56 protein-coding genes, 1 tRNA gene and 1 pseudogene (1 of these 58 cut by a window edge) are annotated in these 56064 nt (G+C 71.2%); 29 read left to right on the forward strand and 29 right to left on the reverse strand.

What is annotated here, in order from left to right:
- From ABD120_RS04625 to ABD120_RS04635, 3 genes and pseudogenes are all read left to right on the forward strand, one after another.
- On the forward strand, positions 1-282 hold a 282-nt coding region (locus tag ABD120_RS04625), incomplete at its 5' end, for a hypothetical protein (RefSeq protein ID WP_343948418.1).
- Between the two features lie 241 nt (positions 283-523).
- Positions 524-634: pseudogene (locus tag ABD120_RS04630) on the forward strand (amino acid ABC transporter permease); the annotation flags it as partial.
- Between the two features lie 40 nt (positions 635-674).
- Positions 675-1595, forward strand: coding sequence for a hypothetical protein (locus ABD120_RS04635; protein WP_343948419.1), 921 nt, complete (start codon positions 675-677; stop codon positions 1593-1595).
- A 226-nt stretch (positions 1596-1821) separates the two neighbouring features.
- Here the strand turns inward: ABD120_RS04635 and ABD120_RS04640 are convergent, their stop codons facing one another.
- From ABD120_RS04640 to ABD120_RS04670, 7 genes are all read right to left on the reverse strand, one after another.
- On the reverse strand, positions 1822-2223 hold the full coding sequence (locus ABD120_RS04640) for a hypothetical protein (protein WP_343948420.1): 402 nt from the start codon (positions 2221-2223) through the stop codon (positions 1822-1824).
- 63 nt (positions 2224-2286) lie between these two features.
- Positions 2287-2655 carry an STAS domain-containing protein gene (locus tag ABD120_RS04645; RefSeq protein ID WP_343948421.1) on the reverse strand — a complete coding sequence of 123 codons (369 nt, stop codon included), beginning with the start codon at positions 2653-2655 and terminating at the stop codon, positions 2287-2289.
- Positions 2656-2851: 196 nt separating this feature from the next.
- Entirely contained in the window at positions 2852-3364 is a 513-nt protein-coding gene (locus ABD120_RS04650; protein WP_343948422.1) for a TrmH family RNA methyltransferase, read from the reverse strand.
- Between the two features lie 97 nt (positions 3365-3461).
- Positions 3462-4697 carry an APC family permease gene (locus tag ABD120_RS04655; protein ID WP_343948423.1) on the reverse strand — a complete coding sequence of 412 codons (1236 nt, stop codon included), beginning with the start codon at positions 4695-4697 and terminating at the stop codon, positions 3462-3464.
- Between the two features lie 116 nt (positions 4698-4813).
- On the reverse strand, positions 4814-5266 hold the full coding sequence (locus ABD120_RS04660; protein ID WP_343948424.1) for a universal stress protein: 453 nt from the start codon (positions 5264-5266) through the stop codon (positions 4814-4816).
- 12 nt (positions 5267-5278) lie between these two features.
- The gene (locus tag ABD120_RS04665; RefSeq protein WP_343948425.1) at positions 5279-5905 is read right to left on the reverse strand and encodes a DUF998 domain-containing protein; all 627 of its coding nucleotides are present in this window, start codon (positions 5903-5905) and stop codon (positions 5279-5281) included.
- 176 nt (positions 5906-6081) lie between these two features.
- A complete protein-coding gene (locus tag ABD120_RS04670; RefSeq protein WP_343948426.1) occupies positions 6082-7002 on the reverse strand; it encodes an anti-sigma factor RsbA family regulatory protein in 921 nt (306 codons plus the stop codon).
- Positions 7003-7179: 177 nt separating this feature from the next.
- Here ABD120_RS04670 and ABD120_RS04675 point away from each other — a divergent pair, with 177 nt between their 5' ends.
- Entirely contained in the window at positions 7180-7728 is a 549-nt protein-coding gene (locus tag ABD120_RS04675; protein WP_343948427.1) for a DUF1707 SHOCT-like domain-containing protein, read from the forward strand.
- Here the strand turns inward: ABD120_RS04675 and ABD120_RS04680 are convergent.
- The 3 genes from ABD120_RS04680 to ABD120_RS04690 form a co-directional block, all read right to left on the reverse strand.
- Positions 7698-8801, reverse strand: a complete 1104-nt coding sequence (locus ABD120_RS04680; RefSeq protein WP_343948428.1) for an aromatic ring-hydroxylating oxygenase subunit alpha — start codon at positions 8799-8801, stop codon at positions 7698-7700. The two genes, ABD120_RS04675 and ABD120_RS04680, sit on opposite strands and share 31 nt — an antisense overlap.
- Positions 8802-8874: 73 nt before the next feature.
- Positions 8875-9330, reverse strand: a complete 456-nt coding sequence (locus tag ABD120_RS04685; protein WP_343948429.1) for a hypothetical protein — start codon at positions 9328-9330, stop codon at positions 8875-8877.
- A gap of 67 nt (positions 9331-9397) precedes the next feature.
- Positions 9398-10720: an APC family permease gene (locus tag ABD120_RS04690; protein ID WP_343948430.1), complete on the reverse strand. Its 1323-nt coding sequence runs from the start codon at positions 10718-10720 to the stop codon at positions 9398-9400.
- Positions 10721-10860: 140 nt separating this feature from the next.
- Between ABD120_RS04690 and ABD120_RS04695 the strand changes: the two genes are divergently transcribed.
- Entirely contained in the window at positions 10861-11241 is a 381-nt protein-coding gene (locus tag ABD120_RS04695) for a hypothetical protein (RefSeq protein WP_343948431.1), read from the forward strand.
- A gap of 73 nt (positions 11242-11314) precedes the next feature.
- On the forward strand, positions 11315-12790 hold the full coding sequence (locus ABD120_RS04700; protein WP_343948432.1) for a DUF2079 domain-containing protein: 1476 nt from the start codon (positions 11315-11317) through the stop codon (positions 12788-12790).
- Here the strand turns inward: ABD120_RS04700 and ABD120_RS04705 are convergent.
- A complete protein-coding gene (locus ABD120_RS04705; RefSeq protein ID WP_343948433.1) occupies positions 12785-13867 on the reverse strand; it encodes a glycosyltransferase in 1083 nt (360 codons plus the stop codon). The genes ABD120_RS04700 and ABD120_RS04705 overlap by 6 nt on opposite strands.
- 63 nt (positions 13868-13930) lie before the next feature.
- Here ABD120_RS04705 and ABD120_RS04710 point away from each other — a divergent pair, with 63 nt between their 5' ends.
- From ABD120_RS04710 to ABD120_RS04720, 3 genes are all read left to right on the forward strand, one after another.
- A complete protein-coding gene (locus ABD120_RS04710) occupies positions 13931-14725 on the forward strand; it encodes a PIG-L deacetylase family protein (protein WP_343948434.1) in 795 nt (264 codons plus the stop codon).
- Positions 14725-15777, forward strand: a complete 1053-nt coding sequence (locus tag ABD120_RS04715) for a lysylphosphatidylglycerol synthase domain-containing protein (protein WP_343948435.1) — start codon at positions 14725-14727, stop codon at positions 15775-15777. Before ABD120_RS04710 ends, ABD120_RS04715 begins: the two co-directional genes overlap by 1 nt.
- A gap of 63 nt (positions 15778-15840) precedes the next feature.
- On the forward strand, positions 15841-19209 hold the full coding sequence (locus tag ABD120_RS04720; protein ID WP_343948436.1) for an ATP-binding protein: 3369 nt from the start codon (positions 15841-15843) through the stop codon (positions 19207-19209).
- Here the strand turns inward: ABD120_RS04720 and ABD120_RS04725 are convergent.
- Positions 19178-19846 carry a hypothetical protein gene (locus ABD120_RS04725; protein WP_343948437.1) on the reverse strand — a complete coding sequence of 223 codons (669 nt, stop codon included), beginning with the start codon at positions 19844-19846 and terminating at the stop codon, positions 19178-19180. The genes ABD120_RS04720 and ABD120_RS04725 overlap by 32 nt on opposite strands.
- A gap of 150 nt (positions 19847-19996) precedes the next feature.
- Here ABD120_RS04725 and ABD120_RS04730 point away from each other — a divergent pair, with 150 nt between their 5' ends.
- On the forward strand, positions 19997-20494 hold the full coding sequence (locus tag ABD120_RS04730) for a DedA family protein (RefSeq protein ID WP_343948438.1): 498 nt from the start codon (positions 19997-19999) through the stop codon (positions 20492-20494).
- Positions 20495-20534: 40 nt separating this feature from the next.
- On the opposite strand, the gene ABD120_RS04735 is transcribed toward ABD120_RS04730, so the two are convergent.
- Positions 20535-20711: a YegP family protein gene (locus ABD120_RS04735; protein ID WP_343948439.1), complete on the reverse strand. Its 177-nt coding sequence runs from the start codon at positions 20709-20711 to the stop codon at positions 20535-20537.
- Between the two features lie 132 nt (positions 20712-20843).
- On the opposite strand from ABD120_RS04735, the gene ABD120_RS04740 reads away from it, so the two are divergent.
- Positions 20844-21752 carry a D-alanyl-D-alanine carboxypeptidase family protein gene (locus ABD120_RS04740; protein ID WP_343948440.1) on the forward strand — a complete coding sequence of 303 codons (909 nt, stop codon included), beginning with the start codon at positions 20844-20846 and terminating at the stop codon, positions 21750-21752.
- Positions 21753-21810: 58 nt separating this feature from the next.
- Here the strand turns inward: ABD120_RS04740 and ABD120_RS04745 are convergent, their stop codons facing one another.
- Positions 21811-22617 carry a TrmH family RNA methyltransferase gene (locus ABD120_RS04745; RefSeq protein WP_425563922.1) on the reverse strand — a complete coding sequence of 269 codons (807 nt, stop codon included), beginning with the start codon at positions 22615-22617 and terminating at the stop codon, positions 21811-21813.
- On the reverse strand, positions 22610-23377 hold the full coding sequence (locus ABD120_RS04750) for a DUF4184 family protein (RefSeq protein WP_343948441.1): 768 nt from the start codon (positions 23375-23377) through the stop codon (positions 22610-22612). Before ABD120_RS04750 ends, ABD120_RS04745 begins: the two co-directional genes overlap by 8 nt.
- 108 nt (positions 23378-23485) lie before the next feature.
- Here ABD120_RS04750 and ABD120_RS04755 point away from each other — a divergent pair, with 108 nt between their 5' ends.
- Both ABD120_RS04755 and ABD120_RS04760 read left to right on the forward strand, forming a co-directional pair.
- A complete protein-coding gene (locus ABD120_RS04755; protein ID WP_343948442.1) occupies positions 23486-24121 on the forward strand; it encodes a cation efflux transmembrane domain-containing protein in 636 nt (211 codons plus the stop codon).
- A gap of 136 nt (positions 24122-24257) precedes the next feature.
- Entirely contained in the window at positions 24258-26033 is a 1776-nt protein-coding gene (locus ABD120_RS04760; protein WP_343948443.1) for a substrate-binding and VWA domain-containing protein, read from the forward strand.
- Positions 26034-26154: 121 nt separating this feature from the next.
- Here ABD120_RS04760 and ABD120_RS04765 read toward each other — a convergent pair whose 3' ends face one another.
- The 3 genes from ABD120_RS04765 to pdxR form a co-directional block, all read right to left on the reverse strand.
- Positions 26155-26913 (reverse strand): SDR family oxidoreductase, encoded by a 759-nt coding sequence (locus tag ABD120_RS04765; protein WP_343948444.1) that lies wholly within the window; start codon positions 26911-26913, stop codon positions 26155-26157.
- Positions 26910-27944 carry a phosphotransferase family protein gene (locus tag ABD120_RS04770; RefSeq protein ID WP_343948445.1) on the reverse strand — a complete coding sequence of 345 codons (1035 nt, stop codon included), beginning with the start codon at positions 27942-27944 and terminating at the stop codon, positions 26910-26912. The genes ABD120_RS04765 and ABD120_RS04770 overlap by 4 nt, the downstream gene beginning before the upstream one ends.
- Positions 27945-28085: 141 nt before the next feature.
- Entirely contained in the window at positions 28086-29492 is a 1407-nt protein-coding gene (gene pdxR / locus ABD120_RS04775) for a MocR-like pyridoxine biosynthesis transcription factor PdxR (protein WP_343948446.1), read from the reverse strand.
- A 69-nt stretch (positions 29493-29561) separates the two neighbouring features.
- Between pdxR and ABD120_RS04780 the strand changes: the two genes are divergently transcribed.
- The 9 genes from ABD120_RS04780 to ybiA all read left to right on the forward strand — a co-directional run bounded on the left by ABD120_RS04780 (position 29562) and on the right by ybiA (position 39711).
- Entirely contained in the window at positions 29562-30200 is a 639-nt protein-coding gene (locus ABD120_RS04780; protein ID WP_343948447.1) for a pyridoxamine 5'-phosphate oxidase family protein, read from the forward strand.
- A 68-nt stretch (positions 30201-30268) separates the two neighbouring features.
- Positions 30269-32938, forward strand: coding sequence for a serine/threonine-protein kinase (locus ABD120_RS04785; RefSeq protein WP_343948448.1), 2670 nt, complete (start codon positions 30269-30271; stop codon positions 32936-32938).
- 161 nt (positions 32939-33099) lie between these two features.
- Positions 33100-34548: a serine/threonine-protein kinase gene (locus ABD120_RS04790; protein WP_343948449.1), complete on the forward strand. Its 1449-nt coding sequence runs from the start codon at positions 33100-33102 to the stop codon at positions 34546-34548.
- 203 nt (positions 34549-34751) lie between these two features.
- The gene (locus ABD120_RS04795; protein ID WP_343948450.1) at positions 34752-36200 is read left to right on the forward strand and encodes a hypothetical protein; all 1449 of its coding nucleotides are present in this window, start codon (positions 34752-34754) and stop codon (positions 36198-36200) included.
- A 37-nt stretch (positions 36201-36237) separates the two neighbouring features.
- Positions 36238-37875 carry a DUF2510 domain-containing protein gene (locus ABD120_RS04800; protein WP_343948451.1) on the forward strand — a complete coding sequence of 546 codons (1638 nt, stop codon included), beginning with the start codon at positions 36238-36240 and terminating at the stop codon, positions 37873-37875.
- Between the two features lie 22 nt (positions 37876-37897).
- On the forward strand, positions 37898-38491 hold the full coding sequence (gene orn, locus ABD120_RS04805; RefSeq protein ID WP_343948452.1) for an oligoribonuclease: 594 nt from the start codon (positions 37898-37900) through the stop codon (positions 38489-38491).
- Positions 38492-38557: 66 nt separating this feature from the next.
- A tRNA-His gene (locus ABD120_RS04810) sits at positions 38558-38633 on the forward strand.
- A 197-nt stretch (positions 38634-38830) separates the two neighbouring features.
- Entirely contained in the window at positions 38831-39061 is a 231-nt protein-coding gene (locus ABD120_RS04815) for a helix-turn-helix domain-containing protein (RefSeq protein WP_343948453.1), read from the forward strand.
- 95 nt (positions 39062-39156) lie between these two features.
- Positions 39157-39711 carry a riboflavin biosynthesis intermediates N-glycosidase gene (ybiA, locus tag ABD120_RS04820; protein ID WP_343948454.1) on the forward strand — a complete coding sequence of 185 codons (555 nt, stop codon included), beginning with the start codon at positions 39157-39159 and terminating at the stop codon, positions 39709-39711.
- 41 nt (positions 39712-39752) lie between these two features.
- Here ybiA and ABD120_RS04825 read toward each other — a convergent pair whose 3' ends face one another.
- The 4 genes from ABD120_RS04825 to ABD120_RS04840 form a co-directional block, all read right to left on the reverse strand.
- Positions 39753-39983, reverse strand: coding sequence for a DUF397 domain-containing protein (locus ABD120_RS04825; RefSeq protein WP_343948521.1), 231 nt, complete (start codon positions 39981-39983; stop codon positions 39753-39755).
- A gap of 236 nt (positions 39984-40219) precedes the next feature.
- Positions 40220-40432: a DUF397 domain-containing protein gene (locus ABD120_RS04830; RefSeq protein ID WP_343948455.1), complete on the reverse strand. Its 213-nt coding sequence runs from the start codon at positions 40430-40432 to the stop codon at positions 40220-40222.
- Between the two features lie 204 nt (positions 40433-40636).
- Positions 40637-40840, reverse strand: a complete 204-nt coding sequence (locus ABD120_RS04835; RefSeq protein WP_343948456.1) for a DUF397 domain-containing protein — start codon at positions 40838-40840, stop codon at positions 40637-40639.
- 23 nt (positions 40841-40863) lie between these two features.
- Complete coding sequence (locus ABD120_RS04840; protein ID WP_343948457.1) at positions 40864-41691, reverse strand: helix-turn-helix domain-containing protein; 828 nt, start codon at positions 41689-41691, stop codon at positions 40864-40866.
- 263 nt (positions 41692-41954) lie between these two features.
- On the opposite strand from ABD120_RS04840, the gene ABD120_RS04845 reads away from it, so the two are divergent.
- Together ABD120_RS04845 and ABD120_RS04850 are read left to right on the forward strand one after the other, a co-directional pair.
- Positions 41955-42407, forward strand: a complete 453-nt coding sequence (locus tag ABD120_RS04845; protein ID WP_343948522.1) for an ATP-binding protein — start codon at positions 41955-41957, stop codon at positions 42405-42407.
- The gene (locus tag ABD120_RS04850; RefSeq protein WP_343948458.1) at positions 42397-42912 is read left to right on the forward strand and encodes a DUF3891 family protein; all 516 of its coding nucleotides are present in this window, start codon (positions 42397-42399) and stop codon (positions 42910-42912) included. Before ABD120_RS04845 ends, ABD120_RS04850 begins: the two co-directional genes overlap by 11 nt.
- Before the next feature lie 175 nt (positions 42913-43087).
- Here the strand turns inward: ABD120_RS04850 and lat are convergent, their stop codons facing one another.
- The 5 genes from lat to ABD120_RS04875 form a co-directional block, all read right to left on the reverse strand.
- Entirely contained in the window at positions 43088-44359 is a 1272-nt protein-coding gene (lat, locus tag ABD120_RS04855) for an L-lysine 6-transaminase (RefSeq protein ID WP_343948459.1), read from the reverse strand.
- Positions 44360-44441: 82 nt separating this feature from the next.
- Positions 44442-44969 carry an HdeD family acid-resistance protein gene (locus tag ABD120_RS04860; protein WP_343948460.1) on the reverse strand — a complete coding sequence of 176 codons (528 nt, stop codon included), beginning with the start codon at positions 44967-44969 and terminating at the stop codon, positions 44442-44444.
- Between the two features lie 46 nt (positions 44970-45015).
- The gene (locus tag ABD120_RS04865) at positions 45016-45381 is read right to left on the reverse strand and encodes a PPOX class F420-dependent oxidoreductase (protein ID WP_343948461.1); all 366 of its coding nucleotides are present in this window, start codon (positions 45379-45381) and stop codon (positions 45016-45018) included.
- On the reverse strand, positions 45378-46025 hold the full coding sequence (gene trhA / locus ABD120_RS04870) for a PAQR family membrane homeostasis protein TrhA (protein WP_343948462.1): 648 nt from the start codon (positions 46023-46025) through the stop codon (positions 45378-45380). The genes ABD120_RS04865 and trhA overlap by 4 nt, the downstream gene beginning before the upstream one ends.
- 20 nt (positions 46026-46045) lie before the next feature.
- Complete coding sequence (locus ABD120_RS04875) at positions 46046-47581, reverse strand: penicillin-binding transpeptidase domain-containing protein (RefSeq protein WP_343948463.1); 1536 nt, start codon at positions 47579-47581, stop codon at positions 46046-46048.
- Positions 47582-47610: 29 nt separating this feature from the next.
- Between ABD120_RS04875 and ABD120_RS04880 the strand changes: the two genes are divergently transcribed.
- Positions 47611-48456, forward strand: a complete 846-nt coding sequence (locus ABD120_RS04880; protein ID WP_343948464.1) for a spermidine synthase — start codon at positions 47611-47613, stop codon at positions 48454-48456.
- A gap of 9 nt (positions 48457-48465) precedes the next feature.
- Here the strand turns inward: ABD120_RS04880 and ABD120_RS04885 are convergent, their stop codons facing one another.
- On the reverse strand, positions 48466-49431 hold the full coding sequence (locus tag ABD120_RS04885; protein ID WP_343948465.1) for a pirin family protein: 966 nt from the start codon (positions 49429-49431) through the stop codon (positions 48466-48468).
- A gap of 44 nt (positions 49432-49475) precedes the next feature.
- Complete coding sequence (locus ABD120_RS04890) at positions 49476-50120, reverse strand: GntR family transcriptional regulator (RefSeq protein ID WP_343948466.1); 645 nt, start codon at positions 50118-50120, stop codon at positions 49476-49478.
- 112 nt (positions 50121-50232) lie between these two features.
- Between ABD120_RS04890 and ABD120_RS04895 the strand changes: the two genes are divergently transcribed.
- The 4 genes in view from ABD120_RS04895 to ABD120_RS04910 are tightly spaced (at most 2 nt apart) and all read left to right on the forward strand, a layout consistent with a single transcriptional unit that may run on beyond the window.
- Complete coding sequence (locus tag ABD120_RS04895; protein WP_343948467.1) at positions 50233-52167, forward strand: beta-galactosidase; 1935 nt, start codon at positions 50233-50235, stop codon at positions 52165-52167.
- Positions 52164-53468, forward strand: coding sequence for an aminomethyl-transferring glycine dehydrogenase subunit GcvPA (gcvPA, locus tag ABD120_RS04900; RefSeq protein ID WP_343948468.1), 1305 nt, complete (start codon positions 52164-52166; stop codon positions 53466-53468). The genes ABD120_RS04895 and gcvPA overlap by 4 nt, the downstream gene beginning before the upstream one ends.
- Positions 53465-55018: an aminomethyl-transferring glycine dehydrogenase subunit GcvPB gene (gene gcvPB, locus ABD120_RS04905; protein WP_343948469.1), complete on the forward strand. Its 1554-nt coding sequence runs from the start codon at positions 53465-53467 to the stop codon at positions 55016-55018. The genes gcvPA and gcvPB overlap by 4 nt, the downstream gene beginning before the upstream one ends.
- Positions 55019-55020: 2 nt before the next feature.
- Positions 55021-56064, forward strand: partial view of an ATP-NAD kinase family protein gene (locus tag ABD120_RS04910; RefSeq protein ID WP_343948470.1) — the 5' portion only. Its footprint extends 108 nt past the window's final position; 1044 of the gene's 1152 nt are visible here — the first part of the coding sequence; the start codon lies at positions 55021-55023; its stop codon lies beyond the right edge, outside the window.

Consider the following 56064-nt stretch of genomic DNA (forward strand, 5'->3'; position numbering starts at 1 on the left):
GCCAAGGGGGACGCGGCCAAGGCGGTCAGGGCGGCAGCCAGGCTGGTCAAGGCGGACGCGGTCAAGGCGGCCAGGGCGGCCAAGGGGGACGCGGCCAAGGCGGCCAGGGCGGCCAAGGGGGACGCGGCCAAGGCGGTCAGGGCAGCGGCCAGGGTGGGCGTGGTCAGAGCGGCCAGGGCGGACGCGGCGATGGGCAGCGGGGCGGTCGCGACAACCGTGGCGGCCAGCGCCGTCCGGCCCCGTCGGGCGCGATGGCCGAGGCCCTGCGCAAGGCCGGCCTGACGGGCGACGACTCTCGCTGACCCCTCAGGCCACGGGGTGGTGACCGGCAGAAACACCGGTCACCACTCTGCCCCTCACCGCAACCGCCTGACCCACGGCACCCCTACTGGTCGTTGACCTCGGCACCCACAAAACAGCGGCGGTCAGCCGCCTGACCCACGGCAACCGCCCCTCCCCCACGACTGCCTCTTGGCCCACGGCAGCCCACTGACAAGTGCGCCAGCACGCGGCGGGCGTCGAATCGTGCGGGCTCGTCGCCGAAGCCCTGCGTTCCGGCGTCAACTCCGTCGGCCAGGGACAAGGTGAGGCCGCCCGCGCGCTCGGCCTCACCTTCACCCAGTCGCTGCGCCTGGGGCGGTGGTGATGGGGTTGCGGGGCGATACGGTCGGAGGATGACGAGCGAGCGTTACCAGGCGGCGGTCAGGCAGGCGCGGGACTTGCTGCGATGGCGGTCGCCGCTGCGCGCCGAGTTGTGGGCGAGCCGGTTGGCCGCCGAACTGGCCGATGAGCAGGAGGCCGGCGAACTGGACACGGCGCTGGCCGGTGACCCGAGTCGTGAGGCCGCGCTCATCGCCGCCGCCCTCAGCAGCGTCGGCGCACCGGCCGAGGCCGCCCGGCCGGCCGATCCGTGGACGAAGCGCCTCGGGCAGGTCGAGTGTGTCGGAGCCTGGTACGGCAGAGCCGACCGCTACGGCGAGCAGACCCTGGCCGCCCTGTCGTTCGTGTACGCGTCGGGCAAGGAGCCGCACGTCCTGGTCGTGGGCATCGACCAGGTCCACGGCGGTCTGGCGGTCGACGCCGTGGTCGAGGAGCCCAAGTTCCTCGACGATCTCACGCTGCCCGAGTCGGACCCCGCGGCCACCGCCGCCCGGGTGGTGACGGCGTTCAGGCTGACCGGCGCGCTGCTGGAGGCGCGGGTCGCCGACACGTTCGCGCCGCTGCGCGCGTTCGCGCTCGCCCGCGCCACCCCGCTGGCGGCGGAGACGGTCCCCGAGGCGGCCGTCGCCGTGGAGTTCCCCGACCTGCCGGGCGCGGAGGAGGCGTTCGAGGCGTTGCGGGAGTTCGTCGGCGACCGTCCCCTGTGGTGGAGTCCGTCGCGGGTGTCGGCGTTTCTGCAGGTCTGGCTGCCCAGGGAGGCGATCCTGAGCGATGCGGCGATCCAGGCCGTCCCCGAGGTGACGCGCGCCTGGACACGGGCGACCGCCGACGAGCCGGAGATCCTGGCCCGCATCGACGCCGACGCTCCCGGGCTGCCCGCGCGGATGGCCGACGACTCGCTGGCGAGCCTGCGCAAACGACTGGCCGGAGGCTGAGTGGTGGGCGGGTGCGGCTATGCTGCACGTTGACGTTTCCAGGGCCGGCTATCGGCCGACTTGAGGGAGATCTGCACGATGTACAAGGAGTTCGCCGCCGAAGCCGTGGTCTGGGTTGTCCCGATCGTCGTCCTGATCGGCCTTGCCCTGCTGGTCACCGCCTAGCTCGCGGACCAGGCCCGTGGGCTCCTGCCGAGCGTTCCACGGGCCTGTCTGACATGCGGCGCTAGCCTCGGTAGGTGCCGCCGACCGTCGCGTACGGGTAGAAGTCGTCGGCTTCGCCCTCGGTGTAACGGTCCCAGGCACGTTCCAGCCGCGCGCTGGAGATGGTGCAGCGCCCGTAGCGCGCGCCGTACGGCTTGATCCGGCCGATGTTGTCGGTGCACGTCCCCACGTACTTACCGTTGACGCGGAGCTTGGCCACCATGCGCACGTCCCAGAGCTTCCTGGACGTGACGTTCTTGAACCTGGCCTTGATCACGCAGGTGTCCTCACACCTGGTGTCGTAGATCTTCACGCGAATGGGGTCGCGTTTGGCGGTTTCCGCCGTGGACGCGTTCGCGGCGATCGGCGCGGCTACCAGGGTGGCCGAGGCGATCACGAGCACGCCGGCGAGACGTCGTAACATGTTGCCCCCAGTTTGGAACGATCACTATCCCCTATGCGGCATAGGATCCCGAATGGGGACGAGTCAGTCAATCGGGTCGCCGAGTTCCGCGATGGCCAGCTCCGCAGTGGACCTGATCTCGAAGAACTTGTCGAGCGCCGTGATCGCGAACAGGTGCTTGCACCGCCCGTTCAGCCCCGCCAGCAGCAGCCGCCCGCCCGACGCGGTGACCGCCTTGTGCAGGTAGACGAGCACCGACAGCCCGGAGGAGTCGCAGACCGCGACCGCCTGCATGTCGATGACCAGCAAGGGCGGCTGAGTGAGGTCCAGCGCCTTGGTGACGCGATCGCGCACCTCGGCCGCGGAGCCGAAGTCGAAGTCCCCCGTGAGCCTTGCGATGACACACGGCCCCTGAAGGCCGAGGCTGATCGACAAGGCTTGCTCCGAAGTCACCCAGTTCCACCTACCCGCGTCGGTCTTCTGGTCCCACCACTTTACGAGAAAGCGGCGTTTCGGGCTGAACACCGGCAGCTGCTCGATCTATCGCCCACTCCGTCGTCGCGCGAGGCGACACGGCGTCGTGAGTGTGATCGTAGCGCCAGTCGGCCGCCCGCGCCGCGACGCTCCCATCCGGAGCCCCATCCCGCCGCTAGCTGAGACCGGCGAGCTTGTAGGCGACCAGGCTGCCCGCGACGGCGACGTTCAGGCTGTGGCCGGTGCCGATCATCGGGATCTCGACCACCGCGTCCAGCAGGTCGAGGGCCTCGGGCGGGATGCCGTCGCTCTCGTGGCCCAGCACGATCGCCGTGTGCTGCCGGGCCATCGGCAGGTCGGCCAGGCGGACGGCGTTCTCGGCGAGTTCCACCCCCAGCACCCGGACGCCGGCCGTCCGGCACTCGCGCAGCCACGGCAGTGGCCGCACCCAGTGCACGCACGCCCCCGCCCGCAGCGTGTCCCCTCTGGCGAGGGCCTCCGGCACCCACGGCAGCCGGGGTACGGCCAGGCAGGCGCCGACCGCGTCGCAGGTGCGCAGCAGAGTGCCCAGGTTCGCGTTGTGCAGGGGCCACAGGGGTGCCACGAACAGGTGGCCGAGGCAGCGGGGCGGGCGGCGCCGCCGTACGGAGCGCAGGTCTGCGCGGGTCTTGGCCCTGATCCCGCTCATGGGCGCGGGCGGGTCTCCTCGGAGGGAAGTCTCATGGTGAAGGCCGCTTGTCGGCACGGCCCGAGCCATCGAAGGCGACAGATCACCTCAATGTACGCTACCGCCGCCTGCCGAACCAGTCTCCGCGATGGCGGAACGCCCACACCACCGCCCCTGCGGCGAACAGCAGCAGTCCGGGCAGAACGGCCGTCCACGGCAGGCTGAAGGCCAGCACGAGGCACAGGGCCAGGCCGAGGACCGGGAGGACGCGCCGGTACGCGCCCGGGAGCGTGAGGGCCGAGGCGTTGGCGATCGCGTAGTAGACGAGAACGCCGAAAGAGGAGAACCCGATCGCGCCCCGCAGGTCGGCCACCAGCACGAGGACGATCACTGCGGCGCCGACGAGCAGCACCGCTCGATGGGGCACCTGGCGGGGGTGGACGGCCGAAAGTGCGGCGGGCAGGTCGTGTTCGCGGGCCATCGCGAACACGGTGCGCGACACGCCCAGGACGAGCGCCAGCAGCGCGCCCAGCGTGGCCACGGCCGCGCCCGCCGTGACGACGGGGACGAACCGGTCCCACCCGGCGGCGGCCACGACCGCGTTCAGCGGGGCGGCGGAGCGGGCGAGCCCCACAGGGCCGAGAGCGTGCAGGGCGGCGGCACCGACCAGGGCGTAGACGGCCAGGGTGACGGCGAGGGCGAGGCCGACGGCGCGCGGGATGGTGCGGGCGGGGTCGCGCACCTCCTCGCCGAGGGTGGCGACGCGCGCGTATCCGGCGAACGCGAAGAACAGCAGCCCCGCGCCTTGGAGGATGTCCGCGAAGGTGACGGGTGAGAGCGTCGGCGGGATGGCGACCGGCCCGGCCGTCAGGCCCGCGACGACGGTGAAGGCCAGCACGGCCAGGACGAAGGCGACCATGACGCGGGCGACCCGGACCGAGCGGTGCACGCCGCGAAGGTTGAGGACGGTGATCGCCACGACGGCGGCGACGGCGAGCGGACGGGCCAGGCCGGGTGCGACGTAGGCGCCGAAGGTCAACGCCATGGCGGCGCAGGAGGCGGTCTTGCCGATCGTGAAGCCCCAGCCTGCGAGGAACCCCCAGAAACGGCCGAGGCGGCGGCGACCGTACACGTAGGTGCCGCCGGACTCGGGGTGGCGGGCGGCCAGCCGGGCCGAGGAGTCGGCGTTGCAGTAGGCGGCGAGGGCGGCCACCGCGAGCGCGACCGGCAGCCAGGGACCGGCGGCGGCCGAGGCGGGGGCGAAGGCGGCGAACACCCCTGCGCCGATCATGGCGCTCAGGCCGACTGTCACGGCGTCGCCGGTGCCTAGCCTGCGCGCGAGTTCGTCGGCCACGGGCCCAGTCTGCCGTCCCGATCCGACATTCCGGTGAACGCCGGGTGACGCGGACAGCGTGGCGCTGTGGCGCGGAGGTTACCGGGAGGGCGCGGGCACCACAGCGTGGCGCGGGGTTACCGGGAGGGCGCGGGCACTACGAGCACGGGGCGGTCGGCGTGGTGCAGCACGCGGTCGGAGGTGCTGCCCAGCAGCAGCGACTTGACCCCGCCCAGTCCCCGTGTGCCGGTGACGATGACGTCGGCGCCGATCTCGGCGGCCACGTCCACGATCGTGGACCACACGGCCACCCCGTCGGTCTCGCACCGGGCCGTGGCCTCCAGCCCGTTCTCGCGCGCGAGTTTCGCTCCCTGCTCGGACATCTGTTTCATCGCCTCGTACATCGCGTTGTCCTCGGCACCGGACACCTCGGTCGGCATCACCATCCCCACCGAGGCGCGGGCCACGCTCATGGACATCCGCTCCCATACCGTGAGGATCACGACGGAGGTGTCCTTGAGGAGGGCTCCTGCTGCGCTGATCGCCGCCTTGGCGTCGTCCGACCCGTCGTACGCGATCAAAACCACCATTGAGCACCGTCCTTAACTCGTCTTCAGCCTGACCCCTGCCCTGTTTCGGGTCCGCGAATCAAGCAGCGACATCGCGATCAGCGCGAGCACGGCGACCTCGGTGACGACCACCACCCGCTGCGTCAGCCCGGCGGGGACGCCGACGCCGGCGAACGGCAGCCCGCACATCTGCACCACGTACGGAACCACCACCACCAGCAACGCGCTCAGCGCGACGCCGCAGAGCACCTTCACCTGGCGCGCGTACCGCACCCGCGCCCTGGCGACGAGCAGCCCGGCGACCGGCATGACGAGGAAGGCTCCGAAGGCCGCGTACCGGTGGATGCCGCCCGACAGCGACAGCGGCACCCCCGGCTTGTCCGTGGGGAAGGCTCCGATGAGGAACATGCAGATCCCCCAGGCGACCAGCAGCCCGACGACCCACGGCCCGGCTCCGGCCCGGCGCAGCGCCGCCGCGACGAGTGCCGCGCCCACCGCGAACAGGGTCAGCGAGGTGGGCAGCAGCCAGCCCACGGACGCCCAGGCGTACTCGCTGATGACGCTGTACATCGGGTCGAGCCCGGCACCGGCGTGCAGAGCGAGCATGGCGCCGGAGCCGGTGCCGATCGCGGCGAATCCGCCTAGGAGCAATCCCTTCATGGCTACAAAACTCGCGGAATCCGGCTTCGCCGAGTATCGGAGATGCCCCCCTGCCTCGCCGGAGCGAACCCTTACGACCTCGGTCGGAGGTGACCCTTGTCCAAGCCGCTGACCTCGGCGGGGAACAACCCTGGTAGGGCTCGCCTCCTCAGGGTCGCTGAGGGCGCCGCCACCGCCTACGGCAGCTCGAAGTAGGCCCTGATGACCGTCGCGCCCGCCCGGGTGTGGGTCCTGACCAGATCGCTCAGCAGGTTGACGATGAGCAGGCCGCGCGAGCCCGCCACCTTCGGGTCGGCGGGGCGCCGCCCGGCGAGCGGGTCGGTGATGTGGCCGCCGTCGGCGACCTCGCAGACGAGCCTGCCGTGTTCGGTCCACAGCCGGAGGGTGCCGGCGCCGCCGCCGTGGTCGAGGCTGTTGGCGCCGAGTTCGGCGATCACCAGCCGGATGTCGTCGAGGCGGGTGCCGGTGAAGCCGTGCCGCGCCGCCGTCTCGGCGGCGAGGGTGCGCGCGTCGCCGAGGCCCGTGTGGTCGAAGCGCAGCGAAACGGCGCCGAGCGGTTCGGGGAACGGCTGGTTGTGCCAGGTGATGACCAGGTCGGGCGCGTAGGCGGCGCTGTGCCGCTCACCTGCGGCGTCGCGGAGGACGGGGTGGGTGAGCTCGGCCTCCGCCAGGACCCTCGGCGACAGGCGCGCGGCGTCGTAGGCGCACAGGACGGTGATCGCCCGCCCGGTGAAGGCATAGTTGGTGAGCGCCTCGTGCTGGGCGCAGGCGGGGTATTCGAGGGCGGTGCGGCCGGGCCAGACCGGCTCGGTGACGACGCCGCCGCGCTGCCCGGGGTGCGCGTCGGCGAACTCGCACAGCACGGCGGGGATGATGCGCCCGGGGTTGCGGCCCGCGTCGGCCAGGTCGATGAGCCTGACCTTCCCGGCGTCCGGCCCGAGCGCGGCCTCGACCAGGGCCAGCCGGGGGGCGGGGACGGCCACGGCGACGGGCTCGTGGGCGAGCAGTCCGCGCCGGACGAAGGCGGTCACGGCCGTGACGTACTCCCGGTCGCCTCGGTAGAGCAGCGCCAGGTGTGAGAACGGATCCGCGAGCATCACGCCACACGTTACTCCCGGAGGGTGTCAGAGCGCCGATCCCGTGGGTATCAAGCGAGTGTGAAGAGACTGATCGTGCGGCGCCCCCAGCCTCCCCGCCGTCCGCTTCCCCTCGATTTGCGTACTCCGTCCGGCAGACAGCTCCCGTTCTGAGCCCCGCGAACTTATGCTCGGGATATGCCGGAATTGCAGATGCGCGTTTCCGATCAGGATCGTGAGCGCGCGGCCCAGTTGCTGCAGGCGGCCTTCGCGGAAGGCCGCCTGTCCGACTCCGAACTCGACGAACGACTCGGCCTCGCCTTCACGGCGAAGACGTTCGGCGAGCTCGCCGAGCTGGTGGCGGACCTGCCGACCGACGCGCCCCCCGACGAGAAGGTCGTCCTTGAGTCCGGGCACGGCCCGATCAGACGCTCGGGCGACTGGGCGGTCCCCCGTCGGCTGCGCGTCTGTTCGCCGATGGGCTCGGCCCATCTCGACCTGTCCGAGGCGGTCGTCGCCCATCCGGTCGTGGACATCGAGCTCGATCTCACGTACGGCTCCGCCGAGGTGACCCTGCCCGAGGGCGCGACCGCCGACGTCGACGGTTTCACCAGCACGTGGGGCAGGGTCGCCAGCGCGGTCCCCGGCCGGCAGCGGCCGGGCGTCCTCCACGTACGGATCACCGGCCAGGCCAAGTACGGCATGCTACGAGTGCGCTACCGGCGCAAGCGCTGGTTCACCCAGTGATGGAAGTCCGCGATGTGGTGCTCGCTCGGCACCAGGACCCCTCCGGCCCGGTAGGCGCGTGACGACATCCCGGGCTGGGTGCGTTCGCAGGCGTCGAAGTCCTGCTCGTTGACCCGGTGGAAGAGTTCGACCGAGTGGGTGAGGTCGGCGCCGGAGGCGAGCACGTCGGGGTGGTAGAGCCAGTCGCACTCGACGACGGTCCGGTCGGCGGCGACGGGGAACATCCGGTGCAGGATCACGTGGTCGGGCACGAGGTTGACGAAGACCTGCGGCTTGACGGTGATGGCGTAATAGCGCCGGTCCTGTTCGGCGGACAGGTCGGGCAGGGTGCCGAACCCGGCCCGGCCGTCGACGGTGAAGCCCTCGGCGCGCTCGGCGAAGGCGGCACCGTGTCCCACGTAGTACTGCGCGGCGTAGCCGCCGGCGAACTCGGGCAGGACGGCGGTCAGCTCGGGGTGGATGGTGGCGCAGTGGTAGCACTCCATGAAGTTCTCGACGAGCAGCTTCCAGTTGGCGCGCACGTCGTAGCGGATGCGCCGCCCCAGGGCGAGTTCGTCGACGTGGTAGTGCTCGATGGCGGCGGGGTCGCCGAGGCGTTCGGTGGCGGCGCCGGTGACGGTCTCCTCGAAGGACGGGGGTTCCCCGGCCAGGCACAGCCAGCCGTAGCCGAGCCATTCGCGCAGGTGGACGGGGATGAGCCCGTACTCGATGCGGTCGATGTCCGGCATCCTGGCGAGGTTGGGGGCGGCGGCGAGCCGGCCGTCCAGGTCGTAGGACCAGGCGTGGTAGGCGCACCGGATGGTCCGTCTGACCTCGCCCTCGGGTTCGGCGCACAGGCGGGCGCCCCGGTGGCGGCAGATGTTGAGGAAGGCGCGTAAGGCGCCGTCGCGGCCGCGTACGACGATCACGCTCTCGGTGCCGATCTCGACGGTCCGGAACGCGCCCGGTCCGGGGAGTTCGTCGGTCCTGAACGCGCAGAACCAGAGGGATTCGAAGATCTTCCGTTGTTCTTCGCGGAAGATCTCGGGATCGGTGTAGGAGCTGCCGGGGAGGGTGGCGACCAAGCTCGACATAATCACCCGCTTGTTGCGTATTACGCGACGAGTTGCTCTATCCGCGTCATCGTCCGGCGGGCTCGGACACCTGTCAAGACGTCCCGGGGTCGGCGACCGGCCTCCTGCGCGCCATGCCGAGCAGCGCCCTGATCCCGTGGTCGGGGATCGCCGGCACACCGGAAAGCTCGACCCGCGTCGCCAGCCGGTGACTGCCCCTGGCCGCCTCAGCCAGCAGCGCCTGCCCGTCGGCGGTCAGGCGGGTGGTGCGGCGGAACCGGCCGCGCTCCACGAGCCCGCCGCGCAGCAACCGCCCCTCCACGGCGAGTACGCTCTCGTGCCCCGCCAGCGAGACCAGCGCCTGTCTGACCCCGTCCCGCTGGGCGAGCCCGGCGGCCTCGACGGGATCGGCGGCGCTCGCGCCGGACTCGGCGTAGAGCGTGGCCGACTCCGACAGCTTCAGCCGTCCGTCGAGCAGGAGCATCGCGAGCGCGCTGAGCGCCACCCGGTCTCTGCCGCCGCTGAGATAGGCCAGCACGTAGCGTTCCATGAAAAGTTCCTCACGTCCCTGCGGCCCATGAGAATTGTCACAGGCCGCAGAACGCGTCGGCAAGGGCTCACTCTCCGTGCACGATCCGCTCCGGGTCGACCTCGGTGACCTTGCCCACGAAGTACCGGTTGACCAGCCACAGCACCACGCCGAGCAGGATCAGCAGGCCCGCCCGGAGATACACCTCGCCCGCCCGGCCGGTGATCGGCAGCGCGAGGAACAGGCAGACCACCGCTCCCAGCACCGGCGCCCAGGTGGGGGCCCGATAGTGGTCGTGGCCGACGCTCTCCCTGCGCAGGACCAGCACGCAGACGTTGACCATTGCGAACACCACGAGCAGCAGGAGCACGGTGGTGTCGGCCAGCGGGGCCACGTCGCCGGTCGAGACCAGCAGTACGGCGATGCCGATCGTGAACACGATGCCGACCCAGGGGGTGGCGCGCGTCGGGTGCACGGCGCCGAAGACCGGCGGGATGATGCGCTGGCGGGCCATGCCGTACACGATCCTGGAGGCCATCAGCATGTTGATCAGGGCGGTGTTGCCGACGGCGAGCAGCGCGATGGCGGCGAACAGCTTCGGCGGGAAGGAGAGCCCGGCGACCTTGACCACCTCCAGGAGCGGCCCGCTGGAGGAGACCAGGGTCTCGGTGTCGACGAGCATGGTCGCGGTGAAGGCCACCGCCATGTAGATGAGCGCCGCGACGAGGAGGCCGCCGAACAGCGCGCGGGGGAAGTCCTTCTGCGGGTTCTTCGCCTCCTCCGCCAGGTTGACGGAGTCCTCGAAGCCGAGCAGCGCGTAGAAGGCGAGCGCGGTGCCGCCGAGGACGCCGAGGAAGGCGCCGTTGACCGGATGGAACTCCAGCGCCCGCGCCGGTTCGCCGTCCCCGCTGAACAGGGCGAACAGCCCGATCCCGACGATCACCAGCAGGCCGAACGCCTCGATGATCGTGAGCACCACGTTCACCTTGATCGATTCGGAGATCCCGGCGAAGTTCACCAGTGCCACCAGGGCGAGGAAGATGAGGGCGCCGACGATCACCGGCAGCGTCACGAACTCGGCGAGGTAGCGGCCGCCGAAGGCGCGGGCGGCGGCGCTGGCGGAGGTGATGCCGCTCATCATGACGGTGAAGGCCACGATGAAGGTGACGAACGGGATGCCGAACGCCTTGTTGACGTACAGCGCCGCGCCCGCCGCGAGCGGATACTTCCCGACGAGTTCGGCGTAGGCGGTCGCCGTCAGCGCCGCGAGGACGAAGGCGACGAGGAAGGGCAGCCAGAGCGCGCCGCCCACGTATCCCGCCACCTTCCCGACGAGCGCGTAGATGCCGGCGCCCAGGATGTCGCCGATGACGAACAGCAGCAGGACCCTGCGGCCGATGACCCTTTTCAACGATGGATGTGCCGTCTGACCTTCAGTCATGACCTTGGCCTACCCCAAGCTGTCAGTCCTGATGTTGGTGACGTGCAAGCCGAAATCAAGGATTGGTCCATAATGTCCCTTCGTCTCCCAACCTACGAAGGGCACTACCCATGACTTCCTCACGCCGTCGCATCGCCATCACGGTCGCGGCGCTTTCCCTTGCAGGCTTCGCCACCGGTTGTGGGGCGATCGGCCAGGCCGTGGACTGCACCCAGGTGGCGACGGACATCACCACCATCTCGAACGACTACACCAAGGCGATGGGTGCCGTCGGCACCGACATGGACGCCTTCAACAAGGCGGGCGAGGACGCCGCCGCCAAGGCCAAGGAACTGGCCGGCAAGTACGACGGGGAGCTGAAGACCGCGCTCAACGACCTGGCCGCCACCTTCGAGAGCATGAAGATGGACAAGGACAACCCGGCCGCCGCGATGGACGGCGTCACCAAGCTCCCCGAATTCGTGGACAAGGTCCAGAAGGCCTGCGGCTGATCCACTCTCGGCCGCCGCGCCGCCTGCGGGGGACAGCAGGCGCGGCGGCCGGGTCCGTCTACTCTTGCTCACCGTGACCACCGAGACGACCACCGAGACCCATACGCCGAGGGCGCCGACGGCACGGGCGTTCCTCGCCACCGACCGCTTCCGCCTCGGCCTGATGGTCGTCGTGTCGGCCGCCGTCTACTCGGTGCTCGGGCTGGTGAAGCTGGCCACCTTCCGCGCCAGCATCTTCGACCTGGTCATCTTCGACCAGGCGGTGCGCAACTACGCGCACTTCCGGCCGCCGTACATCCCGGCGGTGGGCGCCTTCCACGGCCGGGGCCTCGACTACCTGCAGATCGTCGACCACTTCTCGCCCATCTGGGCGGTGCTGGCCCCGCTCTACTGGATCCACGACGGGCCGGGCACCCTGATCGTCGCGCAGGCGCTGCTGTTCGCGGCCGCGATCCCGCCGCTGTGGCTGTTCACCCGGCGGGTGCTCGGCGTGGTGCCCGCCTACCTGGTCGCGCTCGCCTACGCCCTGTCGTGGCCGGTCGCCCAGGCGATCGCCTTCGACGCGCACGAGGTGATGTTCGTCCCCGTGCTGACCGCCGTCATGATCGAGCGCTACCACGCCGGACGGCCGCTGCCCGCCTACCTCGCCATGGCGGCGCTCCTCCTGGTCAAGGAGGACATGGGGCTGATGGTGATCGGCTTCGGCATGTACCTGTTCGCGATCGGCGACCGCCTGCGCGGGGTGTGCTGCGCCGCCATCGGCGTCGGCGGCACCCTGCTCACCAGAGGCGCGATCATCCCGATGCTCGGCGGCGACACCGCCGACTTCTGGGCCTACAACCACCTCGGCCCCGACGTGGGCGGGGCACTGCTCGGCATCGCCCGCGACCCGCTCGCCGCGCTGCTGATGGTCTTCGACGACGAGGCCAAGGTGGACACCCTGTTCCTGCTGGCGTGGCCGACGCTGCTGCTGTGCCTGCTGTCGCCGCTGTCGCTGGTGGCGCTGCCCCACGTGCTCGAACGCATGCTGTCCGACCGGGCGCTGTGGTGGCAGGCCGACTTCCAGTACAGCGCCTTCACCGTGGTCATCCTGTTCTGCGCGGGGATCGACGGGCTGTCGCGGCTGCTGCGGTGGCTCGGGCGCGACGGTGACCGTACGCTCGGGCTCGCGTGGGCGAGCGGTGTGCTGCTGGTCGCGATCACGCTGGTGCCCAGGTTCGCGCTGGACCAGCTCTACCATCCCGCCTTCTACAAGGGCGACGAGGTGAAGATCGCGGCGGCGCGCGAGGCCGTCGCGAAGATCCCGGACGGCGCCGTCGTCGAGGCGGCCAACTCCTTCGGGCCCGCGCTGTCGGGCCGGACGACCGTGCTGCTGTGGACGGCGCGGCCCAACGACGCCGAGTGGGTGGTCGCGGACAGAGACCGCTGGGAGTTCCCGTTCGGCTCGGCGGAGGAGCAGCGCAAGCAGATCGACACGCTGTTCACCCAGGGGTACACCCAGGTGTACGAGCGCGACGGCGTCGTGGTGCTGCACCGGCCCCCTTCATGAGCCGATCGCCTGCGCGTACGCCTGCTCGAACCCGGCGAGCACGTCCGGCCAGGCGCCCGCGCCGGGCGCGTTGGCGCGGTTGTGGGCGGCGATCGACTCGCGCAGCGGCCGGTCGGCGGCCAGCCGGGCGATGGCCGCCGCGAGCCCGGTCGGGTCGCGCGCCAGCAGCCCCTCCCTGCCGTGCGCGACGAAGTCGGCGACCCCGCTCTGCGCCCGCGCGACCACCGGCAGCCCGGCGGCCCGTGCCTCCAGGGCGGCGATGCCGAAGGACTCCAGGGGCGCGGGCGCGACGAACACGTCGGCCGTGTTGAGGACCTCGGCGATCTCCTCGCGGCTGTAGCGTCCCGGCAGCGAGACCCACCCGCTCATCCCGTGCTGCGCCAGGTACTTCTCCATGGACGGCCGGGCCGGCCCGTCGCCGATGACGGTGGCGCGCATCGCCACGCCGGCGGGCACCTGCGCCCGCGCGTCGGCCAGCGCCCGCAGCAGCCGTACCGGGTGCTTGCGCGGCGCGAGCCGGCCCACCGCGACCACGTGCACCTCGCCCGAGTCGCGCGCATACGGCCCCTCCGGCCGCCATCCCGACAGGTCGAGCCCGTTGGCGACCACGTGCACCGGAACGCCGGCCCCGGCGACCCGCCTGATGGGCCGGGCGGCGGCGTTGCTCACGGTCGTGGCGACCACCCCCCAGCGGTGCCACTCGTACAGCAGCCGCAGCAGCCGGTACACGGCCCGGGTGCCGGGATCCCACATGCTGTGGACGGTCACCACGACCGGCACCCCGGCGCGCACGGCCGCGCGCACCCCCATCCAGGCGAACGGCGAGACCGCCCCCGTGTGCACGTGCACCACGGCGGGCCGCCTTGAGGTGAGCAGCCGAGTGACATGTCCCACTCCACGCGGATGCACGGGCAGGTCGAAGGGCATCCGCGCCACGATCCTGTGCACCCCGTCGAGCGGTTCGCCCCGGGTGGCCGTGGCCACCTCGACCTCGTGCCCGGCCGCGCGCTGCTGCCGCACGAGGTCGGCGACCTGAACCTCGATCCCCCCGAGCCTCGGCAGGTAACAGTCACTCACGTGAAAGATCCGCACCTCTCCCAGACTAATCTGGGCCCTGTGCCAACAAAGCCACGCACAGCTGTGTTCTTTCACGCCCACCCCGACGACGAGGCCCTGCTGACCGCGGGGACGATGGCGATGCTGGCCGCCGAGGGGCACCGGGTGGTGCTGGTCGTGGCCACCGCGGGCGAGCGCGGGCTGGCCGACATGGAACCGGGCGAGGCGCTGGGCCAGACCCGCATGCGCGAGCTCTACACCTCGGCGGCGCTGCTGGGCTGCGCCCGGGTGGAGTGCCTCGGCTACGGCGACTCCGGGCTCAGCCCGCAGGGCGGCGTCGCGGAGGAGCGTCCCGACAACGCCTTCATCGACGCCGACTCGGAGAAGGCGGCGACGGCGCTGGCCGACATCCTGCAGGAGGAGCAGGCCGACCTGCTCACGATCTACGACCCGGCGGGCGGCTACGGCCACCCCGACCACGTGCAGGTGCACCGGGTGGGCAGGCGGGCGGCCGAGATCGCCGGGACGCCGATCGTGCTGGAGGCGACCGTCAACCGCGACCCGCTGCTGAAGGCGCTGCGGCTGGCGGGCAGGGTGTACCGTTTTCCACCGGAATTCGACGTACGCACCTTCGAGAGCGCGTACTCTGCCAGCGACACGATCACCCACCGGGTCAACGTCAGGAAGTACATCAAGCAGAAGCGGGCCTCGATGGCGGCGCACACCTCCCAGGCCAGCGGCGGCGAGAGCGACCGCACCCTGGCCGTCATGCTGAAGATCCCGGTGCCGCTGTACCGGCTGGTGTTCGGGACGGAGTGGTTCGTACGGCGCGACCTGCCGCCGGGCACCCGCCTCTCCCATCCCTTCGAGCAGGTCTGATGAAGAACAGATGGCTCCAGGTCACACTCTCCGTCCTGTCGCTCGGCCTCGCGGCCACCCTGGTCGTCTTCCTGCCGCAGATCGTCGAGACGCTGACCGGCAAGCCGGTCTCCTGGTCCGCGATCGGCGCCGAGTTCGCCCAGCTGAACGCCGGGGTGATCACGCTGATGGCGGGGCTGTGGCTGCTGAGCCTGTTCGCCTACACCTTCGTGCTGACCAACTCGCTGCCCGGCCTGAACAACCTTCAGGGGCTCACCCTCAACGCGGCGGGCAGCGCGGTCAGCAACCTGCTGCCGTTCGGCGGTGCCGTCGGGGTCGCGCTGACGTTCGGCATGTGCAGGGGGTGGGGCTTCCGTTACCGGGCGATCGTGGTGAGCACGCTCGTCAGCGGCATCTGGAACACTCTGTTCAGGTTCATCCTCCCGGCCGTCGGCATCATCGCGCTGCTCATGGCGGGCAAGGCGCCCAACGAGACCATGGAGCGGGCGGGCTGGGTCGGGGCGGTGTCGATCCTGGTGCTGGTGGCGATCGTCGCGGCGGCGCTCTACTGGGACCGGGCGGCCTCGGTGCTCGGCCGGGTCCTCGACGCGCTGCCGGTCAGGACGAAGACGCCGCTGTCGGAGTCGTTCGCCAAGCTGCGCGGCGACACCGCGGGCATCGTCAGGAGCCGCTGGCCCGGACTGTCCGCCTCGATGGTCGCCTTCCTCGGCCTCCAGTGGGCGATCATGGTGGTCTGCATGCAGGCCACCGGCGCCTACCCCGGACTGGCCGAGTCGATCGCGGTCTTCGCCCTGTCGCGGGTCCTCACCGCCGCCCTGATCACGCCGAGCGGTGCCGGGATCATGGAGGGCGGCGTGGTGCTGCTCCTCACCTACTTCGGCGTCGAGCCGGCCGCGGCGACGGCCACCGCACTGCTGTTCGGCTTCTGGACATACACTGTCGAGATCCCCTTCGGCGGGCTGGCCCTGGGCGCCTGGGCACTCCTGCGCAGGCGCAACGGCGGCAGCCCGGCGGCCAGCCCGGAGTCCACTACCACGAAGGCCCCCCAGTGACCACCTCAAACCGGATCAAGACCTTGTGCCCGCCTCGGAAGCGCGCATAGCGTGGCGGCTGACATGGTGGCGTTCCGGGTTCTGGGGCCGGTCGAGGCGTACGAACACGACGAGCTCGACCTCGGCGGGTTGCGGCAGCGGGCCGTCCTCGCCCGCCTCCTCGTGGCCAGGGGCCAGGTCGTGCCCGTCGACACACTGCTGTACGACCTGTGGTCGGACGACAACGCCAAGGGCGCCCAGTCGGGCCTGCAGGTGTACATCTCGCGGCTGCGGCGGGTGCTCGAACCCGGCCGCCCGCGCGGCGGGCCCAACCGGCTGCTGGTCACCGTCGCCTCCGGCTACGCGCTGCGCGTGGCGCCCGAACAGGTCGACGCGCTGCGCTTCGAGCAGCTCGTCCGTTCGGCCGGCGAGCGGGTCGAGAACGACGACCCGGCGGGGGCGCGGACGTTCCTCGAAAAGGCGCTCGGGCTGTGGCGGGGCACCCCCTACGCGGACTTCGCCGACCAGCCGTGGGCGGAGGCCGAGGTCAACCGGCTCACCGAGCTGCGCCTGGTCGCCCGGGAACGGCACGCCGACACCGGGCTGCGGCTGGGGCTCGACGCGGAGACCGTACCCGACCTGGAGGCGATGACCACCGAGCACCCGCTGCGCGAGGAGGGCTGGCGGCTGCTGGCGCTCGGCCTGTACCGCAGCGGACGGCAGGGCGACGCGCTGGCCGCGCTGCGCAGGGCGCGCGGCATCCTGTCCGACGAGCTCGGCATCGACCCGGGCCCCGCGCTGCGCAAGCTCGAATCCGACATCCTCGCCCAGGCGCCCGAACTCGAACTGGCCCCTGCCGTCCGGCCCGCGCGGACGGCGCATCCCGCCGCCGACACCTGGCCGCCGCGTCCCGCCACGCACGTCGAACCGCCGCCGCTGGAGCCGGAGCCGTTCGTCGGCCGCGACGCCGAACTCCAGCGGCTGGTCCAGGCCGGGGCGCGCACCGGGCGCTTCCAGGTCGCGATCGTCGCCGGCGTCGCCGGGGCGGGCAAGACCACGCTGCTGCGCCAGGTGGAGGCGCGGCTGGCCGCCGACGGCTGGACGACCGCCTCCGGCGCCTGCCCCGACTCCACGGCCACCCCGCCCGGCTGGGCGTGGGTGGAGATCCTGCGCACGCTCGTCGGGCTGACCGGCTCGGGCGAGTACTCCCACCTGCTGGCCCCGCTGCTCGACGACGCCGACCCCGATCCCGACGACGACGAGGTCTCCGCCGGGTTCCGGCTGCACCGCGCGGTCGGCGGCTACCTCGCGGGCGTGGCCCGCCGCTCCCCCGTGCTGATCACACTGGAGGACCTGCACTGGGCCGACGACCAGACGCTCGCGCTGCTGCGGGCGCTGCCGAGCCTGCTGGCCACCAGCCGGGTACTGCTCGTCGTCACCTGCCGCGAGAGCGAACTGGACGACCGGCAGTCCGACGTGCTGGCGGCGCTGGCGCGGCTCGGGCCGGTGCGGGTCGCGCTGTCCGGGCTCGACCCCAAGGCGGTGGCCGAACTGGTGCGGGCCACGTGCGTGCGGGAGATCGGCGAGGACGCGGTCGAGTCGATCGTGGAGCGCACCGGGGGCAATCCGTTCTTCGTGCGGGAGACCGTGCGGCTGCTCGACTCCGAGGCCGTCGCCGGGGAGGCGACCGCGGCCGAGGTACTGTCGCGGGTGCCGACCGGGGTGCGCGACGTGCTGCGGCGGCGCATCTCGCGGCTGCCGGCCGCCGCCCAGCAGATCCTGCTCCAGGCCGCCGTCATCGGGCGCGACGTGGACGTCGACACGCTGATCGACGTGGCGGGCGGCGACGAGGACGCGGTCGTCGAGGCCGTCGAGGCGGCGCTGCTGGCCGGGCTCGTCACCGAGCCGGGGCCGGGGATGCTGCGCTTCGACCATGACCTGGTGCGCGACACTCTCTACTCCGACGCGTCGCGGCTGCGCCGTACGCGGCTGCACGCGCTGGTGGCCAAGGTCGTGGAGGCGCGCAACCCGGCCGACGTGGCGGCGCTGGCCCACCACTACTTCCTCGCCGACGTGGCGGAGAAGGCGGTCCACTACTCGGGCCTCGCGGCCGAGCAGGCCGAGCGCCGCTTCGCCTTCCGTGAGGCGGCGCGGTTGTGGGAGCAGGCGCTGGCCGCCTCCGACCGCACCGGCGGCGACACCAAGCAGCGGGTGCTGCTCATGCTGCGCCAGATCAAGGCGCTGGCGCACTGCGGCGACATGACCTCGGCGCGGCTGCTGCGCCGCCAAGCCATGGATCTCGCGCTGCCGCTGCAGAATCTGGAGATCACGGCGCGGGTGGCGGCGTCGCTGGCCGTACCGCACAAGGGCATGGCGCGCGACTTCACCCGCACCGCGTGGGAGATCGTGGACGTCACGGAGCAGGCGCTGATGGAGCTCCCCGAAGGGGAGCAGACGCTGCGCGCGAGCCTGCTCACCACGCTCGCGCTCGAACTCGAGGGCTCCTCCTCACCCGAGCGGGGCCGCCAGGCGTCGCTGGAGGCGCTGGAGCTGGCCAGGCAGAGCGGCGACCCGGTGCTCATCGCCGCGGCGCTGAGCGGGCGGCTGCGCCAGTCCTACGACATCCCCGCGGTCGACACCCGCGAGAGCATCGGGCGCGAACTGCTGGAGGTCGCGCAGCGCTCCGGGCAGATGGCCACGCAGGCGCTCGCGCACCTGGTGCTGCTGGAGTGCGCGGCGGCGCGCGGTGAGTTCGGGGTGGCCGACCGGCACGCGGCGGCGGCCGACCGGCTCGCCAAGCAGTACCAGCTCTCGGCGCCCGCCGCGGTCTCGGCGTGGTACGCGGGGCAGCGGCTGATGATCGCGGGCGACTACGCGGGCGCGGAGCGCGCCTATCGGGACGCGGCGCGGATGACCGCGCGGGCGGGCATGCTCGAAGGCCGCCAGGACCTGCCGCTGATCACCTCGTTCTGCCTGCGCCTGGTCGACGGGCGGGCGGCCGACACGGTCGGGCTGCTGGCCGAGGCGCACCAGCGCGGCGCCAAGTGGACGCTCGACGCCTACGCGCTCGCGCTGGCCAGCGCCGGGCACACCAAGGACGCCGCCGCACTGGCCGCCACCCGGCCGCCCGTACGGCCCGACTTCCTGTACGAGCTGGTCATGACCTGGCGGGCGCTGGCCGGGATGCTGCTCGACGACCGCGAGCGGATGGTCGACTGCTACGACAAGCTGGGGCCGTTCGCCGACCGGGTGGCGGGTGCGGGCACCGGGGTCGTGGCGCTGTGGCCGGTGGCGCTGACGCTGGGCGACCTGGCGATCAGGCTGGGCGAGCCGGAGGCCGCCCTCGATCACTACCGCAAGGCGCTGGAGGTGGCCGAGCGGGTCGGGGTGCCGCGCTGGGTGGAGGCCGCGCGGCGCTCGGTCAGCAACTCGCTCGGAACCGGGCGCTCCTGATCGTCTCCCCGCCCTTGACGGTGAGCTCGACCCGGTACCAGCCGGGGTTGCCGGGGATCCGGGCGTCCCATTCGACGGTACGGCGGACGCCGCCGAATCCGGCGTGCTCGGTCAGGTAGGAGGCCCACCGCCGCTCGGCCGGGTTCCAGCGGGCCAGCCGCCACCGGTACAGCAGGGTGCTGCCCGGCTTCGGGTCGAGCACGCTGCGGGCGAGGTAGGCGGGGTCGCAGGCGGCGCGGTCCGGCATCCGGGTGACGCTCACCTTCCCGAGTACGGCGGCGCCGGGTCCGACTGCGCCGGGCGCCACAGCTCCCACGCCGACGGTCGCCGGCGCGGCGGCGCCAGACGCGGCGGCCCCAAGGCCGGCGGTTCCAGATACGGTGGCTCCCCGGCCAGCGGTTCCAGACGCGGCGGCTCCGGGCACGGTGGCTCCAGACGCGGCTGTTCCGGGCGCGGCGGCCTCCAGGCGAGCGGTCGCAGGCGCGGCGACGGCGGCCGGGGCGGTGCGGGCCTGCACGGCGACCGGACGGGTGATCGGCCGCGCGGGTTCGGCCGTGACGTAGGCTGAGAGTCCGGCGTAGGCGCCCACGGCGGCGGCTGCGGCGACGATCAGCTTGGTCGTGGTCGCCATGGTCATGATCGGTGTTCCTCCTCGGTCACCGTCAGGTGTACGCCAAGGGGGTTGTGGCCCGCTTGCCAGGGGCTTGCAGCCCGGCGGTATGGCAGGAACATGCACGATCAAATAAGGTTAGGCTGGCCTTATTTGATGTAACAGGGGGTGGCGTCGGTGAGCGGTCTGACCGAGGCGTCCGTGTTCGGCCTGCCCTACTGGCTGATCGTGCTCGTCGGCGCCGTCGCGCTGTTCGCCGCCTTCCAGGCGTACTACTGGATCGGGTTCAAACTCGGCGAGAGACTCTACGAGTCGAAGATCGGCAGGCGCCTGCCGCGCGCGCAGATCGCCAGGGTCGAGAAGGTCGTGGAGAAGTGGGGCGCGCTCGCGGTCTACGGCTGCTTCTGGGTGCCGGTGCTCAGGCACACCCTGCCGTGGGTGGCGGGCGTGCTGCGGATCAACTACGCCTGGTACGTCGTGGCCAGCGCGCTCGGCTGCCTGACCTGGGTGCCGGTGACGTCCTTCGCCCTGTACGGGGTGATCTGGGGATGGCTGCGACTGGCGGCCAGTTCGCCGCTGGGCGCGAGCGCCGCCGCCGTGGCGCTGGTCGCGCTGGCCGTCGCACTGATCGTGCGGCGCAGACGGCGCAGGGCGGACAGGGCCCTGGCCGCCTGAGCTCTGTCGGCCGTCCCGTCAGACGGCGGCCGGCGTCTCTTCACACGGTGACCGGCGTCTGGTCGTCCACGGTCGCGTCCGCGGCGTTCCTGCGCACGGACTCCACTCCGTTGACGCATGCCGCCTTGCTGGAGTAACCCTCGCTGACCGCGATCGTCTGGCCGTTGCCCGCGACGAGCTTGAAGCGGAACTCGCCCTTCCTGTCCTTCGAGATCACGAATCTTCCTGGCATGATCAACCCCCCGGTTTGCCCGATGTAACGATCATTTACCCCCATCAGGGGCTTGTTTTCGCGCCATAGGGTCAAGTTCGGCAAACCTACCCAAGATCACCTGCGACCATATCTGTCATGCATATTGGGGGTATCTTCGCTTCCGCCGGACTCGCCGTGCTCGTCGGCCTTTCGGCGGCTCCGGCGCATGCGCGTACCGACACCGCGACCGCCACTGCCACCGGCGGCACCGTCACCGGCGGCACCGCCGTCAATGCCGCCGCCTCGGCGCCGACGATCGCCGCCAAGGAGGCCTATCTCGTCGATTCATCGGGAACGATCCACTTCGCCAAGCGCGAGACCCGCAAGGTCCCGGTGGCGAGCCTGGTCAAGGTGATGACCGCCTACGTGGTGCTGCGCGAGGCCAATCTGAGCGACCTCGTCACCGTCACCGCCGCCGACGTCCGCCACGGCATCCGCAACGGTGCCACCATCGCCGGGCTGCGCAGAGGCGACAAGATGACCGTCGAGGAACTGCTGTACGGCCTGATGCTGCCCTCCGGCGCCGACGCCGCGAACATGCTGGCCAGGAAGTACGGGCCGGGCAGGACCGCGTTCGTGGCCAAGATGAACGCCGCGGCCCGCGAACTCGGGCTGGCCGACACCCGCTACACCAACGCCGACGGCCTGCCCAACCCGTCGCGCGGCGGCTACTCCACGGCGGTGGACCAGGTCAAGCTCGCCCAGCTCGCGCTCAGGAACCCGAAGTTCACCGAGATCGTCTCCACCAAGGTGCGCCGGATCGCCAAGAACGCGCGGCACCGGGCCTACACCTGGCGCAACTCCAACAAGCTGCTCACGCAGGCCGAGGGCGTGATCGGGGTCAAGACCGGTTACACGAACGCGGCCGGGTTCTGCCTGCTGTTCGCCGCCGAACGCGACGGCCGCCAGTTCGTCGGCGTGGTGCTCGGCGACCAGAACGAGCGGCGTTTCAAGAACGCGGAGAAGCTCCTCGACCACGCCACGCAGCAGATCACCGCGAGCTGACCCCCGCGCGGTACCGGCGTCGCGGGGGTCAACGCCGGTACCTCCTCACGCGGGGCCGTCAGCCCGCCCGCCGCATCAGGCCATGGCAGGCGATGGCCGCCGCGGCCACCACGTTCAGCGAGTCGACGCCCGCCGCCATCGCCTGTGGGCTCATCGGGATGCACACCGGCCGCGACTCGTGCAGCCACCGCGACGACAGCCCGTCGCCCTCCGATCCCAGCAGGAGCGCCACCCGCTCCCCCATCACGACCTCGTCCAGCGGCACGGCGGCCTGGTCCGGGGTGAGCGCGAGCAACTCGTAGCCCTGGGCGCGCAGTCCCGCGAGGCCGTTGTACCAGTCGTCCATGCGGGCGTACGGGATCGAGAACACCGCGCCCATCGAGACCTTGACCGCGCGCCGGTAGAGCGGGTCGGCGCAGCGCGGCGACAGCACCACCCCGCCGACCCCGAGCGCCGCCGCACACCGGAAGATCGCCCCGATGTTGGCGTGGTCGACCAGATCCTCCAGGACGACCAGGCGTGAGGCTGCGGCGGCCACCCGTTCGACCGGCGGCAGCGGCAGGCGCTCCATCGAGGCGAGCGCGCCCCGGTGCACCGGGAAGCCCGCGATGCCCGACATGACCGCGTCGCTGACGACGTACACCAGGCTGTCGCCGAGGACGTCGGCCAGCGCGGCCAGCCAGCGCTGCGTGGTGAGCACCGAGCGCACCGGGTAGCCCGCGCCGACCGCGCGGCGGATCACCTTCTCGCCCTCGGCGAGGAACAGGCCCCGCTCGGCCTCCAGGCTCTTGCGGAGTTCGACGTCGCGCAGGCTCACATAGTCGGCGAGGCGGGGGTCGGCGGCGTCGGTGACGTACTCAAGCACCTTCAGATACTGCCATGCGCCGCCTGACCTGCCAGACGGCCGCGTAGCCGAGCAGCAGCAGGCTGAAGCCGATGACGGTGCCCGCGCCGGTGCGGGTGACCACGCTGGCGAGGCTGCCGTGCTCGGGGTGGTCGATCAACGGCCAGACCCCGGCGCCCACGACGGTCGCGACGACGGCGCCGAGCAGGATGCCGCGCCGTACCGGCCAGGGGGTGGACAGGTGGGCCGGGGCGGGCACGGCGGGCAGCCGCGCCAGGCCGCGCAGGACCCACCCGACGACGAGGGCGAGCCCGACGGCGGAGGACAGGTACTGCAGCGCGCGGTAGACGGGGAGCAGGTCGAGGACGCGGGTCTCGAAGAAGGCCAGGCCCCACACCTCGACGCTGTAGGAGTGGGTGAAGGAGTCCCAGAGCACGTGGGTGGCGGAGCCGGCGACCGCGCCGAGCGCGATGGGCAGCAGGCGCAGCGAGGGCGCGAGCGAGGCGGCGCGGCCGCTCAGCGACGGCGGGAGCAGGGCGATCAGCGGCTCCCTGAGCACGCCGTGGAACAGGTAGACGAGCGCGACGGCGCTGAGCAGATCGAGGGTGAGAACACCCTGCCAGGAGTGCCAGTCGCCGTACTCCGGAAGGAACGGCAGGAAGATCGGAAGGTCCGGCACCATCGCGCCGAACGCCAGCGCCCACGGGTCGAGCACCCTCCGCAGCCGCGACGACGAGACGAACGGGAGCACCGCGGCGATGTGACTCGGCGTGAAAGGCACCGGGTCACCCTACCGATTCTTTGCACGAAACCCCTTAGAGCACTCACAGTAGTGGGTAAGTTACCCAGCGCTGTTGACGGCCGGGCGAGTGATCTTGGGGGTTTCAAGGTGCCTGACCAGCTGGTTCACGCGCATCCGGCCGCTTCAGCCGCATGGCTGCGCGACGCCCGCACGACGCGGGCGCTCAGCGTGGCGACTCTCGTCTGGCTGGCGGCGGAAAGCTCGCTGGGGCTCCTGGCGGGCTTTTCCGCGCACTCCGTCGCGCTCATCGGGTGGGGACTGTCCGCCCTGGTCGAGGCGGGGGCCAGTCTGGTCGTCCTGTGGCGCTTCAGCGGCTCGCGCACGCTCTCGCACATCGCGGAGGAACGCGCGCAGAAGGCCGTCGCGGTGAGCTTCTGGCTGCTGGCCCCCTACCTCGTCGTGCACGTGCTGCACGACCTCGACGCCGGGCACCGGGCCGTGCCGAGCCTGCTCGGCATCGTCGTGACCTCGCTCAGCCTGGTCGGGATGCCCGTGCTCGCGCTGGCCAAGCGGCGGCTGGCCCGCCGGCTGGGTTCGGGCGCGACCGCCGGCGAGGCGGCGCAGAACCTCATCTGCGCGGCCATGGCGGGCGGTGTCCTCGCCGGGCTCGGACTGGGCGCGCTCGGCTGGTGGTGGGCCGATCCGCTGATCGCGCTGGGCCTCGCCGGGCTGGCCGTACGCGAGGGCGTTCGTGCCTGGCAGGGACACGTCTGCGGCCACTGAGCGCGCCCCGCGAAGGTATCCCCACAGTAAACGCAGTGTTTTGCCGGAGTAAGTGCACCGAGTATCGTTCCCGGAGTATTGCGGAGCACCGACCGCCAGGATCTCCGCAAGATCTCGAGACACCGAAGAGGACATCGTGGGGCGACACCGCACAGACGAGCTCGATGACGGACCCCAGGCGGCCGAGCCGCCGCCGCGCCGCCGTACGCCGAGCGGACGCGGCCGGGTCCTCGTCCCCCTGGCCGGAGCCGTGGCGCTGGCGGTGCTGCTGGGTGTGGCCGCCTTCGTCATCTTCACCCGCGACCACGACTGCACCGGCGGGAAGTTGCAGTTGTCCGTGGTCGCGGCCCCCGACATCCAGCCGGCGATCGGCAAGGTCGCCAAGAGCTTCAACAAGTCGCTGCACTCGATCGACAGCAGGTGCGTCGAGGTCAAGGTCACCGCCGAGAACCCGTTCCGCACGGCGAGCGGCCTCGCCTCCGGCAAGGTGACCGCGGACGTCTGGGTGGCCGACTCCTCCTTCATGGTGGCGGAGGCGCGCGCGTCCAAGGCGGGCGCGGCGCTGCCCGAGCCGTCCGGTTCCGTGGCCAACTCGCCGATCGTGCTGGCCGCCGCCAAGTCGATGGCGGACAAGCTGTCCGGGGCGCTGCAGCCGAGCTGGGCCTCGATGATCTCGGCGGCGAACGTCGCCGACCCCGACGGCCCCGGGCGCAAGGTGCGGGTGCTGGCGCTCGACCCGAAGAAGAACTCCGCCGGGCTGGGCGCGCTGCTGGCCGCCGCCGGCGCGGCCAAGCAGGCCAAGCTCGACGACAACGCGATGGTGGGCGCGCTCAAGGAGCTGTCCGACCAGGTGGTGACCAGCCCGGAGGCGCTGCTGGCGACGCTCGGGGTGCGCTCGGGCAAGCGGGTGCCGCTCGGCGTGACCTCCGAGCAGTCGGTCTACGCGCACAACTCCAAGAAGCCGGACTCGCTGGTCGTGCCGTTCTACCCGAGCGAGGGCACGCTGAGCCTCGACTACCCGCTGGTGATCACGACGAAGGACCCCGCGCGGCAGAAGGCGGCGGCGGCCTTCCAGAAGGAACTGGGCGGGCAGAGCGCGCAGAAGACGCTGCAGCGCCAGGGCTTCCGCACCCCGGACGGCCGGGCGGGCGGCGACGTGCTCACCAAGGCGGGCGGGTTCAACCCGGCCCGTCCGCCCGCGCTGAACCGGCCCAACCCGAAGCGGGTTGCGGCGATGTCCCAGTCGTGGTCGCGGCTCAGCCTCGGCACCCGGATGCTGGCGCTGCTGGACGTGTCGGGCACGATGGCCTACCCGGTGCCCGGCACGACGATGACGCGCATGCAGGCCATCACGAAGATCGCCGGTGAGGGGCTGTCGCTGTTCGAGGCGAACACCGAGATCGGCGTGTGGGCGTTCTCGACGCATCTGGAGGGCACCCAGGACTGGCGGGAGCTGGTGGCGGTGGGCCCGCTGAGCGAGTCGGCGGGCGGGGTGCTGCGCAAGGACGCGCTGCTGTCGCAGCTCAGCGCGGTGCAGGTCAAGCCGACCGGCAACACCGGGCTGAACGACACGCTGAAGGCCGCCTACGCCCAGATGTCCAAGGAGTACGCCGACGACAAGATCAACACGGTGGTGGTGCTCACGGACGGGGCGGGCAACGACGACCCCGAGGGCGGCATCGCCGACGCCGAACTGCTGAGCTACCTGAAGAAGACCTACGATCCCAAGCGGCCGGTCAGCATCCTGCTGATCGCCTTCGGGCCGGACGCGCCGCGCGGCAAGGCGCAGATGGACGCGCTGGCGCGGGCGACGGGCGGCGAGGCGTACATCGCCCGGAACATCATGCAGGTCAGGGACTTCTTCGCGCAGGGTATGGCACGCCGCCTGTGCGCACCCCGCTGCGACGGCTAGCCCCGCTCGCCGAGCCCCGGCGGCCCGGCCCGCTGCGACGGCCGGCCCCGCCTCGGTGCGCCCCGGCGGCCCGGCCCGCGACCGGGAGCAGGGAGGCGAGGCCGCCTGCGGACCCGTCGCATCACCCGGCCACGGGAGGGTGCTGCACGCCGAGGGGGCCGGGAACGCCCGCGTAGCGGTACGGCACCGGATGGATCCCCGGCTGGACGACCAGCAGCGTGCCCGGTTCCTCCGCGTAGAAGGCGGACTCGACGGCCGCCGCCACCTCCTCGGCGCTCAACAGCGGGAACCCGGCCCTGACGAGGGTCTCCCTGACGCTGGTGCCCGCCACCAGCGGAGTGTCGGTGAATCCCGGGCAGACCGCGCCGATCCTGACGCCCACGGCGGCCAGCGGCTGGGCCAGCGCGCGTACCAGGCCGACGACCGCGTGCTTGGTCATCGTGTAGACGGGGTCGCCGCCGAAGCCGACCAGCCCGGCCAGCGAGGAGGTGACGACGATGGCCCCGCCGCCGCTCTCGGCCATCAGCGGCACGGCCGCCTCGACGCCGAAGACGACGCCGTCCATGTTCACGCCGACGGCCCTGCGGTAGCGCGCCAGGTCGAAGGCGGCGAAGTCGACGCCGCTGGAGATGCCCGCGTTGAGGTGGACCAGGTCGAGGCGGCCGTAGGTGCTCCTGGCCAGTTCGACGGCCTGCCGCGCGGTCTCCGGGTCGCTGACGTCGGCGGCCAGCCACACGCCGCCGACCTCCTCCGCCACCCGTTGCGCGCCGTCGGCGTCGAGGTCGACGAGCACGCAGCGTGCTCCTCCGGCCGCGAGTCTGCGGGTGACGGCGGCGCCGATGCCGCTGGCCGCTCCGGTGACGAGCGCGACGTTGCTCATGGGGCCTCCTGGTCGAGCATGCGATGGGCACGGGTGATCAGCGTGGGCACGGCCGAGCCGATCTCCTCGAATCCTTCCCCTACCGTCTTGCCCTGAAGGAAGCGAGCGTGAATACCTTCGACGATCACGGCGAGTTTGAAGTTGCCCAACCCGACATAGAACCCGAGATCGGACAGATCCCGGCCGGAGACTTTGGCGTAGTGGGCCGCGAATCCGGCCGCGTCGAGGAATCCGGGCGCGAGGGTCACGTCGCCCGCCACGGGGATGCTCGCACGTTCGGCGTCGCCGGGCTCCTGCCAGTACGTCAGGGTGAGGCCCAGATCGGCGAGCGGGTCGCCGAGCGTGGACATCTCCCAGTCGACGACCGCGAGGATCTCGGGTTCCGGCGCGGTGCGCACGAGGGTGTTGTCGAGCCGGTAGTCGCCGTGCACGAGCGTCGCGGCGGAGTTCCGGGGCAGCCGCTCGCGCAGGCGGGCGGCCAGCCGGTCGAAGTCGGGCCGCTCGGCGGTCTTCGATCGCTCCCACTGCAGGCACCAGCGGTCGAGTTGCCTGGCGAGGTAGCCGTCCGGCCGTCCGAAGTCGCCCAGCCCTGCGGCGCGGTAGTCGACGGCGTGGACGGCGGCGAGCACCTCGGCCAGCCGCTCGGACAGCCGCCTGGTGGCCTGCGGCGAGGGCGAGTCCAGTTCGCCGGAGGTCCTGACCGAGGCTCCGGCCACGTGGCCCATGACGTAGAAGGGGGCGCCGATCACGCTCTCGTCGCCGCAGAAGGCGACCGGTTCGGGGACCGGCACCGGCGTCGGGGCCAGCGCGGAGACCACCCGCCACTCGCGGCGCATGTCGTGGGCGGTGGGCAGTACGTGACCGAGCGGCGGACGGCGCAGGACCAGCAGGCGATTCCGGGTCCGCAGCAGGTAGGTGAGGTTCGACTTCCCGCCGGAGATCAGGGAAACGGATTCAGGCTCGCCCACGTCGGGGACGTGCGCCGCCATCCATGTGACCAGTCTCGGCCAGTCGATCCCGGGTACGGTCATGGTCCCTCATTACAACGCCATTCTCCCCCTAATACCAGCCGACGAGCGCGTAACGTTGCGTATCCGTGCGAACGACAACAGTTGGGGATCCACCGTCTTTCAGATGCCCGATGGTGGACCCGCTGGACGCCGACCGTGCCCTCACCGCCGTCCTACGGCCGGGGCGATCAGTTCCGCCACGATGCGGCAGCCCTTCCCGACGTCGGCGAGGGAGGCCGAGCCGTACCCGATGACCAGGCCGTGGACGCGCGGCGCGGCGTGGTGGTGGCGCAGCGTCGTGTCGAGCAGGACGCCGGCCTCGTGGGCGGCGGCGACGACGTCCTCGACCACGTGCTCGGGCAGTTCGGCCAGCACGTGCAGGCCCGCCGTGTCCCCGCGCAGGCGGCAGAGGCCGCCGAGCGTCTCGACGACGACCGCGCGGCGCCTGGCGTACTCCAGCCGCATCCGCCGCAGGTGCCGGTCGAGGTCGCCGTCGGCCAGCAGCGTCGCCACCGCCTGCTGCACCGGCCCGCTCGTACGGTCGCCGACCTCCTCCCGCAGCTCGGCGACGCGCGCCAGCAGCTCCGGCGGGCCGACCAGCCAGCCGAGCCCGACGTCCGGGGCCAGGGACTTCGACAGTGTCCCCAGCAGCACGACCTGTGACGGGTCCAGGCCGTACAGGGCGGGCAGGGGGGCCACGTCGTACCTGAACTCGGCGTCGTAGTCGTCCTCGACGACGACCGCGCCGGTGCGCCTGGCCCAGGCCAGCAACCGCTCCCTGCGCGGGATCGGCAGCCTGCCGCCGAGCGGGTACTGGTGGGCGGGCGTCGTGTAGAGCACGGCGAGGTCGCCGGGCAGGCCGTCCACGACAACGCCGTCCTGGTCGGCCGGGCACGGCACGACCTGCGCGCCCCTGGCGGCGAAGACGTTGCGCGCCACCCGGTAGCCGGGATCCTCCACCCCGGCGCGGGCGCCGTGGCCCAGCAGGGCGAGGGCCACCAGGTCGAGGCCGTTGCCCGTGCCCCGGGTGACCAGGATGTTCTCGGCGCCGACCGCCACCGCCCTGGTCCTCCTGAGGTGGACGGCGAGCAGTTCGCGCAGGTGGGGCAGGCCGTACGGGTCGGGGTCGTCGCCGGGCGGCAGCTCCGCCGCGCGGCGCCAGGCCCGTTTCCAGGCCGCGCGGTCGTAGTCGCGCACCCACGGGGCGCCGGGCGTGAGGTCGATGACCGCGCCGGGGCGCGGGGGCCGGTCGCAGTGCGCCTCGCCACGGTGCCGGGGGGCGGGCCGCGACCTGGGCGGGGACGGCGGCGGGGAGAACTCGGCCACGAAGGTGCCGGAGCCGTGGCGGCCGTCCAGCCAGCCTTCGGCGTACAACTGCTGGTACGCCTCCGTGACGACGGTACGGCTCACCCCGAGCTGCGCCGCGAGGCCGCGCGTCGAGGGCAGCCGCTCGCCCGGCGCCGGTGTGCCGCCGAGCATCGCCTCGCGCAGCCGGCCCGCCAGTTGCGCGGCGAGCGGCCGCGACGAGTCCCTGTCCAGGGATATCGGCAGGTCAACGAGGCTACGCACGAAGTGGTCTCCAGATTTCCGGTTTTAGTGGCCCTAATCTACAAGTCCACTTCGGGGCAGGCTTGGGGCATGCTCTCCACCACCCCGCGCACCACCCTCGGACGCGAGAAGGACCGCGGCAGCACCGACCGCGCCGACCTGTACGACGTGCTCGACAGCGGCCTCATCTGCCACCTCGGGGTGGTGGTCGACGGCCATCCCGTGGTGATCCCCACCGGGTACGGCCGCATCGGCGACACCCTCTACCTGCACGGCTCCACCGGGGCCAGTTCGCTGCGGGCGGGCGCGGGCGGCGAGGTGTGCGTCACCGTCACCCACGCGGACGGCATCGTGCTGGCCAGGTCGGTCTTCCACCACTCCGTCAACTACCGCTCCGCCATGGTGTACGGCCGCGCCCGCCTGGTCACCGACCCCGACGAGCGCCTCGCCGGGCTGCGCGCGCTGACCGAGCAGCTCGCCCCCGGCCAGTGGGACTACGCCAGGCAGCCCAGCCGCAAGGAGCTCGCGGCCACGTCCGTGCTGGCGCTCTCGCTGGAGGAGGCGTCGGTCAAGATCCGCAGAGGCGGTCCGATGGACGACGACGCCGACTACGCGCTTCCGGTGTGGGCCGGGGTGTTGCCGCTGGTCACCGCGTGGGGGCCGGTCGTACCCGATCCGGCACTTCCCGAAGATGTGGACGTACCGGTTCACATTCGGGCGCGTCGGTAGTTTCATGAGAACTTGACCCCTGGATCGCACGTCCAATCCGGTGGGCCGCCTCCTGACGGGAGTTGGCAATGGAATGGAGTGCACCCGGATACACCGAGATCCGGCAGCTCGCCACCGGCGGCAGTGGGCGCGTCGTGCTCGCGCTGCACGAGGCGACCGGCACCAAGGTGGCGGTCAAGTACCTGTCCGAGCGGCTGCTGCGCGACGCCTCGGCCGTGGCCAGGTTCCAGTCCGAGGCGCGGCTGCTCACGACGCTGCGCGACCAGCACATCGCCACCATGTGGGAGTACGTCCAGGAACCCGGCGGCGCCGCCATCGTCATGGAACTGGTCAACGGGGTGTCGCTGCGCAGGCTGCTGCGCGAGAACGGCACCACCGGGGCCGAGGCGGCGCTGGCCCTGCTCAAGGGGTCGCTGCTCGGGCTGGCGCGGGCGCACGAGATCGGGCTGGTGCACCGCGACTACAAGCCGGAGAACGTCGTCGTGCGCGAGGACGGGGTCAGCAAGCTGATCGACTTCGGCATCGCCGTCCGGCAGGGTACGGCGGCGCGGCCCGAGGGGACGCCGCCGTACATGGCGCCCGAGCTGTGGGCGGGCGGAACCGCCTCTGCCGCGACCGACGTGTACGCGGCCACGGCGGTGTTCTTCGAGTGCCTGACCGGGCACCGGCCGTACCGTTCGACCGAGCCGAGTGTGCTCGGCTACCAGCATCTGCACGCGCCCGTCCCGGTCGCGGACGCGCCGCCGGCCGTGCGCGGGCTGGTCGAGCGGGGGATGGCCAAGCATCCGTCGCTGCGTCCGCCGAGTGCGGCGGAGTTCGTGCGGGAGTTGGAGCGGGTGGCCGTCGCCGGGTACGGCGAGGACTGGGAGGAGCGGGGGCACAGGCGGCTGGTCGGGCTGCTGAGCGTGCTGGGGGCGTTGTTCCCGGCGCCGCCGCCGGGAGCGCCGGAGGTCGGGACGACCTTCGCGGAGAGCACCTTTCCCACCCAGCCCGACGTCGGCCTCCACCCGTCGTCGGCGACCCCGGACACCGCCCGCGCCTTACCCGAGCCCGGCGCGGCCTCCGCGCACTCCGACCCGGCCGGTGCGGACCTCGGCGCCCCACAGGCGGAGGCCGTTCCCGGCGCCACTGCCCGCCTCAACCCCGACACCGCCCCTCCCGGCTCCGATGCCACTGCTCATCCCGACTCGGAGGACACCACCCGGCTCAGCGCCGACGCCACGGCTCGCCCCGGCGCGGAGGCCGCCGCCCGGTTCGGCTCCCCTGCCACTGCTCGGCTCGGCTCCCACACCACCGTGAAGGCCGCGCGGCGGGCGGCGCGGAAGGGGTTCGTACGGCGGGCCACAAGGAGCAATGCCGCCCGTATGGCCGTCGGTGCCGGTGTCGCCGCCATGGTTTCCGTGGTGGTGCTCCTGCTGGCCGGTCGAGAGACCCGGCCGCTGCCGATCGACGTCGTCGCCGCCCAGCCGTCGAACGGACAGCCGCCGCCAGGGCAGTTGGGCACCCCGCCCGACCCGCCCTCACTCGGCACCCCGCCGCCCGGTAGCTCGCGTGCGAGCGGTGGGCCCGTGCCGCCCGAAGCCTCGGCCAAGGCACGGGCCAATCCTCCGGCGCGGAACTCGCCCTCCCCTGCCGTGCCCCTGCCGACTCCCCTGAATCCCACGACACCGCCCCCCACAGGGGCGCCGCCCGCGGTTGTGCCGTCCGGGGTGCCGACCACCGCGACCCCGGCTCCCCCGACGGAGGTGGCGGGGCTGTCGCTCGGCAAGCTGGACGTCGACGGGCGGGATGCGGCCGCGGCGGCCACCGTACGGACCACAGGCGGCGGCACCGTCAAGGTGACGGCCAGGTTCACGGTCGCGGGAGCGGTCGTGAGGACCACGACGGTACGGCTCAGCGGCGCGACCTCCTACGAACGGACCCTCCGCCACACCCTCGCCGAACGTCCCTGCGGCCGGCGTGTGACGCTCACGGTGACGACCTCGCCCCCGTCCCCGACCGGCCCGCTGTCCTCCAGTGCGGTCGGGGCCGCGTGTCCGACCGAGGTGACCGGTCTGCGTGTCGCGGTGTCCTCGGCCAGACAGCCGGGCACCGCCGTACAGGCGAGGGTGCGGATGGAGGCGACGGGGACGGAGGCGATCCCGGTGCGCGTCCAGTGGCTCGTGAACGGCGACGTCGTCGCCACGCGGGAATCATCCCTCTCCGGGCGGACCGTGTACGAAGGCTCGTACTCCTACACCTTCCGGGCACGCCCGTGCGGCGCGACCGTGACCGCCGTGGTCGCCGCAGGCGGCCGCGAGGCGCGGGCGCACACCACGATGGACTGCCCGGCGGGTGTCCACCAGGTGGACGTCCAGCGCGCCTACCTGACCCGGGGGCAGGGGGGCGCCACGGTCGCCGTGTCGACCGTGAACGACCAGCCGGTACAGCTCACCGTCACCCTCACCGTCGACGGGCGCCCGGTGGGTGCCCAGACGCTGGACCTGTCCGGTGCCACGTCGTACACCCGCTCGGTCGGCTTCGCGACGGGGGACGTCCCGTGCGGCAGCCCGTGGTCGGTCAGGGCCGAGGCGGGCGGCCGGGTCGCCACCGCCACGGGCACCACACCGCCGTGCCCGGTGGACACCCCCAGCCCTTCGCAACGTACGCCCTCGCTCGAACTCCCGTCCCTCGACGACGCCCTCGGCACCCTCGAAGCCATCACCTCCCGTGACGGCCCGCCGCCTTCGTCTCCGTGACAGACGGTCGAGCCGCCCGCGTGATCTGCGCGGAGTTCGACCCTTCAGGCCAAGCAATCATGCTAAATCGTGATTAAGCGGGCTCTACAGGTGTTGATGCAGTTAAACTGCCGATCGTCTGCTGTCGGCGGGGCCCGGACCACTCATAGGGAAGAGGCGTGATGCAGGGGCGGTGGGGGGTTCCCGGTTACACGGAGATCCGCGAACTCGGCAACGGCGCGACCGGCCGGGTCGTCCTCGCAGCCAGCGCCCACGACGAGGCCAGGGTCGCGATCAAATACCTGTCCGAGGAACTGAGGGCCGACGTCGGCTTCGTCGCCAGGTTCCGGCACGAGGCCAGGCTGCTGTCCACCATGCGCGGCCCGCACAATGCCCGGCTGATCGACTACCTGGAGACCCGCGAGGGCTCGGCGATCATCATGGAGCTGGTGAACGGCGTCCCCCTGCGCGAACTGCTCGGCGCGGAGGGGCCCACCGGCCCGGAGGCGGCGTTGTCGGTGCTGAAGGGCTCGCTGCACGGGCTGGCCGCCGCCCACGCACTCGGCGTCGTGCACAGGGACTTCAAGCCCGAGAACGTGATGATCCAGGTGGACGGCAGCTGCAAGCTGCTGGACTTCGGCATCGCCGTACGAGCGGGTGAGGGTACGGCGGTCGCGGGCAGCCCGGCGTACATGGCGCCGGAGCAGTGGGCGGGCTCCGCGCTGGCGCCCACGGCCGACGTGTACGCCGCCACGGTCGTCTTCTACGAGTGCCTGACCGGCAACCGGCCCTACCGGGCCTCCAGTCCGGCCGCGCTCGCCCACCAGCACCGCACCGCGGCGCCGCCGGTCGACGACGTACCGGAGCAACTGCGGGGACTCGTCGAACGGGGGCTGGCCAAGCAGCCGGGCGAGCGCCCGCCGTCGGCCGAGGCGCTGCTTTCGATGCTGGAGGCGGTCGCCGCCGCGTCGTACGGCCCCGACTGGGAGGAACGCGGGCGCCGGACCCTGGCCAGGATGGCCTCGATGCTGCTGCTGTTCTTCCCGGAGCCGGTGAACGAGGCGGACATCGTCCTCTCGGAGACGCCCCCCGACCGTGGGGGCCGGAAGCGGCGGGGCAGGCGTCCGGTGGCGATGGGGGCCAAGGTCGTGATCGGCGTGGTCTTCCTGGGGGTGGTGGCCGGTGCCGCCGTCCTGGTGGTGAACGGCTCCGACGACACGCCCGCGTTGCGGACGCAGAGCGTGCAGTCGACTCCCACGCCCCCGCCGCTGGAAGTGCCCGTCACGGACGAGCCCGCCGAGGAGCCGTCGGAGACCCCCACCACCGCGAAACGCTCGAAGACCCCCAGGCCGACGCCGACGCCCACACCTCCCGTGCGCACCGTGGCGCCGAGTGTGAAACCGTCCCCGTCGAAGACGAAGACCCCCACACCCACACCCACGCCGACACGGACGCCGTCGCGAACGCCGACGAGGACCACCCCCGCGCCGACGCCGACCCCTTCCGAGACGCCGTACCCGGAGCTCACCGGCAGCCACGGCCTCGGGGAGACTCCGCCGCCTCCGGCCACGACGCTCCCGCCGACCGGCCCCGCGCCGACCGGCCCCGGAGACATCCCCGCGACCGGCTGACCCACCCCGGGCAACCGGCCGTCCCGGCGACCGGCCACTCCTGGGACGGCCTGGGCAAACGGCCACCCCCGCGACCGGCCGTTCAGGGGTCGGCCGGTGCCGGCCGGGGCGGCGGCGGTGAGGTGTCCGCAAGTGGCTGGTGACGTCCGGCGCGCTCGCGGTCACACTGGCGGGAGGAGCCGGATGAACGGGCAGGTGCGGCCATGGGCGACGGACACGGGGATATCGCCGGATACCGGCTGACGGGGCGCACGCGGATCGCCGAGCTCGGTTCCTGGAGCGGTGCGATCACGCCCGATGGACGGCGGGCGGGGGTGCTGCGGTTCGACCCGCACGTCGTCGGGCTGCCCGGCGTGCGCGAACGGCTGATCGCCGCCGTGGTCACCGACCGGCAGCTGGCGGCGAGCGGCGTCGCGGGCCTGGTGCCACCGGCCGATCTGGCGGCGGTCGGCGACGAGGTGTGGCTGCTGACCGACCGGCCGGTGAGCCCGGTGCTGTCGGAACTGCTGACGGCAGGCGTCGTAGACGCTGCGGGGGCGGCGGCCGTCCTCGTGGAGACCGCCCGGATCCTGATGACACTCCACACCGCCGAGTCCCCACAAGCGCCTCAGACCGCCCCGACGCCGTCCGAGCCGCCGCACGCCGCTCGGGGGGCGTCTGATCGGGCGTACGGCGCGGGGGTGACGCACGGTTCGCTGAGTGCCGCCACGGTCGTGGTCGCCGAGGACGGCTCGGTGCACCTCCTCGAACGTGGTCTCGCCGACGCCGTGCACGGCGTGGTCTCCGCGCCCGGCCAGGACGTGGCCGCCTGGGCACGGCTGGCCGGAGAACTGGCGGCGAGCGCTCCGCCGCACGTGGCCGAGATGTTCGAAAGAGCCGCCGCAGCCGCCGTACGGCACGGCCTGGCCACCGCACGTGCCACCCTGCTCGGCGACCACGACCGGTTACCGGCCGGACGGATCAGCCTCGACCGGCTGGCCATGGAAGCCCGCCATCGAGCCGCCGTGGAATCCCGCCACCCGGCCGCCGGCCGGCCGACGGAGAACCCCGGCACCCGGCCCACCGTCCCTGCGTCCGGTGCCGACCGCGACGAGGGTGAGATCGTCACAGTGCGGCGGGTGCCGACGGCACCGCCGCAGCGCTTCGGCCCAGGGGTGGCCACCGGGCCGACGGATGCGACGACGGCCGCACCGACACGCGGTCGCGGGCCGGGTTCCGGACGCCGACAGGGTTCCGGTCGCGGATCAGGCCGGAACCGGGCGCGTCCGGTGTCGGTCGTCGCTCTGGTGGTCGCCGTGGTCGTCGCGGGGGTGGTGTTCGCGTGGGCGCGATCGGGGGGCTCGGTGCCGCTCACGGTCACCACCCTGGAGGTCCGTACGTCGGAGACGACCGTCGGCTGCGACTCAGCGGTGATCGTCACCGGCCGGGTGACCACGAACGGCGCTCCCGGGGAGATCGTCTACGAGTGGTCCCAGAGCGACAGGGCGACGCGAACACGCAGGACGCAGCAGGTGACGGCGGGTACGACGGAGTACACGCTGCCGCTGCGATGGAGTGTCGCGGGCAAGAGCACGGTGAAGCTCACGGCGACTCTCACCATCGTCTCCCCAGACCGGTTGGAGAAACGGGCCGACTTCACCTACCAGTGCTGACAATGCATCTCATAGCAGTTCTTACTACTCTGGCAGCATGACCACGCAGACCCCCGCGGGCTGGTACCCGGACCCCTACGGATCGCCCCAACTGCGCTGGTGGGACGGCACCCAGTGGACAGACGCGACCCACGCGCAGGAGCAGCCCCAAGGACCGGCGCAGGACCGCCCTGTGCCCACCGCCGGGCCCACCCTCGGGCCCACCGCCGTCCTCCCCGCCCATGAGGCTCCCGACTGGACCGCGCACCCGGCCAACCCCACGATGCAGTACGGTCTGCCGGTGCAGGGCCAGGACCAGTTCGGCGGACCGGAGGCGCCCACCCAGGAGACCTCGGGCCCGCAGTTCTCCGGCTCGCACCCGCCGGGCGCACCGCCTTCGGGCCCGGACCCCGCAGGCTCGCAGACCTCAGGCTCCCAGGATCCGGGTCTCCAGGGTTCGGGCCCCCAGCCTTCGGGTCCACAGGGTTCGGGTCCGCAGTCGTCGGGGCCGCAGTTCGCTCCGCCGGAGGTCATCGGCTCGCATCCCGCCGAGTCGCCGTTCGCGAACCCCGGCGGGCCCGGCCAGGCGCCGCCGTACAACACCCCTCAGAGCCCGTACGGCCAGCAGCCCTACGGACAGCAACCGTATGGCCAGCAGTATGGCCAGCCGGGCGCATACGGACAACAGGGCCAGTACGGACAGCCAGAGCCCGGCAGCCAACCAGGGCCCTACGGACAGCCGGGCCAGTACGGTCAACCCGGGCCCAGCAGCCAGCCGGGGGCATACGGACAGCCGGGCCAGTACGGACAGCCAGGGCCCTACGGGCAATCGGGTCAGCATGGGCAATCAGGCCCTTACGGGCAATCGGGTCAGCATGGGCAACCGGGGCCCTACGGGCAGGTGCCCGGTCCCGGTGGCTATGGCCGGCCGCGCAAGTCGGGCGGCAGTGCGACGCCGTGGATCATCGGCGGGGTCGGCGCGCTCGTGGTCGTGGTGCTGATCGTGATCGCCGCGGTCGTGGTCGTCAACTCCGACTCGGACCCGGAACCGCTCGCCCGGGTCTCCCCGCCGCCGACCTCGGAGACCGTCCCGGACCCGCCGTCCAGCGCCCCACCCACCCAGGCCCCGCCGCCCACCACGCTGCCCCAGCCGTCCGACGGTGTGATCACCGACACCCGGGCGGGCGTCTCGTTCGCCGTCCCCGAGGGCTGGCAGGTGCCGGAGTACAAGGCTCTCAACGGCAACAACGAGGTCACCAGGCAGCTGTGGTCGAGCGCGGTCGAACGCGTCTCCCACGCCGCCTACAACGGCAAGACCGACAACAACTGGATCGGCAACATCTACGCGGGCGAGCTCAACCAGCTCTTCCCGTACGAGAGCGGCCAGAGCCTCGCCCCCACGGCCACCGCCGTCGTCGCGGCCTTCGGCGAGTACTACAAGCTGGAGCACACCCGCAAGATCGTCGAGAACAAGGCCATCACGATCGGCGACAAGAAGGGCTGGCTCGTGCAGTTCGAGCTGGACTTCACCAGGATCTCCGACGAGAAGGGCTACAAGTGGAAGAAGGAGAGCGGCGCCGTCGTACTGATGGAGCGCGCTCAGGGCGAGCGTCCGACCCTCGTGTACGCCTCCGTACCGGACAATCTGGGCACCGATGTGCTGGGCAAGGTTCTCAGCTCCCTCAAGCCCGCCTGAGCAGGGGCACTAGGCTGAGCCCATGAGTGACGTGCTGGTCTGGATCGACTGCGAGATGACAGGGCTGGACCTCGGGCGCGACGCGCTCGTCGAGGTGGCGTGCGTGGTCACCGACAGCGAGCTGAACCAGCTCGACGAGGGCGTCGACGTGGTCATCAAGCCGCCGCCCGAGTCGCTGGCGCAGATGTCGGAGGTGGTGCGCGAGATGCACACGGCCTCCGGCCTGCTGCCGCTGCTGGCCGAGGGGGTGACGCTGGCCGAGGCCGAGTCGCTGGTGCTCGACTACATCCGGCGGCACGTGCCCGACGCGAAGCGGGCGCCGCTGTGCGGCAACTCCATCGGCACCGACCGCACCTTCATCGCCCGCGACATGCCCACTGTGGACGCGCACCTGCACTACCGCATGATCGACGTCTCGTCGATCAAGGAGCTGGTACGCCGCTGGTACCCACGCGTCTACTTCGCCGCGCCCGAGAAGCAGGGCGGCCACCGGGCGCTGGCCGACATCACCGAGTCCATCAGGGAGCTGCGCTACTACCGTGCGGCCGTGTTCGTGCCCCAGCCGGGTCCCGACTCGGCGACCGCCCGGGAACTCGCCGAACACGTCAGCGAGTAATCCAGTGGCGAAAAGAGTCCCGAACACCGCTACACTTTTCCTGTGCCGCGCTAGTCGTGGCGCATGGTGGGCGTAGCTCAGTTGGCAGAGCGCCAGGTTGTGGTCCTGGATGTCGGGGGTTCAAGTCCCCTCGCTCACCCCATGCTCGAAGGGCCGGTCTTCACGGAGACTGGCCCTTCGGCTTTCCTGTGGGCGGACCGTTCCCTACGAACACCGCGTTTTCTCCAGCAACGCCCCCAAAAGCAGACAATGCGAGTTATGCTCGCTGTCTACCGCAACACGCCGGAGCTCGGGGGCCACTGGCGATGATCTGACCGACATCGTGCCCTCGGAGGCCGGATGAGAGTCGACGACACCGCCTTCGACGGCGTGTTCACGTCTTTGAGCAAGCGCGAGGCCGAGGTCATGGACCTCATCGCGACCGGCGAGTCCAACGGCCAGATAGCCAGGCGCTTATTCCTCAGCGAGAAGACGGTGAAGAATCACGTCAATCGCATCTACGCCAAACTCGGCGTGGACTCCCGCCCCACCGCGATCGGCCTGTGGCTGTCCAGGAACGCCCCATCGTAAGGGCGCCGCCCGGGAGCGGCGCCTGTCTCTCGCAGCGCGCCGCTCGGGGTAAAGCGGTGGACCGCCCGGCCGCTCATGCGAAACCATGACCAACCATGGATCTTCCACTCACCCGGGACGAGGCGATCGCGGCCGAGCAGGCGGGGCGGCAGTTCAAGTACCTGTTCTTCTGGGGCCATCAGCCCACCCGCGACGGCAGTGTCGGCCCCGGCTGCCTCAGCCAGTGGTGGCCGATCGACTTCACCGAGGACGGTCACCTCTACCGCTCGGCCGAGCACTACATGATGGCCCACAAGGCGTGGCTGTTCGGCGACGCGGAGACGGCCGAGCAGATCCTGGCCTGCGGCCATCCGCGTGATGCCAAGGAACTCGGCAGGAAGGCGCGCGGCTTCGACCAGGCCGTGTGGGAACGCGAACGATTCGGCATCGTCGTCCGCGCCAGCGTGGCGAAGTTCGGCCAGCACCCGGATCTGGGCGCCTACCTGGCCACCTCGCGGGGCCGGGTACTCGTCGAGGCCAGCCCCCGCGACCGGATCTGGGGCATCGGCCTCGGCGCCGCCAACGAGCGGGCGGCCTCGCCCTCGACGTGGCGGGGGCTGAACCTGCTCGGCTTCGCCCTCATGGCCGCACGTGACACCTTGGCGGCATAAAGGCAAAGAGCCCCCGTCGCGACGAGGGCTCCTTGACGGGCTCAGAGGTCGAACTCGCCACTCTTGGCGCCGCGCAGGAACGCGGACCACTCGCTTGGAGTGAAGATCAGTGCTGGGCCGGTCGGATCCTTGCTGTCCCTGACTCCGACAACGCCGGGCAGGTTGGAAGCAACCTCGACACAGTTCCCGCCGTTGTTGCTGAACCGGCTCTTACGCCACTCAAAGCGATCGAGATCCACATCCACCCTTGGACCGTCACTGTTCACGATCATCACGTCCTTCGCTACCTGCTTGAGCAGGCTCCGGGTCTGATCCGGATCAAGGGCCTAGGTGATTGAGAACCAGGCTATACCGATCTACCGCACCTATGAAGTCGCAGAACTATGGCCTAGAGGTACATCGTCACGTCTACCCTCGCCTGCAGGGCGAGGCGTCCGCGACGAAGCCCGGCCACCTCACAGGTAGTCGGGCTTCATCGATGTGGATTGGCCCGGTGACGGCCAGCCTGCTATGGCAAGTCGAACTCTCGGTGGCTTACGCCATCGAGGAAGGCCGCCCACTCAGCGTGAGTGAAGACCAGTGCTGGGCCGCCGGGGTTCTTGCTGTCACGCACAGCGATGATGTCTGGCAGGTTGCGGGCAACCTCGACACATGCGCCGCCCTGACCGTTGCTCATGGAAGACTTCCGCCAAACGGCATGGGACAGATCGTAGTGCGACATCCTGCACCTCCTCAGTCGTCGGGTGCTACTGAAGATCGCGTGCCACCCGCTCAGTAAGAGCTACCCATTCATCAGCAGACTGATCAGGTCGGCCCGTCGGGGTTCGTCGTCGCGTGGTCGGTTGGTCAGCGACCAGAACGCAATCAGCTCGTCGGCGACCGGAATGCAAAGAGCCCTCGTCGTGACGAGGGCTCTTTGACGGGCTCAGAGGTCGAACTCGCCACTCTTGGCGCCGCGCAGGAACGCGGACCACTCGCTCGGGGTGAAGATCAGAGCCGGGCCGGTCGGATCCTTGCTGTCCCTGACACCCACAACGCCGGGCAGATTGGAAGCAACCTCGACACAGTCTCCGCCGTTGTTGCTGAACCGGCTCTTACGCCACTCAAGGAGGGTGAGGTCCACATCCACCCTTGGGTCATTGTCCACGCATATCACGCTTCCTCCGCCACCTGCGCGAGCAGGTTCCGGGTCCGGTCCGGATCGAGGGCCTTCGCGCGTAGGTGGTTAAAGACCAGGTTATACCGATCTACCGCTTTCTGCTCCTCCAGATAGAGGCTGCCGACGGGGTTCTCCAGGTAGACCACGTCCGGATCTGGGGCCTGGAACCCAAGGACGACGAACCCGCCATCCATCGCCGGATGTGGCCCCGCCTCGAATGGAAGGACTTGAAGCGTGACGTTGGGCCGTTCGGACATCTCGACCAGGTGACGGAGTTGGGCTTGCATGGTCTCCCGACCTCCGACCGGGCGGCGAATCACGGCCTCGTTCATGACGACCCACAGCTGCAGTGGATTGGAGTCGGTGAGCCGGACTTGCCTCGCCTGCCGAAAGTCGATCTTCCGGTCGATCTCTTCAGGGCTCGATGCCGTCGGGTCCGTCCGGATGTAGCCCCGGTAGTAGTCGGGTGTCTGGAGCAGTCCGGGCACAAGTTCGGTGTTGTAGCTGCGCAGCTCGGAGACTTCAGCCTCCAGTCCGACGAAGGCTTGGAACCACTCGGGGATCACATCGCCGAAGGTGTGCCACCATCCGCGCTGTCGGGCTTCTCTGGCGAGGGTGAGCAGCTCTTCGCGGGCGCTGCCGTGGATGTTGTAGACGTCCAGGAGTGCGCGCAGATCGATCGGGCGAATCCGCCGTCGTCCGTTTTCGATGCGGCTGACCCATGACGGATCGAGTTCCAGCCTCTCGCCCACCGCCTCGGCGGTGAGACCTGCCTCCTTCCGGAGACGGCGAAGCTCGCCCGCCAGTCGTCTGCGCCTCACCGTGGGACTGCTTCCCGTTGTCAACGCGGTCACCTCTCTTCGGAAGACGGCTCCGCCTGCGGAGCGCCCTGCGTGACGCCAAACACAGGCAAAACGGAAACCTTCAAATGGCATCTTGCCATTCTGCTGACCTTACCGGCATCATACTAACGGCAACGAAGCGGTCACGCTCCGGATATGCGGAGTTGATCACCCTGGACAGAGGGGGTAACGGGATGCCGGCTGTTGACCTCGGTATCGGCGCTGTCGGAGGTCGGGCTGTGATGAGACGGGCAGGGCTGGCGATGACCCTCACGCTGCCGGGTACCGATCTGTCGGTGCGGCTGGCTCGGCAATGTGCGGGGCTCACTCTGCCGGGTGTGGGCTGCCTGCCGAGCGTAGTCGCCGACGCGGAGGCCGTGCTGGGCGAGTTGGGGGGCAATGCCGTCCGTCACACTGCCTCGGGCGGTCCCCACGGGGAGTTCTCGGTGGAGATCTGGCAGAGGATTCGTGACGGGCGGACCGTGGTGTCCGTGGCCGTGCACGATCAGGGGTCTGCCGGGCGCCCTGAGGTGCGGCCGGTCTCCACGTCGGCCGAGGGTGGGCGGGGGCTGCTGGTGGTGGCCGGTCTGGCTCGGCGCTGGGGGTTCGCCTCGGCGGGCACAGGGTGCGGCCGTGTGGTTTGGGCCGAACTGGAGGCGGATCACAGTGACGGGTGCCTGGCCGGTGACGGGTGACCAGGGGCCGGACAACTGCTCGACCGGGCGTCCGGCGCGGACCGTGGAGCCGGGTGACTGGGTGGTGGTCGTGCGCGTCGAGGACGGTGACACGGCGGCGACGGCCAGCAGGTGGGCCGCGCACCTGGTCGGCATGCATGGAGTGGTGCTCTTGGTCCGTGGCGACTCGTGGGCTCGGGTGCGCTTGGACGAAGAGGTGGACCGGCGTAAGATCTGGCGGTTCTCACTGCTGGATCTGGAGCCGTGGGTGCCGCCGCCAGCGCCCGTCGCGTATGCGGAGGTCCTGTGCTGCGGGGTGGCGGGTGATCGCGGGCGGGTGCTGCACGCGCTCGCGGGCCGGCCGCGTCCAGGAGAGCAGATCCCGACGTTGTGCGGGGTGGTCGCCCGTGGTGTGTGGCGAGAGCGGCAACCGATCCGGTGGTCGGCCGGGTATCCGCGTGCGTGCATGCAGTGCTCGTGGCTGGCGCCGCTGGCACGGGCTCGGGGGCCCGATCTCACGGTGTGATCAGAGCGTGGATGCCCGATGCCGTGCCCTTGTACGGCGTGGTCGTCACGGCGGGGGGCCGGACGGGGCGGAGCGTGCCCCTGGAGGCCGCCCGCCGGCGACGGCGGATGGCCTTGGGAGGGCTTGCCGTAAAAGATGCTTGGGAGGTTTTACCGGTGAAGAGGGGAGGAAGGCGCTACGTCAGGGCGCGGGAGAGGGCGCGGACGCCCTCGGACAGGTCGGGCTCCGGGATGTTCAGGGCCGGGCGCAGGCGGATGCTGCGGGTTCCGCACGGCAGCACCAGGACGCCCTCCTCCTCCCTCAGCCGGGTCACCACCTCGTCGCGTTCGGCTCCCGACCGCAGGTCGAAGGCGGCCATCAGGCCGCGCCCGCGTGCCGACGACACCCGCTCCGGGTGCTCGGCCTGCAGCTTGAGCAGGTTCTCCAGCAGCCACGTGCCGAGTTCGGCGGCCCGCTCGATCAGCCCGTCCCGCTCGATGATCTCCAGCAGGCCGCGTGAGCGCACCATGTCCACCAGCCCGCCGCCCCACGTCGAGTTGATCCGGCTGCTGACCCGGAACACGTTGTCCGGCACCTCGTCCACACGGCGGCCCGCCATGATCCCGCCGACCTGCACCTTCTTCGCGAAGGCCACGATGTCGGGTTCGAGCCCGAGTTGCTGGTAGGCCCAGGCGGTGCCGGTGGTGCCCGCGCCGGTCTGCACCTCGTCCAGGACGAACAGCGCGTCGTGTTCGAGGCACAGCCGCTGCATCGCCCGCAGGAACTCCGGCCGCATGTGGTTGTCGCCGCCCTCCCCCTGGATGGGTTCGGCGATGAAGCAGGCGATGTCGTGCGGGTGGCGTTCGAAGGCGGCGCGGGCCTGGGCGAGCGCACGCTCCTCCGCGGCCTCGACGTCGCCGTGGTGGACGGCGGGTACGTCGATGCGCGGCCAGTCGAAGCGCGGGAACCGGTCGGTCTTGGTCGGGTCGGTGTTGGTGAGGCTGAGCGTGTACCCCGAACGGCCGTGGAAGGCCCGCGTCAGGTGCAGGACCCGGGTGCCGAGGTCGCGGGAGCGTCCGGCGGCCTCGTTGCGGCGGCTCTTCCAGTCGAAGGCGGTCTTGAGCGCGTTCTCGACGGCGAGGGCGCCGCCCTCGACGAAGAACAGGTGCGGCAGCGCGGGGTCGCCGAGCACGCGGGCGAAGGTGTCGACGAAGTCGGCCAGGTGCTCGGTGTACATGTCGGGGTTGGCCGGCTTGTTGCGGGCGACCTCGCCGAGGAGCCGGGCGAGCGCGGGGTCGAACGGGGGGTTCACCCCGAGGGGGGCGGAGGCGAAGAAGGTGTAGAAGTCGAGGTACCTCCGGCCGGTACGGGCGTCCACGAGCCAGGACCCCTGGCTGCGTTCGAGGTCGAGCACGAGCCGGTAGCCATCGACGAGAAGGTGGCGGGAGAGGCGGTCAAGTACGTCCATGTCGTCCTCCTCCTAGGGCCTGACACGCCATACCTTCCCTATTTATCCCGTAAATACCCGCAAATCTTGCGGTGTACGAGTTTCAGGACGCCAGGTTCTTCACCTTGAAGGAGAGGATCACCATGGCGATGCCGTAGACGATGGCGAAGATGCCGAGCAGCCAGGTGAGGGCCAGCATGCCGCTGCCGGGCCAGACGAAGAGGATTACACCGAAGATCACCGACAGGATGCCGCCGACGATCAGCATCCACTCGTTGTCGATGCTCTGCCGCAGCTTGATCCCGGCCACGATCTCGGCGATACCGCTGAGGATGGCCCAGAAGGCGATCACGTACAGCAGGGCCAGCGCGGTGATGCCCGGCCAGACGAAGGCCACGATACCGGCGAGGATCCCGATGATTCCGGCGATGATGAGCCAGGCCCGAGAGTCGACATTGTGCCCGAACCCGGCCCAGAGCGAGAAGATTCCGCTCACGATCGCGTAGGCGCCGAAGATGATCACCAGCACGAATACGGTGATCCCGGGCCACACCAGGGCCAGGATGCCGAAGATGATGGCACAGATACCCCGGATCAGGATGAGCCACCACGTACGCGCGATTTGCTCCATAAGTGGCCCATATCCAGAAAGATCCCGAAATCAGACCAGGGTCAGGTCAAATCTCGGTTACCCGGACGGCGACCGTACCTGAAGGTCCCCGCCTGATCCGGCTGCCCAGCAGGGTGATCCGGCCGATCAGCCCGTACTTCCGCCGCAGCAGGCCGCGCACCCGCTCGGTCTCCGCCGCCGACAGGATCTCCGCCCGCCCCGCGACCGGCTCGCCCGTCACCCTGCCCCGCACGTCGCACGGCGCGACGCTCACCGACGGGTCGCGGCGGATGCGTTTGACCTTGCCCGAGTCGGTGACCGTCCAGAAGACCAGCGCGTCGTCGTCCTGCGCGCACCACACCGGGGTGGCCACCGGAGTGGCGTCCTTGCGGAAGGTGGTGACCGAGACGTACTTCTCAGAGCCGAGGTTCACACATGCGAGTAGACCACGATCGAGACCGCGATGTACTGCACCAGGTAGGCGGCAAGGGTGAAGGCGTGGAAAACCTCGTGGAAACCGAACCAGCGCGGCGACGGGTCGGGGCGGCGCAGGCCGTACACGACGGCTCCGGCGCTGTAGAAGACGCCGCCGACCGCGACGAGCACCACGGCGGCCACCCCCGCGCCCGCCAGCAACTGCGGCATCACGAAGATCGCCGTCCAGCCCAGCGCCAGGTAGAGGACGGTGTAGAGCCAGCGCGGGGCGTTCATCCAGCACACCCGGAACATCACCCCGGACAGGGCGCCGCCCCAGGTGACCGTCAGCACCGCGATCCGGGCCGCGCCGTCGAGGGCGAGCAGCGCGAACGGCGTGTAGGTGCCCGCGATGATCAGATAGATGTTGGCGTGGTCGAAGCGCCGCAGCATCTCGGCCAGCCGGGGGCCGAGAGTGCCCCGGTGGTAGGTGGCGGAGATGCCGAAGAGCAGGCCCGAGGTGATCGCGTAGATCGCGGAGGCGAGCCTGGCCTGGAGGGTGGGGCCGAGCGCCACGAGCACGAACCCGGCGACCAGGGTCACGGGCAGCGCTCCGGTGTGCAACCAGCCTCGTAGCCTGGGCTTCGCGGTGATGGCCGTCATGAAACCTACGGTAGCGTAGGTTACAGACCCTGCAGAAAGCGGGCCGCGATCGGCACCGCCGCCGCACGTCCCGAGCCGCCGTTGCGCACGAAGACCGCGAACGCCACGTCGTCGCGGTAGCCGATGAGCCACGCGTGCGACCTCTGCTGCGCCACCTCCGCCGTCCCCGTCTTGCCCGCCGTGCCCTCGGGCAGGCCCATCCCGGCGGCCGTGCCCATGGACACCGTGGCCGACATCATCTCGCGCAGCGCGCCCGCGACGTCCTCGCCCAGCTCGACCTCGGACGGCGCGGGGCCGTCCAGCCGCTCCGCCTCCTTCGCGGGCAGCAAGCGGGGCGAGCGCCAGACGCCGCTCTCGACCGCCGCCGCCACCGCCGCCATGCACAGCGGCGTGGCCGTGACCGTGCTCACACCCCCGATCACCGCCTCGCCGAAATTGTCCGGGTCGGTGAGGTCGCCGAGCTGGCCGCAGCCGCCGCCCACCCCGGTCGGGAGCGTCATCGGGCGAAACCCCCACTCGGCCGACACCTCCGTCAGCTCCTCCGGCCCCAGCCGGGTCACGGCCTGCTCGACGAACGAGGTGTTGCACGAGTGGGCGAACGCCTCCAGAAACGGCAGGGTGCCCCGGTCGGCGTCGTCGGCGTTCGGGATCGTCACGCTGAACGGGACCGTGTACGCGGCCGGGCAGCCGACCGGGTCCGACGGGGTCAGCCCGCTCCGCAGCAGCGCGGCGGCGACCACCACCTTGAAGGTCGAGCCCGGCGGGTAGAAGGTGGAGAAGGCCCGCTCGCCGCCGCTCAGCCGGTCGGCCACCGCCAGCACCTCGCCGGTGCTGGAGCGGATCGCCACGATCGCCGCCTCCGGCACCCCGTCCAGCGCCCGCGCCGCCGCGGCCTGGATCGGCCGCGACAACGTCGTGCGCTGCCGCTTCGGCTTGTCCACCGTGCTGATCAGCCGCCTGACGCTGTCGTCCGGCAGGATCACCTGCAGCGCCTGGCCCACCGCGTTCGGGTAACCGGCGGCCAGCCGGTCCAGGTAGTGGCGGGCGTAGCTGTCCGCCGGGAACTTCTCCCCCTCCGCCGTGACGAGCACCACCGAGGGGCTCTCGACCTTGTCGATCTCCAGGATGCCGCCGTCCTTCAGCAGCGGGTGGAGCGTCTCCGGCGTCCACAGCACCCGCCACGCGCCCTCCCTGACGGCCAGCCGCAGCGTGCTCTCGAACTCCCACCAGCCCAGCGCCCGCAGCTTACGCCGGCCGCTGAAGGGCACCTCCGCGCTCTCCTCTCCCGTCGCGCGCACCGCGCCCGGCTTCAGCTCGATCTCGTCCACCCCCAGGGACGTCGAGAAGGTGCGATGCTGCTCGAAGAAGTCGCTCGGCGCCTCGTGGACCAGGGCGCTCATGCCCGGCACGTCGCTGCGGCCCCACGCCTGGAAGTACGAGCGCGCGATCTGCTCCGCCGTGCCGTGCGTACGGCGAGATGCCGCAACCGCGAGCGCACTGGCGGCCGTCACCGCCACAATCGCGACGAGGATCGCGAGCAACCTGCGTCTTCGCATACCGTTTCTCCCAGGAAAGGGGACAAAGCGTGGCGCGTGGACAGCGGGAGCCGATGCCAGGCCGGTATCCGGTGACGTTCGGTGAGGTCGAGCTTCTCCGGGACCTCGACAGGCAGAACGGCTGGGTGTTGTCCAAGGATGGCGTACCTCAGTCGTATGTGGACCTTCAAGACCCGACGTTCCTGGAATTCGAGTATGTGCGGCTGATGGCCGACGTGATCGACGTACTCGACGACGGCCCGCTCGGTTGCGTGCACGTCGGCGGCGGCGCGTGCAGCATCCCGAGGTACGTCACCGCCACCCGTCCCGGCTCCAGGCACCTGGTCGTCGAGCCCGACGGGCTCCTGGTCGACCTGGTGCGCGAACAGCTCGATCTGAGGTCGGTGCCCAAGCTCAAGGTGATCGTCGCGGGCGGCAGGGAAGGCACCCAGAAGATCTGGGACGACAGCGCCGACCTGGTCGTCCTGGACGCCTTCAGCGGCGCCACCATGCCGGTCGAACTGGCCACCGCCGAGTACTTCGCGGACCTCACCCGGGTCCTGCGGCCCACCGGGACGCTGCTGGTCAACATCGCCGACGGCAAGGGGCTGGCCTTCGCCAGGCGGTTGGTGGCGACCGTACGGGGGACCTTCGGGCATGTGGCGCTGATGGCCGAGCCCGCCGTCATGCGGGGGCGCCGGTTCGGCAACCTGATCGTCGCCGCCTCCCGCCGCCCGCTGCCCGTCGAGCAGCTCACCCGCAGCGCGGCGGGCGGCCTGACCCAGGCGCGCTGCGTCCACGGCCAGGCCCTGGCCAACTTCGTGGCGGGGGCCGCCCCGATCCACGACGGCGACGCGGTGCTCGCACCGGTGCCGCCGCCGCCGGTGTTCGGCTGACCGCGCGGGTCAGGGGTGCTCGGCCGGGATGGTGCCGAGGCGTCCTGCCTGGTAGTCCTCGAAGGCCTGGAGCAGTTCGGCCCTGGTGTTCATCACGAACGGGCCGTAGTGCGCGACCGGCTCGCCGATGGGCTCGCCGCCGAGCACGATCATCTCCAGCGTCGTCTTCGGCGCGGCCGTGATCGTGATCGACTGGCCGTCGGTCGTGTGGCCCGGCCGGTTGCCGAAGCCGTCGAAGACCGCGAGCTGCCCGCTTTCGATCGGCCGCTTCTCCACGCCCGCCGTCCCCTTGCCCGACAGGGCGTAGGCGAGGGCGTTGAAGTCCGTCCGCCACGGCAGCGTGAGCTGCGCACCGGGGCTGATGGTGGCGTGGAGCAGCGTGATCGGGGTGTGCGTGGCGCCCGGCCCGGCGTGCCCGGCGACGTCGCCCGCGATCAGGCGTACGAGCGCGCCGCCGTCGTGGCTGCTGAGCAGGACCACGTTGGAGCGCCCGATGTCCTGATATTTCGGGGCGAGCATCTTGTCCCTGGACGGCAGGTTCACCCAGAGCTGGATGCCGTGGAACAGGCCGCCCTTCTGGACGAGCCACTCCGGCGGCGCCTCGATGTGGAGCAGGCCGGAACCTGCGGTCATCCACTGGGTGTCGCCGTCCGCGATGACGCCGCCGCCGCCGTGGGAGTCCTGGTGGACGAAGGTGCCGTCGATGATGTACGTGACGGTCTCGAAGCCCCGGTGCGGGTGCCACGGGGTGCCTTTGGGCTCACCTGGCGCGTAGTCCACCTCGCCCATCTGGTCCATCATGATGAACGGGTCGAGGTACTCGGGCTTGATCGCGGCCAGGGCCTTGCGGACGGGGAATCCCTCGCCCTCGAAGCCGCTCGGCGCCGTCTCGACGGCGAGCACCTTACGCTGCGGTCCCCCTGGCACGGGGATGCGCGGCAGGGTCAGCGGGTTCTCAACGGTTACTGCGGGCATGTCGGGCTCCTTTCTGACGGAGACCAACCCAGTTTATCTTTCAACTATTCCACCGGGATACGGGACAGCATGCGCGCCATCCCGTTGACCCAATTGTCGCGCAGCGCCTCGGTGGCGGCGCGCAGGTCCCCCTTCATGAGGAGTTCGGCCACCCGGCAGTGCTCGTCGGCCTCGCGTTCGAGGGGCGCGTCGTCACCGGCGAGCAGGTGGGCGTAGCGCCGCATCCCGGCCTTCACGCTGGTGATCAGATCGAGCAGCCGCTCGTTGCGGCAGCCGCTCAGCAGCAGGTCGTGCCACTCGTCGTCGTGCCGTTCTATGACCTGGTGCTCGGCGACCGGGTCGGGGAAGTCGCGGGCCAGGCGCAGCAGTTCGGGAGCGATCTTCTTCAGGTACGCCGCGTCGGAGCCCTCCAGCGCGAGCGCCTCCAGGGCGGCGACGATCTCGCACAGTTCCCGGAACTCCTTGCGGCTGACCGGCGCGAACCGGAAGCCGCGCCCCTGGCTGCTCTCCAGCACGCCCTCTCCGGCCAGGGTGATCAGCGCCTCACGGAGGGGGGTACGGCTGACACCGAGGTCGGCGGCGAGCGCCGCCTCGTTGATGTCGGTTCCCGCGGAGAAGTAGCCGCGATCGAGTCTCCTCAGCAGTTCGTCCCTGATCTGCTCACGCAACGGTCGCCGCTCGATCGGCATGGCGCTCCTTCGATGTGATCTTCCCTGCTCAGACTAACGCTTGACGACATGCAAAATACTGCACTATGAATTCTGTGTACAAAATATTACAGGTCACATGTTAGGAGTGAGGGTGGGTCTGACCCGGGTTCCCGGCCTGCTGTTCGGCGGCGACTACAACCCCGAGCAATGGCCGGAGGAAGTCTGGGCCGAAGACGTCGCGCTGATGGTCGAGGCGGGCGTGAACATGGCCACCGTCGCCGTGTTCTCCTGGTCACGTCTGGAGCCCCGGCGCGGCGAGTACGACTTCGGCTGGCTCGACCGTGTGCTCGATCTGCTCCACGCGAACGGCATCGCCGCCGACCTCGCCACCGCGACCGCGACCCCGCCGCCGTGGCTGGTGCGCGAGCACCCCGAGGTCATGCCCGTCACCGCCGACGGCGTCCGGCTGGAGTTCGGCTCCCGCCAGGGCTACTGCCCCAGCTCGCCGGTCTTCAAGGAGCACGTCGTACGGCTGGCGACCACCATGGCCGAGCGCTACAAGGACCACCCGGCCCTCGCCCTGTGGCACATCGGCAACGAGTACGCCGATCACACCCTTGAGTGCTTCTGCCCCGAATCGGCCGCGCACTTCCGCCGCTGGCTCGCCCGGCGCTACGACGGCGTCGAAGGGCTCAACGCCGCCTGGGGCACCTCCTGCTGGGGCCAGCACTACACCGACCTCGCCCAGGTCGAGCCGCCGCGCACCGCCCCCGGCCCGGTCAACCCCGCCCAGGTCCTCGACTGGCGGCGCTTCTGCAGCGACGCCCTCCTCGAACTCTTCGAGGCGGAGAAGGCCGTGCTGCGGGCCGTGACCCCCGGGGTCAAGGTCACCACCAACTTCATGAGCATCCTGCACGGCCTCGACTACTGGAAGTGGGCCGCCGCCGAAGACCTGGTCAGCGACGACGCCTACCCCGACCCGGCCGACCCCGCCTCGCACGTGGCCGTCGCCCTCAGCTACGACCTCATGCGCTCGCTGAAGCGGCAGCCGTGGCTGCTGCTGGAGTCCGCTCCCTCCGCCGTGTCCTGGCGCGAGGTCAACGCGCCCAAGCCGCCCGGCATGATGCGCCTGCACAGCCTCCAGGCGCTCGCCCACGGCTCCGACGGCGTCATGTTCTTCCAGTGGCGGCAGGCGAAGTACGGCCCGGAGAAGTTCCACTCCGCGCTGCTGCCGCACGGCGGCACCGAGACACGCGTCTGGAAGGAGACCCTTGCGCTGGGCGCCGACCTCGGCAGGCTGGCCGAGGTCGCCGGGGCGCACTCCCCCGCCGAGGTCGCGCTGGTGCTCGACTGGGACAGCTGGTGGGGCCTGGAGGCGCCGGAGTCGATGCCGTCCAACCGGCTGAAGCTCAAGGAGCTCCTGCTGGCGTGGTACGCGCCGCTGCACGCGCGCGGCATCGCCGTCGACCTGGCACCGCCCGGCCGCGACCTGTCCGAGTACAAGCTGGTCATCGCCCCCAACCTGTACATGGCGGGGCCGGAGCTCACGGCGTACGAGGGAGAACTGGTCGTCGGGCCGTTCAGCGGCGTCGTCGACGAGAGCGACCGCGTCCGCGACGGCGGCGCCCCCGGCCCGCTGCGTGACCTGCTCGGCGTGAGCGTGGAGGAGTGGTGGCCGCTGCCCGACGGCACCGCCCAGGAGACCTCGCTGGGCACCGCCCGCACCTGGGCCGAGTGGGTACGCCCGGAGGGCGCCACCCCCCTCGCCCACTACCGGGGCGGCGACCTCGACGGCCTGCCCGCCGTCACCCGCAAGGGCCGGGCCACGTACCTGAGCTGCCTGCTCGACGACGTGACACCCGTGCTCGACGACGTGCTGACCAGGGCGGGGGTCACCGGCGTCGAGGTGCCCGCCGGGGTCGAGGCGGTGCGCAGGGGCGGCTACCTGTTCCTGCTCAACCACACGAACGAGGCCGTGCGGGTCGCACTGCCGTACCCGGGCACCGACCTGCTCACCCAGACCGGCATGCACGGCGAGGTCGAACTCGCCGCCCGAGACGCCATCGTGCTGAAGGAGATCCGTTGACCCACCCGTACATCCCCAACGCCGAGCCGGGCGTCCGGGCCGAGATGCTCGCCGCCGTCGGCGCGGAGAGCGTCGAGGAGTTCTACGCGGACATCCCGGCGGACCTGCGCCTCGCCCGGCCCCTGAACCTGCCTGAGCCGTTCGTCTCCGAGCCGGACCTGGTCCGCCACATGGAGGGCCTGCTCGCCAAGAACCAGCGGGCGCTCAGCTTCCTCGGCCACGGCGCCTACGCGCACTACGTCCCCGCCGTCTGCGACGAGGTGAACACCCGTAGCGAGTTCCTCACCGCGTACGCGGGCGAGCCGTACGAGGACCATGGGCGTTTCCAGGCCCTGTTCGAGTACGTCAGCATGATGGGCGAGCTGCTGGAGATGGACGTGGTCAACGTCCCCACCTACGACGGCTTCCAGGCCGCGGGGACGGCGATCCGGATGGCCTGCCGCTACACCGGGCGCAACCGGGTGCTCGTCCACTCGGCGATCAGCGCGGACCTGATGAGCAAGCTGCGCGACTTCCTGTCGCACGACATCGACATCGTGACCGGCGCGGCCGGGACCGAGGTCGAGGTGGACGACAGCTTCGCCGCGATCTTCGTGGAGACCCCCGACGTGTTCGGCCGGGTCGAGACCCGGGGCCGGGAACTGGCCGACCTCGCGCACGCCCACGGCGCGCTGCTCGTCGTCAGCACCGACCCGATCTCGCTGGGCGTACTGGCTCCCCCTGCGGCGTACGGGGCCGACATCGTCTGCGGCGACATCCAGTCGCTCGGCATGCACCCGAGCTACGGCGGCGGCCACGCCGGATACATCGCCACCCACGACCATCAGCCGCTGGTCGCGGAGTTCCCGTCGCGGCTGTTCGGCATCGCGCCGACGAAGGTCCCCGGCGAGTACGGCTTCGGCGACGTCTACTACGACCGCACCTCCTTCGCCCACCGCGAGGAGGGCAAGGAGTGGGTGGGTACCGCGTCCGCCCTGTGGGGCATCACCGCGGGCGTCTACCTGGCCCTCATGGGCCCGCAGGGCATGAAGGAGCTGGGCGAGACCGTCCTGGCCCGCACCCGTTACGCCATGGACGCGCTCGGCGCGCACGTGACGGTGCTGCACGGCGGCGACGTGCACTTCCGCGAGTTCGCGATCGAGGTGCCCTCGGCGCGGGAGCTGCTGGACGGCCTGCGCGAGCGGGACATCTTCGGCGGCGTCGCCCTCGACGACCGCACGGTGCTGGTCTGCGTGACCGAGTGCCACTCCATCGACGACATCGACCGGCTCGCCGCAGCCGTCAAGGAGGTGCTCGCGTGAGCGCGTCTGGAGAGTCCTTCGCCCAGCTTCCGGTGGCGCCCAAGCCGCCGGTGCGCCGCTTCCACCAGGCCCGGTGGGACGAGCCGATCATCTTCGAGCTGTCGCAGCCGGGACGGCGCGGCGTCGCCGTGCCCGAGCCGGGTGCGCCCGCCGTGGAGCTGCCCGAGTCGGTGCGGCGCGAGCGGGCGCCGAAGCTGCCCGAGATGTCGCAGCCGCACGTCCTGCGGCACTATCTGCGGCTGTCGCAGGAGAACCTGGGCTTCGACCTCAACATCGACGTCGGCCAGGGCACCTGCACGATGAAGTACAGCCCGAAGGTCAACGACGGGTTCGCCAAGGCCATCGCCGACCTGCACCCTCGGCAGCCCGAGGACAGTGTGCAGGGCGTGCTGGAGATCTACGCGCGCATGGAGAGCATGCTGGCTGAGATCTCCGGCATGTCCCGGGTATCGCTGCAGCCGGGCTCGGGGTCGGCGGCGATCTACGCCAACATCGCGATGATCCGCGCGTACCACGCCGCCAACGGCGAGGGACACCGCGACCAGGTGATCACCACGATCTTCTCGCACCCGTCCAACGCGGCCTGCGCCAAGACGGCGGGCTACGAGGTCATCACGCTGATGCCGAACGCCGACGGCCAGCCGGACATCGAGGCGCTGAGGGCGGCCGTCGGGCCGCGCACCGCCGCGCTGATGATCACCAATCCCGAGGACACGGGCATCTTCAACCCGCGCATCAAGGAGTTCGTCGACCTGGTGCACAGCGTGGGCGGCCTGGCCTGCTACGACCAGGCGAACGCCAACGGCATCCTCGGCATCACCAGGGCCAGGGACGCGGGCTTCGACCTGTGCCACTTCAACCTGCACAAGACGTTCTCGACGCCGCACATGTGCGGCGGTCCGGCGGCGGGCGCGAGCGGGGTGTCTGAGGCGCTGGCGCCGTTCCTGCCGGGGCCGGTGGTCGAAGCACACGATGGGCGATTTATCCTCAAATATCCTGAAAAGTCCGTTGGCAAGATCCGGCCGTTCCTCGGTGTCACCCAGAACATCGTGCGAGCGTACGCCTGGATCATGGCGCTGGGCGGCGACGGACTGCGCACGGTCGCCGAGACCGCGGCGCTCAACAACAACTACCTCATGCACAAGATCCTCCAGATTCCCGGTGCCTCCGCCCCCTGGGGCCGACGACGCATCGAACAGGCCCGCTACTCCTGGCAGCAGCTGTCGGAGGAAACCGGCGTGCACTCGGAGGAGATCGGCGTGCGTGCCGCCGACTTCGGCGTCCACTACTGGACCTCGCACCACCCGTACCTGGTGCCGGAGCCCTTCACGCTGGAGCCGACCGAGTCGTACTCCAAGGAGGACCTCGACGAGTACGCCGCGATCCTGGCGCACGTCGCCGAGGAGGCTCGCCGCGACCCCGAGTTCGTCAAGGGCGCGCCGTACAACCAGACGGTCCACAAGATCGACATGACCTCGCTGGACGACCCCGATCAGTGGGCGCCCACCTGGCGCGCCTACGTCCGCAAGCACCTGAGCGGCAAGGGCTAGACATGTTCACGGTGGGGCTGGTCGTCAACCCGGTCGCGGGGCTGGGCGGCGCCGTGGGGCTCAAGGGCAGCGACGGCGCCGACGTCCAGCGCGAGGCCCGGGCCAGGGGCGCGGCCCCGAGGTCCGGCGAGCGCGCGGCCGTCGCCGTCCGCACGCTGCTCTCGCGCCGCCCGGACGCCCGGATCGTCACGGTCCCGGGCGCGATGGGCGAGCACTCGGTGAGTGCCCCCCACGACCTGGTACGGCACCAGCCCCGAGCCGCCACCACGTCGTCCGACACCCGGGCAGCCGTGGCGGCATTGGCCGGAGTGGACCTGCTGCTGTTCGCCGGAGGCGACGGGACCGCGCGCGACGTCCTCGACGCGGTGTCCGGCCTCGCGACGGCCCCGCCCGTGCTGGGCATCCCGGCCGGGGTGAAGGTCTACTCGGGCTGCTTCGCCCTGAGCCCGGCCACGGCCGGGTTCGTGGCGGCGGCCTTCGACGGGACGACGACGCCGGCCGAGGTCGTGGACCTCGACGAGGACCTCTACCGCCGGGGCGCGGTCAGCCCCCGCCTGTACGGCTCGCTGGCCGTGCCCGCCGTCCGGGCCGCGCTGTCGGGGCGGAAGACGGGTTCCTCCGCCACCTCGGAGGGGACCGTGGAGGGGATCGCCCGGGAGGCGGTGGCCAAAATGCGGCCGGGCACCCGCTACGTGCTCGGCCCCGGCGCCACCACGATGGCGGTCGGCCGGGAACTCGGCCTGTCCACGACCCTGCTGGGCGTGGACGTGGTCGAGCGCGGCGGCGCCGGTTTCGGCGGCGTCGGCGGGATCGTGGCCGGTGCGGACGTCTCGGAGGCCGAGCTGTTCGCCCTGGTCTCAGGCGGCCCCGCCGCCCTGGTGCTGTCGGTGATCGGCGGCCAGGGCTTCGTGCTCGGCCGGGGCAACCAGCAGGTCTCGCCCCGGGTGGTGGACGCGGTCCGCGACGGCGGCGGCGAACTGATCGTGCTGGCCACGCAGCAGAAGCTGGCCGCGCTCGGCGGGCGCCCGCTGCTGGCCGACACCGGC

It is taken from the genome of Nonomuraea longicatena (genome assembly GCF_039525605.1).
GTDB classification, from domain to species: domain Bacteria; phylum Actinomycetota; class Actinomycetes; order Streptosporangiales; family Streptosporangiaceae; genus Nonomuraea; species Nonomuraea longicatena.

Excerpts from the sequence above, each read along its gene's own strand:
- ABD120_RS04635 (WP_343948419.1), top strand. The coding sequence starts at position 675 with ATGACGAGCGAGCGTTACCAGGCGGCGGTCAGGCAGGCGCGGGACTTG.
- ABD120_RS04640 (WP_343948420.1), bottom strand. The coding sequence starts at position 2,223 with ATGTTACGACGTCTCGCCGGCGTGCTCGTGATCGCCTCGGCCACCCTG.
- ABD120_RS04650 (WP_343948422.1), bottom strand. The coding sequence starts at position 3,364 with ATGAGCGGGATCAGGGCCAAGACCCGCGCAGACCTGCGCTCCGTACGG.
- ABD120_RS04660 (WP_343948424.1), bottom strand. The coding sequence starts at position 5,266 with ATGGTGGTTTTGATCGCGTACGACGGGTCGGACGACGCCAAGGCGGCG.
- ABD120_RS04665 (WP_343948425.1), bottom strand. The coding sequence starts at position 5,905 with ATGAAGGGATTGCTCCTAGGCGGATTCGCCGCGATCGGCACCGGCTCC.
- ABD120_RS04670 (WP_343948426.1), bottom strand. The coding sequence starts at position 7,002 with ATGCTCGCGGATCCGTTCTCACACCTGGCGCTGCTCTACCGAGGCGAC.
- ABD120_RS04675 (WP_343948427.1), top strand. The coding sequence starts at position 7,180 with ATGCCGGAATTGCAGATGCGCGTTTCCGATCAGGATCGTGAGCGCGCG.
- ABD120_RS04680 (WP_343948428.1), bottom strand. The coding sequence starts at position 8,801 with ATGTCGAGCTTGGTCGCCACCCTCCCCGGCAGCTCCTACACCGATCCC.
- ABD120_RS04685 (WP_343948429.1), bottom strand. The coding sequence starts at position 9,330 with ATGGAACGCTACGTGCTGGCCTATCTCAGCGGCGGCAGAGACCGGGTG.
- ABD120_RS04695 (WP_343948431.1), top strand. The coding sequence starts at position 10,861 with ATGACTTCCTCACGCCGTCGCATCGCCATCACGGTCGCGGCGCTTTCC.
- ABD120_RS04715 (WP_343948435.1), top strand. The coding sequence starts at position 14,725 with ATGAAGAACAGATGGCTCCAGGTCACACTCTCCGTCCTGTCGCTCGGC.
- ABD120_RS04720 (WP_343948436.1), top strand. The coding sequence starts at position 15,841 with ATGGTGGCGTTCCGGGTTCTGGGGCCGGTCGAGGCGTACGAACACGAC.
- ABD120_RS04725 (WP_343948437.1), bottom strand. The coding sequence starts at position 19,846 with ATGACCATGGCGACCACGACCAAGCTGATCGTCGCCGCAGCCGCCGCC.
- ABD120_RS04740 (WP_343948440.1), top strand. The coding sequence starts at position 20,844 with ATGCATATTGGGGGTATCTTCGCTTCCGCCGGACTCGCCGTGCTCGTC.
- ABD120_RS04765 (WP_343948444.1), bottom strand. The coding sequence starts at position 26,913 with ATGAGCAACGTCGCGCTCGTCACCGGAGCGGCCAGCGGCATCGGCGCC.
- ABD120_RS04770 (WP_343948445.1), bottom strand. The coding sequence starts at position 27,944 with ATGACCGTACCCGGGATCGACTGGCCGAGACTGGTCACATGGATGGCG.
- ABD120_RS04780 (WP_343948447.1), top strand. The coding sequence starts at position 29,562 with ATGCTCTCCACCACCCCGCGCACCACCCTCGGACGCGAGAAGGACCGC.
- ABD120_RS04785 (WP_343948448.1), top strand. The coding sequence starts at position 30,269 with ATGGAATGGAGTGCACCCGGATACACCGAGATCCGGCAGCTCGCCACC.
- ABD120_RS04790 (WP_343948449.1), top strand. The coding sequence starts at position 33,100 with ATGCAGGGGCGGTGGGGGGTTCCCGGTTACACGGAGATCCGCGAACTC.
- ABD120_RS04795 (WP_343948450.1), top strand. The coding sequence starts at position 34,752 with ATGGGCGACGGACACGGGGATATCGCCGGATACCGGCTGACGGGGCGC.
- ABD120_RS04800 (WP_343948451.1), top strand. The coding sequence starts at position 36,238 with ATGACCACGCAGACCCCCGCGGGCTGGTACCCGGACCCCTACGGATCG.
- orn (WP_343948452.1), top strand. The coding sequence starts at position 37,898 with ATGAGTGACGTGCTGGTCTGGATCGACTGCGAGATGACAGGGCTGGAC.
- ABD120_RS04815 (WP_343948453.1), top strand. The coding sequence starts at position 38,831 with ATGAGAGTCGACGACACCGCCTTCGACGGCGTGTTCACGTCTTTGAGC.
- ybiA (WP_343948454.1), top strand. The coding sequence starts at position 39,157 with ATGGATCTTCCACTCACCCGGGACGAGGCGATCGCGGCCGAGCAGGCG.
- ABD120_RS04825 (WP_343948521.1), bottom strand. The coding sequence starts at position 39,983 with ATGATCGTGAACAGTGACGGTCCAAGGGTGGATGTGGATCTCGATCGC.
- ABD120_RS04830 (WP_343948455.1), bottom strand. The coding sequence starts at position 40,432 with ATGTCGCACTACGATCTGTCCCATGCCGTTTGGCGGAAGTCTTCCATG.
- ABD120_RS04845 (WP_343948522.1), top strand. The coding sequence starts at position 41,955 with ATGAGACGGGCAGGGCTGGCGATGACCCTCACGCTGCCGGGTACCGAT.
- lat (WP_343948459.1), bottom strand. The coding sequence starts at position 44,359 with ATGGACGTACTTGACCGCCTCTCCCGCCACCTTCTCGTCGATGGCTAC.
- ABD120_RS04860 (WP_343948460.1), bottom strand. The coding sequence starts at position 44,969 with ATGGAGCAAATCGCGCGTACGTGGTGGCTCATCCTGATCCGGGGTATC.
- trhA (WP_343948462.1), bottom strand. The coding sequence starts at position 46,025 with ATGACGGCCATCACCGCGAAGCCCAGGCTACGAGGCTGGTTGCACACC.
- ABD120_RS04875 (WP_343948463.1), bottom strand. The coding sequence starts at position 47,581 with ATGCGAAGACGCAGGTTGCTCGCGATCCTCGTCGCGATTGTGGCGGTG.
- ABD120_RS04885 (WP_343948465.1), bottom strand. The coding sequence starts at position 49,431 with ATGCCCGCAGTAACCGTTGAGAACCCGCTGACCCTGCCGCGCATCCCC.
- ABD120_RS04890 (WP_343948466.1), bottom strand. The coding sequence starts at position 50,120 with ATGCCGATCGAGCGGCGACCGTTGCGTGAGCAGATCAGGGACGAACTG.